Source organism: Confluentibacter lentus (genome assembly GCF_002806995.1).
GTDB classification, from domain to species: Bacteria; Bacteroidota; Bacteroidia; order Flavobacteriales; family Flavobacteriaceae; genus Confluentibacter; species Confluentibacter lentus.
This window is the reverse complement of record NZ_NIHE01000008.1, coordinates 1-57,671: the sequence shown is the minus strand read 5'-3', so window position 1 is coordinate 57,671 and position 57,671 is coordinate 1. Positions and strand designations below refer to the sequence as shown.

Here is a 57,671-nt window from a genome sequence, read left to right as displayed (position 1 = left end):
CATAAACATCAACTAAAAGAATTAATAAAAAAAATATTGCAAACCTTATATTATTTATGAAAATAGATTTAATCATTTTCCTTTAGTTGATTTTACGCTACGAAATATAATAAAATTATTACAATAAATTAATTAAGTCATCATTCTGTTGAAATAAAATAATAAATATCATCTTCTCCCTTACCTCCGCTACGCTTTGATGAAAAAAATCCGGTGCCATTCTTGGAATCTATAACAAAGGATAAATCATCTTGCTTACTGTTTATTGGTTCTGGTAATTTTTGAGCTTTATCAAAATTACCATCAATGTTCATTTTGCTTTTGTAAATATCAAATCCACCAAAACCATTCGGCCTGTTGGAAGCAAAATATAAGGTATTATCGTCACTGATAAATGGATACATTTCTTTACTAAAGGAATTAATTTTGGTACCTAGGTTTTTTGGTTCTCCATAAATATTATTTCCTAAAACATCTACTTTAAAAATATCGGAAGCACCTTTCGCTGCCTCACTTCCACCTCTAATGTTGGCTATAAAATATAATGTCTTTCCATCCTTGCTAAAAGTTGGATGTCCATAAGAATATCTTGGATCACAAAAAGGCAGTACTTTAAAATTTGTCCAACCCTTACCTGTTACAAATTCACCGACTTCAATATGAAAATTTTCTACGTTAAACTCGCCTTTAGGTTTGTTTTTGTTATTGTAAGTTACCGTGATATAAAGGTTTGTACCTTCAGGCGACAAGAGAACACTCGAAACATTCGTTATATTTGTTTCTGAATCTAATACTATAGGAGCTTCATTTACTATTTCGCCATCAATTATTTGAGCTTCAAAAATAGTCAGCGAAGGATTGCCTGAAACTGTTTTTATTTTCCCGCTTTTATTTAACAGATAAGAGATATAGTAAACTTTATTCTTATGGTAATTTAGACTAAAATGCGGCCGTTCATCATTTATTTTCAATTCTGAAATGACATAGGAGTCCTCTTGTGAAAACGCAAAAGGCATTATTAAAAATGAGAATAAAAAATATAAACACTTCATAATTAATTCGTTGATTAGAAGTAAAATATGAAAAGTTATTTATTCCCTTCTATATTTTTTCGTTTCTTCGAAGACGTGTTCCAAAATAGCTTTGTCCTGTTCGGTAAATGCCATATGACGTCTATCCATTACCTTTTCGGCAACTTCAAAAGCTTTTTTAGTTAAATAGGTTGTAAATCCGCTACTACCGCCCCAACTAAAACTGGGCACAAAATTTCTTGGAAATCCGCTTCCAAAAATATTGGCACTCACACCTACTACTGTTCCTGTATTAAACATGGTATTAATGCCACACTTACTGTGATCGCCCATCATAAGTCCGCAGAATTGCAGTCCGGTTTTAGCAAAACCTTCCGTTTGGTAATCCCATAGGCGCACTTCTTCGTAGTTATTTTTGAGATTAGAGGTATTTGTATCAGCTCCCAAATTGCACCACTCCCCTAAAACAGAATTTCCTAAAAAACCATCATGACCTTTATTGGAATACGCAAATAACACCGAATTATTAACCTCTCCTCCTATTTTACTGTAAGGACCAATAGTGGTTGGCCCATAAATTTTGGCTCCCATTTTTACAATACTTCCTTCACAAAGAGCAAAAGGTCCGCGAATGATGGAACCTTCCATAATTTCTGTATCTTTTCCAATATAAATAGGTCCTGTACTCGCATTGAGTGTTACAAATTGCAACTTGGCACCTTCTTCAATAAAAATATTCTCTGGGTCTATGACATTATTACCTGGAGGTATAGGCTTAGATTTTCTGCCTTCTGTCAATAGATTAAAATCGTCTTGAATAGCATCACCGTTTTTAGAAAAAATGTCCCAAGTATGCTCTATTTTAATACCATCATCATGATATTCTAAAGCTTCATAGGTTTCAAAATTAACATCTTCTTGCGTGTCCTTTGTGAAAAAAGCAATCACATCTTCTCCTTTAAAAACAGCTTGGTTTTCTTTTAAATTCTTAATCATTTCAACCAACTCTAAATTAGGGAGATAAGATGCGTTTATCATAATATTTTCATCCATTTCAACCATGGGGTATTTATCAGATAAATAATCTTCCGTAACCGTGGTTGTGGTAGAATCTAAAAACGTTTCCCATTTTTCCCTGATGGTTAAAATACCAATTCTAATATCTGCTACTGGTCTGGTAAATGTAAATGGCAATAGATTATTACGCGAAGGACCATCAAAAAGAATGTAGTTCATAATCAAGTTAAGAGTTAAAAGTTAAAAGTTAAGAGTTAAAAGTAGTTTGCTTAAAACTTAAACTTATTAGTTAACTATTCAAAAGTAGGCTAATTGCTTAAAATAAAAAAGCCTTTCAATTCTGAAAGGCTTAATAAATATATTATACAAACTAGTTTATTTGCTAAACTTAGAATATTTGTTTTTAAACTTGTCAATACGACCAGCAGTATCTACCAATTTAGATTTTCCAGTGTAGAACGGATGAGATGTTCTAGAAATCTCCATTTTAATAACTGGATATTCAACACCGTCAACTTCAATGGTTTCATTTGTTGCAGCAGTAGATTTTGTTAAAAACACATCGTCATTAGACATATCTTTGAATGCTACTATTCTATAATTTTCTGGGTGTATACCTTTTCTCATCGCTAAATGCTTTTATTCTTTTCAATTTTGGAAGTGCAAATTTAGGTAATTTTTACAAATTCACAATACTTTTTATAAATTTTTATTATCTCGCCTTTTGTAACGTTTTATTATATTTGAATACTAACTAAATATCTAACATTAAAGTTAAAAATCATGGAAAATTCTACAAAAACATTGGCTACTCATTACGGCCTTTATTTAGGTTCATTGCTAGCTATATTAACCGCATTAGCCTATGCTATAGATTTAAATTTATTAACCAATATGTGGTACGGTATTTTCATTTTTATTGCTATCATCGTTTTTGGAATCATTTCAGTAGCCAAAACCAAACAAGCACAAAATGGATATGCAACGTTTAAAGAATCATTCACTTCATACTTTATAACTGTGCTCATCGGACTTTTAGTAAGCACTATTGTTTCCTATTTGTTATTTAATTTTATAGATACTGAAGCCGCTGGGGTTTTAAAAGAAAAAACCGTTGAGAGTACTATTCAAATGCTGGAAAGATTCAATACACCTAGCGATAAAATTGCAGAAGCTGTTCAACAAATCGAATCCCAAAATCAATATTCTATACTAAACATCTTAAAAGGACTTGCAGGATATTTGGTTTTCTTCAGTGTTATTGGCCTTATCGTTGCTGCAGCATTGAAAAAAACTGACCCAAACGCATCATAATTTCTTTACCTTTGTAGAAATTAGAAAGGCCTTTTAAATGAATATATCTGTAGTTATCCCACTACTTAATGAACAAGATTCTTTAAACGAATTACATGATTGGATTGCAAAAGTGATGCAAACCAATCATTTTTCATACGAAATTATTTTTATTGACGATGGTAGTACCGATGATTCATGGCATGTTATCAAACAATTATCAACCAATAACAAACATGTAAAAGGCATTCGCTTTTTTAAGAACTTCGGAAAATCGCAAGCGCTTCATGCTGGTTTTGAAATGGCTCAGGGTGACGTTATCATTACCATGGATGCCGATTTACAAGACAACCCAGAAGAAATTCCAGATCTTTACAATATGATTATTTCTGATGGTTTCGACTTGGTTTCTGGTTGGAAAAAGAAACGTTACGATTCTATACTTTCTAAAAATTTGCCTTCCAAATTATTTAATTGGGCCGCCAGGCAAACTTCTGGTGTTAAGCTAAATGATTTTAATTGCGGCTTAAAAGCTTATAAAAATGATCTAGTAAAAAACATTGACGTAAATGGCGAAATGCACCGTTACATTCCTGTTTTAGCTAAAAATGCCGGGTTTATAAAAATTACCGAAAAGGTTGTTCAGCACCAAGCCAGAAAATATGGGGAAACCAAATTTGGGATGGATCGTTTTATCCATGGTTTTTTAGATTTAATAACCATTTGGTTTTTGTCCCGCTTTGGCAAACGCCCGATGCATTTATTTGGTGCTTTAGGTGCCATCATGCTTATTATTGGTTTTGGCTTTTCACTGTATTTGGGCATTGACAAAATCTTTTTGAACCCAACTGGTAGATTGATAACTCAAAGACCGCAATTTTATATTGCACTGTCTACTATGATTATAGGGACTCAATTTTTTGTAGCTGGTTTTTTAGGGGAAATCATCCTTCGTACCAAACAAGATAAAAAACGCTATGCTGTAAAAGAATATCTAAATTTGAATTAAAAACATTAAACTATATATTGATTCTATATTTCAAAATTTAATGTTAAGTTACAAATATGCTTTATAAAAACCTAAAACTAACCTCTTAATTATATATTTTTGTAATGTTCCAAATGACTATAATCATTAAAAATTTTAAACACCACAACCATGATTTATATTGAGCCAAAAATTCTTGATAGAATAAACAAATGGTTAACGCCATCTTTTGATAAAGAAACTCAAGATTTCATTAAAGATAGTATTGCCCACAACCCTAAAGACATTCAAGAAAGTTTTTATAAAGATTTAGAGTTTGGAACTGGTGGTATGCGTGGTGTTATGGGTGTTGGAACCAACAGAATCAACAAATATACGCTAGGAAAAAGCACGCAAGGGCTAAGTGATTATTTACATACATGTTTCCCTAATGAAACACCTAAAGCCGTTATTGCTTTTGATTGCAGACATAATAGCAAAACCTTGGCCAAAGTGGTTGCCGATGTATTTTCAGCAAACAATATTGAAGTGTATTTATTTGAAGATTTACGCCCAACCCCAGAATTATCATTTGCCGTAAAACATTTAAATTGTCATTGCGGCATTGTTTTAACAGCGTCGCACAATCCTCCCGAATATAATGGTTATAAGGTATATTGGCAAGATGGCGGTCAGTTAGTACCACCACATGATGAAGCCGTAATTAGAGTTATTGATAAAGTTGAATATTCAAACATAAAATTTCAACCTAATACTAGTCTAATCCATTACATAGGCAAAGATGTAGATAATGTATTTATTGACGCTTCAGTAAAAAATGGGTGTGTTGGGGGTTCTCAAGAAGCGAAAGATAATTTAAAAATTGTGTTTACATCGCTACATGGTACATCCATCACTGCCGTACCAGAAACCTTAAAACGTGCTGGCTATAAACATGTACATATAGTAAAGGAACAAGAAGTGCCTGATGGGGATTTCCCAACAGTAGCATCACCAAACCCAGAAGAACCCGCTGCTTTAAAAATGGCCTTGGAACTTGCTGATAAAGTGGGTGCTGACATCGTTATTGGAACCGACCCAGATTGTGACCGATTAGGTGTAGCCGTTCGTAATTCTGAAAATAAACTACAATTATTGAACGGAAATCAAACCATGTTAATGATGACCGATTTTTTATTGAAAAAATGGAAATCGGAAGGTAAAATTAAAGGAAAGGAATTTATTGCCTCCACCATCGTTTCTACACCTATGTTAACCAATCTAGCAAACGCTTATGGCGTTGATAGTAAAATTGTGCTGACTGGTTTTAAATGGATTGCTAAATTAATCCATGATTTCCCTGAGCTTGATTTTATTGGTGGTGGTGAAGAAAGTTTTGGTTACATGGTAGGAGATTTTGTTCGTGATAAAGATGCTGTAACGTCAACGCTTTTGGCTTGCGAAATTGCGGCCATATCAAAAGCAAATGGTAGTTCGTTTTACAATGAACTATTAAAACTGTATGTAGAACATGGTTATTTTAAAGAAAAATTAGTGTCATTAACCAAAAAAGGTATTGAAGGGGCTCAAGAAATTAACCAAATGATGATTGACGCCCGTGAAAATCCATTTAAAATCGTTAACGGTTCTAAAGTGGTTAAAATTGATGACTATGAGTTATCCATATCAAAAAATATGTTAACTGGTAAAGAAGATGTTCTTGATATACCAAAATCAAACGTACTAATTTACCACACCGAAGATGGTAGCCAAATAGCTTTAAGACCTAGCGGTACAGAGCCGAAAATTAAATTTTACATCAGCGTCAATACAAAACTGGAGTCCGTTTCAAAGTTTAAAGAAACTGAAGCGGCGCTTGACGTAAAAATTGATGCTATTTTAAAAGACATGAAACTTAGTTAATGGGGCACTTTCGAAATATTTTACGGTACGCCATACCTTATAAAAGTTATGCCATAGGACACATTATTTCTAATGTGTTTTTTGCTTTATTTGGAGCTTTGTCATTTATTGCTTTAATTCCAATGCTTGATGTTCTATTTAAGGAAAAAGACCCTTCAAGTAAATTAATCATAAAAAAGCCAGTCTATGAAGGTATTGGAAGTCTAAAAAATTATTATCAAGATACAATGGCGTATCAAGTACATGAGTTTGCACAAGATGACAAATCTAAAGCATTGCTTTTAGTCATTACATGCATCATCATTTTGTTCTTATTAAAAAACATTTTCGGGTATTTAGCGAACTACTTCATGGTTTTTTTAAGAAATGGTGTGGTAAGGGACATCAGAAACAACATTTACAAAAAAACAGTCGAATTACCGCTTTCTTTTTTTTCTGAACAAAGAAAAGGTGATATCATGGCTCGTGTTACCAACGATGTTTCGATGCTGGAATACTCTATGTTACCAGTTTTAGAACTTATAGTAAGAGAACCGCTAACGATAATCTTCACTATAATAATGATGTTGATTATTAGTCCTAGCCTTACGCTATTTGTTTTTATTTTTATTCCTATTTCAGGAATCATTATTTCTTATGTTGGTAAAAGCTTAAAAAGAAAATCCGATCGCGTTCAAAAAGAGCAGGGTATTATATTATCCACTTTGGAAGAAACACTTACAGGACTCCGTATCATTAAAGGATTTAATGCCGAAGAAAAATTTAATGATAAATTCCAAGAGTCCACAACCCGATTTTATCACTTTTCAAATAAATTATTAAACCGTCAAAATTTAGCATCACCAACTAGTGAGTTTTTAGGGATTTTAGTTATTTCAATTCTTTTATGGTATGGTGGCCAATTAGTTTTAGTTGATAATTCATTAGATGGAAGTTCATTTATTGCGTACATGGGTTTAGCTTACAATATATTAACACCAGCTAAAGCTATTTCAAGAGGATTGTACAATATAAAACAAGGTGGCGCTGCTGCAGAACGTATTCAAGAAATTATAGATACGCCAAACCCTTTAAGAGATAAAGCAAATGCTATTATTAAAACAGGTTTTGATTCTGAAATCATATTTGAGAACATCTCATTTAAATACCAAGATGAATATGTTTTAAAGAATTTTTCATTAACCATTCCAAAGGGAAAAACCGTGGCATTGGTTGGGCAATCTGGTAGTGGTAAATCGACTATAGCTAATCTTATAACCCGTTTTTATGATGTCAATGAAGGCAGGATTTTAATTGATGGCCTCGATATTCGCGAGTTAACAACCTTATCTTTACGCAGCCAACTTGGCATTGTTACACAAGATGCCATTCTTTTTAATGAAAGCATTAAAAACAATTTGAAAATAGGCAATGATCATGCATCCGACGAAGACGTTATTGAAGCCTTGAAAATTGCGAATGCTTGGGAATTTGTAAAAGACTTACCAAACGGCATAGAAACAAATATCGGCGATTCAGGAAATAAATTGTCTGGAGGTCAAAAACAAAGATTAAGCATTGCAAGAGCCGTTCTTAAAAGTCCGCCTATCATGGTTTTAGACGAAGCAACTTCAGCTTTAGATACCGAAAGCGAACGATTAGTTCAAATTGCATTGGAAAATATGATGAAAAACAGAACATCCATCGTTATTGCGCATAGATTATCTACGATTCAAAATGCCGATGAGATTATTGTATTAAATAAAGGCGAAATAGTAGAAAAAGGCAAGCACAACCAACTCATTGCCAATAATGGTGTTTATAAAAAATTGGTGGATATGCAAAGTTTCGACTAACAACGAAACTTTATAAAATAAAAAAGGATAGAGATTTGGGGGTTCTATCCTTTTTTTTTTCGTTCATCGCTAGACTTGGGGAAGACTAACAACATAAGTAGGTTTCTGAAGCAAACTTAAAACAAAAAAAAATATCTCACAAGAAAAATTGCATTTAATCGTATTTAAAATGCATTTAATCGATTATTTTTGTTTAAAATATTGATTATCAGAATATTAATTTTTTAATAAAAATTGCAAATTATAAGATTAAACTTTTAGTATATTTATCGGTCTAACTTGAATAATATTTTCTGTGACCGACGAAGCACAATTAGTTGAAGATTTAAAATCTGACAAAAATAAAGAACAGGCTTTTAGAACATTAATGACGCTTTACAAAGAACGTTTATATTGGCATATTCGTAATATTGTAAAATCTCATGATGATGCCGACGATGTACTTCAAAACACGTTTATTAAAATTTATAGTAACATACATAACTTTAAAGGAGATAGTAAATTGTTTTCTTGGATATATCGAATAGCCACTAACGAATCTATAACATTACTAAACAAAAACACAAAACAACTTTTAATATCGAACGAAGAATTACAAGATTCAACAATAACCAATCTGGCATCAGATGTATATTTTGACGGCAACGAGATGCAATTAAAATTACAAGAAGCCATTTCAAAACTGCCTCAAAAACAACAATTGGTGTTTAATATGAAATACTTTCAAGATTTAAAATACAAAGACATAGCAGATATTTTAGAAACTAGTGAAGGCGCATTAAAAGCATCTTATCATTTAGCTGTAAAAAAAATTGAAGCTTATTTAACTAAAAATTAAACCTTTATATAAAAACCAAGTCTAAGGGTTATGAGTGATACATTAAAAAATATTAAAAACACTGGATTTAAAATACCTGACAATTATTTTGAAGGTATAGAAGATACTGTTTTAAGTCAAATGAAGCTTAAAAGCATAGATGGCTCTGGATTTAAAGTTCCCAATGGTTATTTTGAATCTTTAGAAGATACTGTTATTAGTAAAATCTCTAAAAATGAGAACACTAAAGTCATTAACTTATTTACAAGACGCAACTTACTTTATGTTTCTAGTATTGCTGCAACCATATTATTATTGTTTAATTTATCTGTTTTCAATAAAAAAAGTGTTTCTTTTGAAACTTTAGAAACCGCAAGTGTTGAAAATTATATTATGAATGAATATATAGACTCTTACGATATGGCATCACTTTTGACTAATGAAGATATTGTAGAAGAAAATTTCATTGAGCATAATTTCTCTGAAGAAAACATGGAAAACTACATCTTAAATAATATAGATATTGAAGATTACTTTTCAGAATAAAAATAAATAAGAATGAAAACCATTATCATCACTTTAGCTTTATGTTTTTCCCTAAACATATTTTCTCAAGAAAACAAAATTAAAAGCCTTAAAGTTGCTTTTATAACCGAAAAACTGAATTTAACCGAAAAAGAAGCACAACAATTTTGGCCTGTTTACAACGCCTATGACGATACTGTAAGCAACCTTAAATTTAACGAGTTTCGAAAAGTAGTTCATGAAATTAGACAAAATTATGCTTCCATTTCAGATGAAAAAGCAAATGAACTTTTAAATAAAGCTGTTGAGATAGAAGGTAAAATCCATGCTGAAGACGTTAAATTAATAAAGAAACTCCGAAGCATTATTCCAGCAAAAAAGATTTTAGCTTTAAAAACTGCCGAAGAAGACTTCAACAGAAAAATGCTAGAAGAATTTAATAAACGAAGAAGAGAAAATAACAACAAATAATAAAAAAGGGATGTTAATTAACATCCCTTTTTTATTAAACCTATTCACTAAAAGTGAGTTTTGAAATTCTTTTGAATCCTGCTCCATATGCCACACTATCATTTAAAAAACGAAGCGTATGAAAAGGTTCGTCACTTAAGTGTTTCCATGTTGCTCCAGAATCGTTACTAAAATCAATCCCTTTTAATCCAACCGCCACCAATGCCTTAGCATTCAAATTTGGTAAATATTGTACACAACTGCTATAACCCGGATTTTGATTTTCAGCAACTAATTGCCATGTTTTTCCACCGTCAGAGGTTTTAATTTTATTGGCAGCATTCGCGTCAGGATTGGTATAATCACCACCAATAGCAAATCCATTAAGTTCATCATAAAAATCAATAGAATATATGCCTTCGGTGTCTTTGGCATTTACAATAGGTGTTTTTACAACATCCCAAGTTAATCCTTTGTCATCAGACATATAAATATTCCCGGCTGTGGTTCCTATCCATGTTTTGTCTCCTACGATTTTAATATTGGTATTACTAGCAGCAAAAGCACCTTCGCCATCTTCTGATTTTGGAAGATTAGCACATGCTATTTTCTTCCAAGTATTCCCTCCATCTCTAGTAATAATAATGGATAAACATCCGTTCATGCTATCCCCTACCGCAATACCTTCGTTGTCGTTCCAAAACACCATGGCATCGTAAAAAACACCTGTCGTATCTTCTTTATACACCAAGTCCATTTTTCCTTGATTACCTGTTTTGTATAACAATGCTGGATTCTCAATACTCAGCATGAAAAAATCGGTTGCCGTATGAGCCACGGCCCTAAACTCTAAATTTAAAGTATCATAAGTTTGAACGGATGTTTGCCACATATTTTTTCTGGGATTGTACAATCCGAAAACACCATCATTAGCTGCAAAGGCCAAACTTCCATCATTTAAAATATCAATAGCCCGGATGCTCAATAATGAATCAGAATAAATAGTTTCAACTTGTACTTTATTAAAATTTCTTGGTATAAATGTTCCCTTCTCTCCGCAGGAAAACAAAAACGCTATACATATACAAAAAAACCAAAGCTGTTTCATAAATTTCAATTGTGTATAAAAATATAAAAGCTAAACGAATAAAGACCTAAACGATTCAACAAATCAACATATTAATGTAACTTTGCAGCCTTATTTACAAACCATGCGATTACACAGAAATTTATGCTTTTCGGTTATTGACGGATTAACGTTAATCTTCAATGAAGGCCATTATGCCGATAAAGTGATTCAACAATTATTAAAACGCGATAAACGCTGGGGTGCGCGCGACCGTGCCTTTGTTGCAGAAACCACGTATGACATAGTGCGTTGGAAACGATTATATGCCGAAATTTCTGAAGTTAAAGAACCTTTTGACCGGGATAATCTATGGCGCATGTTTGCCGTTTGGGCAACCTTAAAAGGCATTAAATTACCCGATTGGAAATATTTTGAAGAGACACCAACACGTAAAATAAAAGGTCGTTTTGATGAACTTTCAAAAATTAGAAAATTTAAGGAATCCATTCCAGATTGGATAGATGAACTCGGCGCAAAAGAACTTGGCGATAAAATTTGGAGCAAGGAAATGGAAGCCTTAAACGAACAAGCCGATGTTATTTTAAGAGTCAATACCCTAAAAACCACCAAAGAAAAATTACAGGAAGAGTTATTTGACTTAGGATTTGAAACGGATTTTCTTCCCGATTATCCACACGCCTTAAAACTAAAAGAGCGCGCCAATGTATTTACTACGGACGCTTTTACAAACGGCTTATTTGAAGTTCAAGATGCATCGTCTCAATTGGTAGCCGAATTTCTAAATGTACAACCCGGCATGCGCGTGGTTGATGCTTGTGCAGGTGCGGGCGGAAAAACATTGCATATTGCCTCTTTAATGGAAAATAAAGGACAAATTATTGCTCTCGATATCTATGAAAACAAACTTCATGAATTAAAACGTCGTGCCAAACGCAACAGTGCCCACAACATTGAAACCAGAGCCATTGATTCTACCAAAGTCATTAAAAAATTATATGATAAAGCCGACCGTGTTTTGATTGATGCACCATGTTCTGGTTTGGGCGTTTTACGAAGAAACCCCGATGCCAAATGGAAATTACAACCCGATTTTATTGAAAAAATAAAAAAGACCCAACAAGATATTTTACAACAATATTCCAGAATAGTAAAGGTAGGCGGACAATTAGTGTATGCAACCTGCTCAATCTTACCATCAGAAAACCAAGACCAAGTTAAAACCTTTTTAAAATCGGAAGCAGGAAAAAGCTTTACACTTTTAAAGGACAAAAAAGTATTATCGCATCAATCGGGGTTTGATGGATTTTATATGGCTTTGCTGGAGAGGAAGGAATAATATATAAGCGACTTTAAAGTCGCTTTTTTTATAGTTGATAACAACGTGAATAACTCAAAATTTTCAACGGCATATTTATATCAAATTAGACTTAAAAAAAGTAAATTTGCACTTTGTTAAACGCAACACAAACTATCATATAATGATTCATTTCTTTGGAAACGTAACCAGCAAAGTATTTGCTGTTCAGGCAACAAAAGAATTATCAACCGAAACCATAACGAAATTAGTGTGGTTATTTGGCAACCAGCCAAAAATAGAACAAGCATCCTTAGATGCTTTTTTTGTTGGCCCAAGAGCCGCCATGATAACTCCTTGGAGCACCAATGCTGTTGAAATTACCCAAAATATGGGGATTTCCGATATCATTCGTATTGAAGAATTTCAAGCTGTTTCAAAAGATTTTAAGGATTACGACCCGATGATTTCTGAGAAATTCAACGGATTAAACCAAGAATCATTTACCATAAATATTAAGCCTGATCCGATTCTAAATATCGACGATATTTCGGCTTACAATAAAAAGGAAGGCTTATCATTAAGTGACGAAGAAGTGAGCTATTTGGAAGGCGTTTCAAAGAAAATCGGTCGCCCATTAACAGATTCAGAAGTGTTTGGGTTTTCTCAAGTGAATAGTGAACACTGTCGACATAAAATTTTCAACGGCACGTTTGTGATTGATGGTGAAGAAAAACCAACATCGCTTTTCAAATTAATCAGAAAAACATCTGAAACGAATCCTAACTCAATCGTTTCAGCCTACAAAGATAATGTGGCGTTTATTGAAGGCCCAAAAGTGGAACAGTTTGCCCCGAAGTCGGCCGACAAACCAGATTTTTATGAAATAAAGGATTTTGAGTCTGTGATTTCCTTAAAAGCAGAAACCCACAATTTCCCAACAACGGTGGAACCTTTTAATGGTGCTGCAACTGGTGCTGGTGGTGAAATTCGTGATAGACTCGCAGGCGGAAAAGGTTCCTTGCCTCTTGCTGGAACCGCGGTTTACATGACTTCTTATTCCAGATTAGCAGAAAACAGACCTTGGGAAAAAGCTTTTCCTGAACGCCAATGGTTGTATCAAACCCCTATGGATATTTTAATAAAAGCCTCTAATGGAGCATCCGATTTTGGAAACAAATTCGGACAACCATTAATTTGTGGTTCGGTACTAACCTTTGAGCATGAAGAGGAAGTAAGAAAACTTGGTTTTGATAAAGTCATCATGCAAGCCGGTGGCATCGGTTACGGTAAAAAAGACCAAGCTTTAAAAAGTGAACCACAAACAGGCGATAAAATAGTCATTTTAGGCGGTGAAAACTACCGAATTGGTATGGGTGGTGCCGCGGTTTCCAGTGCTGACACAGGGGCTTTTACTTCAGGTATTGAGTTGAATGCCGTGCAACGTTCCAATCCAGAAATGCAAAAACGTGCTGCCAATGCCATTCGTGGGATGGTTGAAAGTGATGAAAATTTCATCGTTTCCATTCATGATCACGGTGCTGGAGGGCATTTAAATTGTTTAAGTGAATTGGTTGAAGCTACCGGTGGGAACATCGATTTAGATGCCTTGCCTGTTGGTGACCCGACACTTTCCGATAAAGAAATTATTGGTAACGAATCCCAAGAACGTATGGGCTTGGTGATTGATAAAAACCATGTTGATATATTACAACGTATTGCCGATAGGGAACGCTCACCTATGTACACCGTTGGTGATGTGACTGGTGATGATCGTTTTACATTTGAATCTAAAACCAATGGCCACAAGCCTATGGATTTAGCGATGGAAGATATGTTTGGTAGTTCGCCAAAAACCATCATGACCGATAAAACGGTTGAGAGAAACTATGATGAAGTTACTTATGAATCAAATAAGTTTCATCACTATTTAGAGCAAGTTTTACAATTGGAAGCAGTGGCTTGCAAAGATTGGTTGACCAATAAAGTCGACCGTTGTGTCGGTGGAAAAGTGGCAAAACAACAATGTGCCGGACCGTTGCAATTACCTCTAAATAATGTGGGTGTGATGGCATTGGATTATAAAGGAAAAGAAGGTATTGCGACCTCGATTGGCCACTCGCCTATTTCTGGATTGATTGATCCAGCAACAGGCAGTAGAAATGCCATTACGGAAGCTTTAACCAATATCATTTGGGCACCGTTAAAAGACGAATTGAAATCGGTTTCCCTATCCGCAAACTGGATGTGGCCTTGTAAAAACGAAGGCGAAGATGCGCGTTTGTATAAAGCGGTAGAAGCAGTTTCAGAATTTGCTATTGGTCTAGGCATTAATGTCCCGACTGGTAAGGATTCGCTCTCCATGAAACAAAAATATCCTAATGAGGACGTTATCGCACCAGGAACGGTGATTATTTCCGCAGCTGGAAACTGTAACGATATTACTAAAGTGGTAGAGCCTGTTTTGAAAAGAAATTCGGGTAATATTTACTATATCAATATATCCCAAGACGATTTTAAACTAGGAGGAAGCTCATTTGCCCAAATATTAAACAAAATAGGCAATGATGCGCCCACTGTAAAAAGTGCTACTTATGTTAAAAATGTATTCAATACCATTCAGAAATTAATAAAAGATGGGCAAATTGTAGCAGGACATGATGTTGCTTCTGGAGGATTGATTACCACGCTTTTAGAACTATGTTTTGCCGATAATAACCTCGGCGCAGAATTAAATCTTTCTGCATTATCTGAACAAGATTCCATAAAATTATTATTTTCAGAAAATGCTGGTATTGTCATTCAATCCAAAGACGCTTCCATTGAATCCATTTTATCTGAAGCAAATATTGAATTCTTCAACATTGGAAAAGTTACTGAAATCAACCAATTAAGTATCAAAAACAATGTTGATACTTTCAACTTAAACATTTCAGAATTACGTGATACTTGGTATAAAACCTCGTTCCTTTTAGACCAAAAACAAACCGCAAATAATTTAGCCCAAGCGAGATTTGATAATTATAAAAACCAACCGCTTCAATATATTTTTCCAAAACATTTTACTGGCCTCACCCCCAGCCCCTCTCCAAAGGAAAGGGGAGCGCGTCCCAAAGCCGCCATTCTCCGTGAAAAAGGCAGCAATAGTGAACGAGAAATGGCAAATGCTATGTATTTAGCTGGTTTTGATGTGAAAGATGTGCACATGACGGATTTAATTTCTGGTCGTGAAACTTTGGAAGATATTCAGTTTTTAGGTGCTGTTGGTGGTTTCTCAAATTCCGATGTTCTTGGGTCTGCAAAAGGTTGGGCTGGTGCCATTAAATACAATGAAAAAGCAAATAAAGTCATTCAGTATTTCTTCAAAAGAGAAGATACGTTGTCTGTTGGTATTTGTAATGGTTGTCAGTTGTGGATGGAATTGGATCTTATAAATCCGGAGCACGACATTCACGGAAAAATGCATCATAACGATTCGCATAAACACGAAAGCGGATTTACTTCCGTAAAAATTCAAGAGAATAATTCCGTGATGCTTTCAACGCTTGCAGGTTCTACTTTAGGGGTTTGGATTTCACATGGCGAAGGAAAGTTTAAATTACCTTATTCCGAAGACAAATACAATATTGTTGCCAAATATGGTTATGCCGAATATCCACATAACCCAAATGGCTCCGATTTTAATACCGCCATGATGTGCGATAAAACAGGTAGACATTTAGTAACCATGCCACACATTGAGCGTTCTACTTTCCAATGGAACTGGGCGTATTATCCAGAAAACAGAAACGATGAAGTAACGCCTTGGCTGGAGGCGTTTGTGAATGCCAGATTATGGATTGAAAAACAATAACATGTTATTAAATTCTTAAAATAACAAAGGAGCTTTTCATAAAAGGCTCCTTTTTTTGTTCAGTATTTGAAAATCCTATTTAATTTCATACTTTGCATAACAACAACTCATATATAAAACTCAATGGCAGAAATTAATAGAATTTTTGATTTCCCATATTATCAGTTAAAAACTTATAATTTGGAAAGAGCATTCAGCACGAAATACGATGGTGAGTGGCAATCTGTGTCCACACAAGAGTTTATAAATCAAGCCAATGCCATAAGCCGTGGGTTATTACGTTTAGGTGTAAAACCAAATGATAAAATTGCCGTCATTTCTTCTTCAAATAGAACTGAATGGAATATTCTAGATATTGGGGTTCTTCAAATAGGTGCCCAAAACGCTCCCATATATCCTACCATTTCTTCCGAAGATTATGAATATATTTTAAATCATTCGGAAGCTATTTATTGTTTTGTTTCAGATAATGAGGTTTTGCAAAAACTAAACATCATAAAAAGCAATACAAAACTTAAAAATATCTACACATTTGATCATATTGAAAATGAAAATCATTGGACCGACATTTTAAAATTAGGAGAAGATACTAGCAATCAGAATGAGGTTGATTTAAGAAAAAACAATGTGTCGCCAAACGATTTAGCCACATTAATCTATACTTCTGGAACTACCGGAAAACCAAAAGGCGTGATGTTATCCCATAATAACTTAGTATCAAATGTATTGGATAGTGAAAAGCGTGTGCCATTTGATCATGGAAAATCCAAAGCCTTAAGCTTTCTTCCTGTTTGCCATGTTTTTGAACGTATGATTCTTTATTTATATCAATATTGTGGCGTTGAGATTTATTTTGCCGAATCCATTGATAAAATGGGCGATAATGTAAAAGAAGTGCAACCAAACGTCATGACAGGTGTTCCAAGGCTATATGAAAAAGTATACGATAAAATTGTAGCTAAAGGAAATGAACAAAAAGGCATAAAAAAACTGATGTTTTTTTGGGCACTTAACTTGGGCTTAAAATATGAACCCTATGGCAAAAATGGCTTCTGGTACGAGCTACAATTAAAAATAGCCCGCGCATTAGTATTTAAAAAATGGCAAGAAGCTCTTGGTGGTAAACTAGATATCATGGTTTCTGGTAGCGCCGCATTACAACCGAGACTTACAAGGGTTTTTGCAGCAGCCAAATTACCCATTATGGAAGGTTATGGACTAACCGAAACCTCACCTGTCATATCTGTGAACGATGTTAGACACGGTGGTTTTAGAATAGGAACCGTAGGTAAAATCATCGATAATGTAAAAGTTAAAATTGCTGAGGATGGTGAAATTCTTGTCAAAGGTCCCAACGTGATGCTTGGGTATTTTAAAGATCCTGAAAAAACGGCTGAAGTCTTAGTTGATGGTTATTTTCATACTGGGGATATTGGGGAAATTGATTCTGATGGTTTTTTAAAAATAACCGACAGAAAAAAAGAAATGTTCAAAACTTCTGGCGGTAAATACATAGCACCATCTATTATAGAAAACCAACTAAAACAATCTCGATTTATAGAACAAGTCATGGTTATAGGTGATGGTGAAAAAATGCCTGCAGCTTTAATTCAAATCAATTTTGATTTTGTTGAAAAATGGGGTAAACTGCACGGTATCACATTTAATTCTAAAAGTGATATCATTTCAAATCCTCAACTTATTGAAAGAATTCAAAAAGAAATAGATGAAGCCAACAAAAAATTTGGACAATGGGAACAAATCAAAAAATTTGAATTGACCCCTGATATTTGGTCTATTGATGCTGGTCACTTAACCCCAACCATGAAAATGAAACGAAAAGATATTAAAGAGAAGTACATACATCTTTACAATAAGATTTATCAATAAATCATTTTCTAAGCCACTCTGTTAAATGAGTGGCTTTTTTTAACTTTATTTTTACACCACATATTATGCATGCATAATATGTTTTTGTATATTTGAAATAACGAACCAGATATTAATGAATGATTGGGTATGTAAAAATCATATGCACATCATTAGGATATGACATCTGATTTATAAAAACCAACCATTATAGCAGATGAAAGATAAAACGATCGATTATGTATTAAGAACCACTTGGTTAACAGTCCAAAAAATGTATAATGAAGAAGCGTCCAAAATTGGCAGTACCATGGCAACAGGTTTCACGCTATTAAGCATCGACCCAGATAAAGGAACGCCCTCAACAGCATTAGGCCCCAAAATGGGTATGGAAGCCACCAGTTTGTCCAGAATATTAAAAACCATGGAACAAAATGGCTTAATAGAACGCCAACCAAACCCTGAAGACGGAAGAGGTGTCATCATTACATTAACAGATTTTGGGAGAGATAAAAGAGCGTTTTCCAGAGAAAAGGTACTTGCCTTTAACGAGGCCATAAAAAATAATGTTTCAGAAGAAAAGTTAAAGCATTTTTATGAAGTATCAGAACTGATAAACCATATGGTTTCAAATAAAAAAATTTACAATCAATAAAAAGGTTATAGTCCAACTAAATTATGAGTAAACGTTTAATCAATAAAGTTGCCGTTATAGGCTCTGGTATTATGGGAAGTGGCATCGCATGCCATTTTGCCAATATTGGAGTGGAAGTATTACTTTTAGATATTATCCCAAGAGAACTTAATGATGCTGAAAAAGCTAAAGGACTAACACTCGAAAGTAAAATTGTTAGAAATCGCTTGGTTAATGATTCACTTGCCAATGCTTTAAAATCGAAGCCCTCTCCTATTTATCATGAAAAGTTTGCCAGTAGAATTACAACAGGAAATTTAGAAGATGATATTTCTAAAGTTTCTGATGCGGATTGGATTATTGAAGTGGTTGTAGAACGTTTAGATATTAAAAAGAAAGTTTTTGAAACGCTTGATAAACATAGAAAATCGGGTACTTTAATAACATCAAACACTTCCGGAATACCAATTCATTTCATGAGTGAGGGACGAAGTGACGATTTTCAAAAGCATTTCTGCGGTACTCATTTTTTTAATCCAGCACGTTATTTAAAATTGTTTGAAATTATTCCTGGTCCGAAAACATCTCCTGAAGTTTTAAATTTCTTAAACAATTACGGTGAACAATTTTTAGGAAAAACATCGGTTGTTGCCAAAGACACGCCTGCTTTTATAGGAAACAGAATTGGTATTTTTAGCATTATGAGTTTATTTCATGCTGTAAAAGACCTGAATTTAACGGTTGAAGATATAGATAAATTAACAGGACCTGTTATTGGTAGACCAAAATCGGCCACGTTTAGAACCGTAGATGTTGTTGGATTGGATACGTTGGTTCATGTCGCCAACGGTATTTTAGAAAACTGCAAAGACGATGAACGTTTAGAACTTTTCAAACTTCCAGATTTCATCAATACCATGAAGGAAAACAAATGGTTGGGAAGTAAAACGGGACAAGGCTTTTACAAAAAAGAAGGTGCGGATATTAAAACACTCGATTTAGATACTTTACAATATCGCGACAAAAAATCCGCAAAATTCGCGACTTTAGAACTTACAAAAACCATTGATAAAGTTATTAATCGTTTTGAAGTTTTAATATCAGGAAAAGATAAGGCTGGAGAATTTTACAGAAAAACGTTTGCGGCATTGTTTGCTTATGTGTCTAATAGAATTCCAGAAATCAGCGACGAATTATATAAAATTGATAATGCCATGAAAGCGGGCTTTGGCTGGGAACATGGGCCTTTCCAAATATGGGATGCCATTGGTGTTGAAAAAGGCATGGAGATAATGAAAGCCGAAGGTTTAGAACCTGCTGCTTGGGTTAATGAGATGCTTACATCGGGCAATAAATCGTTTTACTCTGTAAAAGAAGGAGCTACTTATTATTACGACATTCCTAAGAAATCCCAAGAAAAAGTCCCAGGACAAGATGCTTTCATCATTCTGGATAATATTAGAAAATCCAATGAAGTCTTTAAAAACTCCGGGGTTGTTATAGAAGATTTAGGCGATGGTATTTTAAATTGCGAATTCCAATCCAAAATGAATACCATTGGTGGCGATGTACTGGCTGGATTGAATAAAGCCATTGACTTAGCCGAAAAAGATTTTCAAGGGTTGGTCGTTGGAAATCAAGGTGCCAATTTCTCCGTGGGTGCCAATATAGGCATGATTTTTATGATGGCGGTAGAACAGGAATATGACGAACTTAATGGAGCTATTAAATATTTTCAAGATACCATGATGCGGATGCGGTATTCTTCCATACCAACCATTTCTGCACCGCATGGCATGTGTTTAGGCGGTGGTTGTGAATTATCCATGCATGCTGATAAAGTAGTTGCTGCTGCTGAAACCTATATAGGTTTGGTTGAATTTGGTGTCGGCGTCATTCCCGGTGGTGGCGGTTCTAAAGAACTGACTTTAAGAGCTCAAGATACATTTAGAAAAGGCGATGTGGAATTGAATACCTTACAAGACTATTTCTTAACCATTGGTATGGCAAAAGTATCGACATCTGCTTATGAAGGCTTTGATTTGGGAATCCTCCAACAAGGGAAAGATATCGTAGTCGTTAATAAAGACAGACAAATAGCAACCGCAAAATCCTATGCAAAATTAATGGCTGAAACGGGCTACACTCAACCTGTCAAAAGAAAAGATATTAAAGTCTTAGGAAAGCAAGCGCTGGGTATGTTTTTAGTGGGAACAGATTCTATGGAAGCCTCAAATTTTATAAGTGAACACGATCATAAAATCGCCAATAAACTTGCTTATGTGATGGCTGGTGGTGATTTATCTGAACCGACTTTGGTATCCGAACAATATTTATTGGATTTAGAGCGTGAAGCCTTTTTAAGTCTATGTACAGAACGTAAAACCTTAGAACGTATTCAGCATATGTTGAAAACAGGGAAACCACTTCGCAACTAGTCGCGATGCCATAAGCCTTATGCTATGTGCAATAGGCTAAAATTATTTAAAAAAATAAAAGCTTAAAGCATATTGCCTAAAGCCTAAAGCATTAAAAAATGAAACAAGCATATATAGTAAAAGCATATAGAACGGCCGTTGGCAAAGCGCCAAAGGGTGTTTTTCGTTTTAAAAGAGCGGATGAATTGGGTGCGGAAACCATTCAACACATAATGAAAGAATTACCCAATTTAGATATTAAACGTATAGATGATGTGATTGTTGGTAACGCCATGCCAGAAGGTGCGCAAGGCTTAAACATGGCTCGGTTCATATCGCTTATTGGTTTAAATTCTGTGGATGTCCCAGGAGTTACGGTTAATCGTTTTTGTTCTTCAGGTATTGAAACCATTGCGATTGCGGTAGCAAAGATTCAATCAGGCATGGCAAATTGTATCATTGCGGGTGGTTCTGAAAGTATGAGTTCTGTACCTATGACAGGTTTTAAACCCGAATTAAATTACAATACTGTAAAGGCAGGACACGAAGATTATTATTGGGGTATGGGAAATACGGCCGAAGCTGTTGCCAATCAATTTAATGTCTCTCGCGAAGACCAAGATGCATTTGCGTATCATTCACACATGAAAGCCCTAAAAGCTCAAGCTGAAAATCGTTTTCAAGACCAGATTGTACCGATTGAAGTTGAAGAAACCTATTTAGATGAGAACGGTAAAAAAGCAACAAAAAAATATATAGTTACTAAAGATGAAGGTCCAAGAGCAGGAACTAGCATAGAAGCATTATCAAAACTACGTCCTGTTTTTGCAGCCAATGGTTCTGTTACTGCTGGAAATTCTTCACAAATGAGTGATGGTGCTGCCTTTGTAATGGTTATGGGTGAAGATATGGTTAAAGAACTGAATTTAGAACCCATCGCTAGGTTGGTTAGTTATGCCGCTGTTGGTGTAGAACCTCGTATCATGGGTATTGGTCCTGTTAAAGCGATTCCAAAAGCATTGCAACAAGCTGGTTTAAAACTAGAAGATTTAAAACTTATCGAACTAAATGAGGCCTTTGCATCACAGTCCATCGCTGTTATTAGGGAATTGCATCTTAATAGTGACATCGTAAATGTGAATGGTGGCGCTATTGCATTAGGGCATCCATTGGGTTGTACAGGAACAAAACTATCCGTACAATTATTTGATGAAATGCGTAAGCAAAATATGAAAGGTAAGTATGGCGCGGTAACAATGTGCGTTGGAACTGGACAAGGGGCTTGTGGGATATTTGAATTTCTTGGTTAGAAACAAGAACCAAGAAGTAAGACACAAAAACTAAAAAGACAAGAGACAAGATTAATCTGATTATGCACAATTTTAAAAAATTAAAAATTTGGATTGAAAGTATGGAACTTGTTTCTGAATCATACAAACTAACTAGAAGTTTTCCAAAGTATGAAACTTATGGATTAATGAGCCAAATGAACAGATGTGCTGTTTCAATACCTTCAAATATTTCTGAAGGAACTAGTAAAAGTTCCAACAAGCATTTCAATAAATATTTAGAACATTGTTTAGGTTCTGCATTTGAATGGGAAACGCAATTAAATGTAGCTTTTAATGAAAATTATCTATCTGAAGAAAAATTCAAAGAGCTAGAGCAAAAAATAAAAGAAATACAAAAAATGATTTCAAGTTTTAAATCTGGACTATCTAAGTCTTGATTCCTGATTCTTGAATCTATAAATCTAAAAAGCATGGAAGAAAACATTTTACGAGGCGGTCAATTCTTGGTAAAAGAAACAAACTGTAATGATATATTCATTCCAGAAGATTTTACGGAAGAACAAAAAATGATGAAAGAAGCTGTCACTGAATTTGTTGACAGGGAAATTTGGCCTAACAAACCACGATTTGAAGCCAAAGATTATGCCTTAACGGAATCGTGTATGCGCAAAGCTGCCGAGATGGGCTTTTTAGGCGTTTCCGTTCCTGAAGAATACGGCGGTATGGGCATGGGGTTTGTGGATACGATGCTTGTTTGCGATTATATATCGGGGGCTACAGGTTCCTTTAGTACGGCTTTTGGTGCGCACACTGGGATTGGTACGTTACCGATTTTATTATATGGAACCGAAGAACAAAAGCAAAAATATATTCCTAAACTTGCTTCGGGAGAATGGTTTGGTTCGTATTGCTTAACAGAGCCAAGTGCGGGTAGTGATGCCAATTCCGGAAAAACGAAAGCAGTGTTGTCTGCTGACGGAAAATCATATAAAATCACAGGCCAGAAAATGTGGATTTCAAATGCTGGCTTTTGCAGTTTGATGATTGTTTTTGCGCGTATTGAAGATGATAAAAACATCACAGGTTTTATTGTTGAATATGACCCAAACAACCCGAATGGTATTACCATGGGTGAAGAAGAACATAAGTTAGGCATTCGTGCATCTTCAACCCGACAAGTATTTTATAATGACACGGTTGTTCCTGTTGAAAATATGCTTTCAGATAGAGGTAACGGCTTCAAAATAGCCATGAACGCTTTAAATGTCGGCAGAATAAAACTGGCTGCTGCGTGTTTAGATGCGCAACGCCGAGTCATTACCGAATCCGTTAAATATGCCAACGACCGTGTACAATTTAATACGCCCATTTCCAGTTTTGGTGCCATTCAACAAAAAATTGCTGAAATGGCAACCAACTGTTGGGTTGGTGAAGCAGCAAGTTACCGTGCTGCCAAAAATATTGAAGACCGCATTGAACTTCGTAAAAATAATGGAAAAGATACTCATCAAGAAGCGGAACTTAAAGGCGTAGAAGAATATGCCATTGAATGTTCCATTTTAAAAGTCGCCGTTTCAGAATTCACTCAAAAATGCACCGATGAAGGGATTCAAATTTTTGGAGGTATGGGATTTTCCGAGGAAACCCCGATAGAATCCGCATGGAGAGATGCCCGAATTGCTCGAATTTATGAAGGTACCAACGAAATAAACCGCATGTTATCCATCGGTATGCTTATTAAAAAAGCCATGAGAGGCCATGTGGATTTATTAGGTCCAGCAACAGAAGTCGCCAACGAATTAACAGGCATTCCTTCATTTGAAACACCAGATTTTTCAGAATTATTTTCCGAAGAAAAAAGTATTGTCAAAAATCTTAAAAAATTATTTTTAATGGTCGCTGGGGCTGCTTTACAAAAATATGGTGAAGACATAGAAAAACACCAACAATTGATGCTTGCGGCTTCCGATATATTAATTCAAGTTTATTTAGCTGAATCCGCCATTCTAAGAGCTGAAAAATTGGCTAAAAAAGAAGGTGAAGAAGCCGTGAAGGAACAAATAGCCATGGCTAAATTAAACTTATTCCATGCTATTGATGTTATTGAAACGGCTGGTAAACACTCCATCATTTCATTTTCTACCGGCGATGAACAACGCATGATGCTTATGGGCTTAAAACGTTACATTAAATATGTGAACATGCCAAATATTATTGAATTGAGAAATATTATAGCAGATAAAGTTATTAAAGAAAATAAATACTGCTTTTAAATAAGACATATATTTAGTGACTACTCAATGATTAAATCGCTTTGAATTAATTTTCAAGGCGATTTAATTTTTATTATTTTTAAAATAAAATTTCCATGAAAATTTCATTCCTTAGTTTTTTTCTTTTTACCGCTACCCTTTCCTCATCCCAATCAAACCAAAAAATATATGATATTATCAATGCCGTTTCGGCTGAAAGAATTGAAAAGGACATCAACACTCTGGCTAATTTCGGAACAAGAAATACGTTTAGTGACACCGTTTCAAATACGCGAGGTATTGGAGCTGCTAGACGATGGATAAAGCAAGAATTTGAAACCATATCAGGGAGTTGCAATAATTGTTTGGATGTTTTTTATCAAAAGGATTTTGTTACTAAAAATGGCAATAACCGTGTGCCTCATGATGCTTGGGTGGTGAATGTAGTCGCTATTCAAAAAGGCACAACATATCCTAATCGGTTTATTATCATGAGCGGTGACATCGATTCCCGTGCCAGTGATACCATGGATTTTACCACGGATGCACCTGGAGCAAACGATAATGCTTCGGGTATGGCAGGAACCATAGAAGCCGCAAGAGTTTTATCAAAATACAAATTTGAAAACAGTATTATTTACGTCGGACTTTCTGGTGAAGAACAAGGCTTATTTGGTGGTGCTGGATTAGCAAACTATGTCAAAGAACACAATTGGGATATCATTGGCGTTTTAAATAATGATATGATTGGGAACATCAAAGGCTTGGATGGTGTTATTGATAACAGAACCTTTAGAATTTTTTCGGAACCTGTCCCGCCAACAGAAACAGAACGGGAACGCCAATTAAGACGTTTTTATGGTGGTGAAGTGGATGGCATTTCCAGACAATTAGCAAGGTATGTTCATAAAACCACAAAAACGTATATGCCAGAAATGAACCCCATAATGGTTTATAGACTGGATCGGTTTGGACGTGGCGGGCATCATCGTCCGTTTAATGATTTAGGGTTTGCGGGTATCCGGATTATGGAAGCTCACGAAAACTACAACCAACAGCATCAGGATATTAGAGAAGAAAACGGTATTAAATATGGCGATGTTATTGAACATGTCAATTTTGAATATGCCAAAAAGCTAACCGCTGTAAACGCCATCAACTTAGCAAGTTTAGCATCCGCCCCACCACCACCAAAAAAGGTGACTATTGGGGGTGCCGTAGAACCTTCGGCAACATTTAAATGGGAAAAAGTCAATGGTGCCGTGGGCTATAAAATCTATTGGAGGGATACCACCTCGCCTACTTGGGATTATAGTAGATATGTGGGTGATATTTCAGAATTCACATTAAATGGTATTGTTGTTGATAACTACTTTTTTGGAATCGCTGCTGTCGGAGAAAACGGTTTTGAAAGTGTTGTAGTTTTCCCAAATACTGTATTTTAGTCCTTTAATTTTTAAAAAAATATGCTGAATCGTTTATTAGTAATATCAAGTATTATTTTATTGTCTTCAACAGTAAAACTACTCGCCCAAGATTTATTAAATAAAAAAGAGGTCTTTACTAGACAGGATACTTTAAGAGGTAGCATCACACCAGAGCGTGCTTGGTGGGATTTAACCTATTATCATTTAGAAGTAAAAGTAGAGCCAGATAAAAAATTTATTTCTGGTAAAAATACCATTCAATATAAAGTTTTGGAAAATAATACAGTCATGCAAATTGATTTGCAAGCACCTATGGTGATTACCAAAATTACGCAAAATGGAAAAGCATTACAGGTCAAAGATGAAGGAAATGCTCATTTCGTGACTTTAATTGACAAACAAAATATTGGAGACATAAACAGTCTGGAAGTCAGTTTTGAAGGTCATCCCCAAGAGGCTATTAATGCGCCTTGGGATGGCGGTTTTTCTTGGAAAAAAGACAATAATGGTAACCATTTCGTTGCCACTTCCAACCAGGGTTTAGGTGCCAGCGTTTGGTGGCCTTGTAAAGACCATATGTACGATGAAGTCGATAGCATGCTTATTAGCGTGAATGTACCCAAAGATTTGATGGATGTTTCCAATGGCAGACTTAGAAGTATTGAACAATTTGGCGATACCAAAACCTATCACTGGATTGTAAAAAGTCCGATAAACAATTATGGAGTAAACATTAATATTGGCGATTACGTTAACTTCTCAGAAAAATATGATGGTGAAAACGGATTTTTAGACATGGATTATTATGTATTACGTGATAATCTTGAAAAAGCGAAACAACATTTTAAAGATGCTCCGAAAATGATGAAAGCTTTTGAACATTGGTTCGGACCTTATCCTTTCTACAAAGACAGTTTTAAACTTGTAGAAGTCCCCTATTTAGGTATGGAACATCAGAGTTCAGTAACCTATGGCAACAAATATTTAAAAGGCTATTTAGGTCTAGATAGATCGAATACTGGTTGGGGCTTAATGTTTGATTATATCATCATCCATGAAGCGGGACATGAATGGTTCGCCAATAATATTACGGTTAAAGATGTGGCCGATTTATGGGTTCAAGAAGGATTTACATGCTATTCCGAAAGTTTATTTTTAGATTACTATCATGGCAAAAAAGCGGCTTCAGAATATGTTATTGGTTTACGAAGTGGCATTAATAACGATAAGCCTTTAATTGGCCCATACCATGTTAATAAGGAAGGCTCTAGTGACATGTATGACAAAGGGGCAAACATATTACATACCTTAAGACAACTGATTGAAAATGATGAAAAATGGCGACAAATTTTACGAGGGTTGAATCGAACATTCTATCATCAAACGGTAACGACCCAACAAATTGAAAATTATATTAGTGAACAATCGGGTATTGATTTAACCGAATTTTTCAAACAGTATTTACGAACAACCAAAATTCCAACTCTTGAATATAGTATAGAAAACAATCAATTAAAGTACCGTTGGACAAATATCATAGAGAAATTTGATATGCCTGTAGTTGCTAAACTTGGAGATAAAACCCAGTGGTTGTTCCCTAAAGCTGAATGGAAAACCATGCCTTTAGAAACTGGAAACACGTCTCTTGAAGTCGACCCCAATTTTTATGTAGAAAGCAAAAAGTTATAAGTCTTTGGAATTATCTGAACATTATTTTAAAACGGATACCGAATGGCGTGCGTGGTTACATGAACATCATGCAATATGCAAAGGCGTTTATCTCATTTTTTATAAAGTAGCGCATGAAAATGATAGTATGCGTTGGGAAGAAGCCGTTAAAATAGCATTATGCTATGGTTGGATTGATTCTACAGTAAAAAGTTTGGGTAATGGAAAACGCAAACAATATTTTACCCCTAGAAACAATAAAAGTGTTTGGAGCGCCTTAAACAAAAAGTATGTTGAAGAGTTAATTTCAAATAATTTAATGCATGAAAGCGGTCTGGCCAAGATAGAAATCGCAAAACAAAATGGTAGTTGGACTACTTTAGACACTGTTGAAAATGGTGTTATTCCAAACGATTTACAATCAGAATTTGATAAAAATCCGGAAGCTTATACCAATTACCAAAACTTCGCACCTTCATATAGAAAAAGCTACTTATATTGGCTAAATCAGGCAAAAAGGGAAGAAACCAGAAAAAAGCGCATAACTGAAATTATTCAATTATGCGCTACTAATATCAAAAGTAGAAATGGTTTTAATTAGTTAAATACCACTTATAAAACTACCATAAGGATCTTTAAACTGAGTGCCTTCCGCAAACCTAAATTTGCTTAGCAACTTAAATTCAACCAAAGCCCAAAGCACAAATTCTTTTTCAAAATAGACATCATCTTCCTCTATATCTGGTTGATACTCTTTTAATAAATTATCTAAAGGTGAAATGGCATCCAACATCTTTTTGTATTCTTTATCATTACTATCATCCAACAATTCAAAACCATCTTTCTGATTGAAAAACCAAGATACAATATCATCATAAGGACTTTCCTCAGTTTGTTTTTTTAGTTTTCCAATCTTAGGAAAAAATTCTTCAAACAAGGTTTTAACAGCTTCACCTATTAAATTATAAGCTACGACTGCGGCACCCTCTTGCTCGCCTTCATAAACCAATTCCACTTTTCCTGTGATGGATGGAATAATCCCAACAAAATCACTTAAACGCACGGTGGTTGTTTCGTCCCCAGATTTTAATGCACGCAACTCCGCCGTACTTAATAAATTTTCGAATGCCGTGATACTTAATCTGGCACTGACACCACTTTTGGAATCAATAAAGTCACTTTCTCTAGCCTCAAACACAATTTGTTCCAATAAATCTTTTGCTAAATCTGGTACTTTAATGGATTGTTTCTGACTTTCCAGAACCTTCGCTTCTTGCTCAGTAATCAATCTTGCCGTTTCAATATCTGCTGGATAATGGGTTAAAATTTGAGAACCAATTCTATCTTTTAAGGGTGTGACAATACTGCCTCTATTGGTATAATCCTCTGGATTTGCTGTAAACAAAAACTGAATATCCAAAGGTAACCTCAACTTAAATCCCCTGATTTGCACATCGCCTTCTTGTAAGATATTAAACAAGGCCACTTGAATTCTTGCCTGTAAATCTGGTAACTCATTAATCACGAAAATGCAACGATTCGCTCTTGGAATCATACCGTAATGAATCACGCGATCATCTGCATAACTTAATTTTAAGTTGGCTGCTTTAATGGGGTCTACATCTCCAATAATATCCGCCACCGTAACATCGGGCGTTGCTAATTTTTCGGCAAAGCGTTCACTTCTGTGCAGCCAAGAAATAGGCGTATCATCCCCTTTTTCTTTAATTAATTCTTTGGCATATCTTGAGATTGGCATGAAGGGGTCATCATTAATTTCTGAACCCTCAACTAGCGGAATGTATTCATCCAACAAATTAAGCATCAACCTTGCTAAACGTGTTTTTGCTTGTCCGCGTAAACCTAATAAATTAATGTTATGCCGCGATAAAATAGCGCGTTCCAACTCTGGAATTACCGTATTTTCATAACCATGAACACCTTCAAACGTGGTTTCTTTATTCTTAATTTTCTGAATGAGGTTATCCCTCAATTCATCTTTAATCGATTTGCTTTTATATCCTGAAGCTTTTAAGTCTCCAAATGTTTTTATGTCTTTCATTTTATAGCTTTTGGCTGTTTGCTTTTGGCTTTTAGCGCAATTATATCGAGCTAAAGGTTACGCCGAGGGCTAACAGCTAATTAATTAACCTCTAATTCTCTTTTTTCTATTCGTTTCGTAATCTTCAAAAATCATGTCGCCCAAACCTTTTAATCCCGTGTAAAACGCTTTTCCTTGGTTGGCATGGGTAAATTCACGAACAAACCTCATTAAATACTCATCCTGCGCAATCATAAATGTTGTTATGGGAATATGCAAACGTCTGGCTTGTTGCGCCATAGCATAACATTTATTAGTTATAAACGGATTTAACCCAACGCTGTCCTTATAATATTGTCCGTCGGGCATGCGTACACAACTGGGTTTGCCATCAGTGATCATAAAAATTTGTTTGTTAGTATTTCGTTTTCTACGCAGTAAATCCATTGCCAACTGCAACCCTGCCACGGTGTTTGTGTGATAAGGTCCGACTTTTAAATACGGTAAATCCTTAATTTCAACCTGCCAAGCATCGTTACCAAATACCAAAATATCCAAAGTGTCTTTTGGATAACGTGTGGTTATTAATTCTGCCAACGCCATGGCTACTTTCTTAGCTGGTGTGATTCTATCTTCACCATAAAGAATCATACTATGACTAATATCAATCATTAACACGGTGCTCATTTGGGATTTATGAAGCGTTTCTTCAACTACCAAATCGTCTTCAGACAGATTAAAATCTACAATCCCATGATTAATCTGGGCATTTTTTAAACTTTCTGTTACGGATACTTTTTCGAGATTATCACCAAATTGGTAATTTCTAAAATCGCCTGTATGTTCATCACCTAAACCCGGACTTTTGCTTTTATGATTCCCTTGACCGCTGCGTTTGATGTTTCCAAAAATCTGGTCTAAGGCTTGCTGGCGAATGGCTCGCTCCGTTTTAGCAGTAATGGTTGTACCTCCACTATTGCCATCAAGATCAATTTCTTCCCTTATGTAGCCCTTCTTTTTAAGGTCTTCAATAAAATCGTCAATCGTATATTCTGAAGTCGTTAATTTGTATTCTTTATCCAATTCCCGCAACCAATCGATGGCTTCATCAAAGTCGCCCGAAGTGTGTGTAATGAGCTCTTTAAAAATTTCGAAAAGTGTATCGAAAGGAGATTTGTTTGGGGCTTCATATTTTTTAAATACAAAACCTTTCCTAGACATATTTTTGTTTACCATAGCAGCATAAAAATACGCTATTTACAGCCAAAAAAAGCTAAGGAAGTATTAAATTTTTCTATGATAAACCAAAGGAATGCCTATGGCAACTATTCTACACGCTTTAATCCTTCTACATTGTTAATCTTGATACGCTTACCAATGGTGGTTATTAAGCCTTCTTTTTTAAATTGAGATAGTACCCTAATGGCTGACTCTACAGCGGTGCCGACAATATTAGCAAAATCTTCGCGAGACAGGAGAACACTTAAAGTCCCATCTGGATTGGTGCCAAAGTTGTCATGAATATAGATGATGGTTTCAGCAAGACGCTGCCTTACTGTTTTTTGTGCCATATTTACAATGATATCATCTGCTTTTTTTAAATCGTGCGCCATTTCCTTTAAAACATCAAATGAAAATTTTGAGTTATTGAGTAAATCATTAACAATTTCATTTTTTGGAATAAAACACAGTTCCATATCATTTAAAGCAGTTGCTTGTAAATTGGCTGTTTCACCTGTAATTAGGGAGCGTTGCCCCAATAAATCGCCTTTTACTACAATTTTAACAATTTGATCCTTCCCGTTAGAACTTAATTTTGACAATTTGCAAATACCATCTTTCACACAATACACGCCGTTTATAGAATCACCTTCCTCGAATATGACATCCCCTTTTTTTACAGTCATGGATGTTTTGCAACCAGAAATTCTAACAAGCTCTTCTTTACTTAAAGACTTAAGCGCGTTAAATTGTTTTATTATGCATTGTTCACACTTGCCCATGCTATTTTAATTAAGTTTTGAAAAAATTCAGTGCTTCCTAAAATACTTTAGTGTAATATTAAAAAGGGCACGTTTTTATAATAACTAATATCATTTGATGTCGGATGAAATAGTATTTTCTGAAAATAATTTAGATTTTTTGCCAGCATAGCTATTAAATTAATGTTTCTATCGTCCACAAATTGCTGTACAGCATCTTCTAATTGTATGTTTGTTAAAAAATGAAAACTATGCCCATAATTACTAAAATAATCATCTAAATAATCCTTGTTTTTTTGTTGGTCTTCATTCAATTCCACACCATTTCTATTAACATGCAGCACGTTAACCGAGGCATTGTTGGTTTCAACAATATCAATGATGGGCTGTAATATTTCGGGGCGGTAAAAAATGGAGAAATCGGTTGGAAATGCAATTTCTTTAGGCACCTTATATTTGGCATTTTCAGGAATAACCATTGTGGCGCATTTTACCTTTGTTATAACATTACCAGCATTACTGCCTATGGGAAGTTTTTTTAAATCGGTTGTCCCCTTGGTTCCCATGACTATGAGGTGAATCTTTTTTTGCGTCACCTGCTCCCTAATGGAATTAATCATATAATTACTATCTGAAACTGCAAAAAACCGATGGTGGGGATTTTTAGGGAAGCTTACTTGTATCCGTTTTATAGTATCCTGCAAACGTTTTTTTACGGGCAATGTCGACGTTTCAAAGCTAACATATTGATTTTGAATAGCTGATATACCAGATTCAATCAAAGCATGTTTTGTAGTAACATGCAATAAATAAAAATTGCATGATGATTTACTGAATAGATGAAGTGCATATTCAATAGCATTCCATGAATTTTTTGAAAAATCTGTTGGTATTAAAATATTCTTCATGCCTATTAACTTGTAGGAAACAAAATTAATGGCATGGCAATTAATGAAATATGACCAAAATCATAAATCTATCCTAATTTCAATAAAATCAATTTATTTGTTGAAGTTTATGAATGTCTAAAATTTTAATATTTCTACCTTCAATCTCAATAATGCCCATATCCTTAAAACTGGAAAGGGTTCTAATTAAACTTTCTAATGCGATACCTGCTACACTTGCCAAATCGTTTCTCGAAATTCTAATGGCCTCATCAGGCTTACGGTTGAGTTTTTCAGCAAATTTCAATATGGTGGTTGCAGTTCGTTTTTTAACCGAACTATAGGCCATTTGCAATAATTGGTCTTTTACCAAAGTAAGATCGTCGGTCAGCAATTGTATAAGTTCTAAAGTGACTTTATGGTTGCTGTTAAGCACCTCTTTAAGTTCGTTTTTTGAAATACCAATTAAAACGGCATCCTGTATAGCCGTAGCAGTTTCTTGATAAGGGGTATTTTGGGTAAATGAGGTATAGCCAAACAAATCATCTTCTTTATACAATGCGGTTGTAAGGTCTTTTCCTTGTTCATCTAGTTTATGGCATTTTATTAATCCCTTAGAAATTAAATAGATGTAATTGGAATTTTGTCCTTCATCATAAATCACTTCGCCTTCAGAAAAACTTAAAGTTTCTCCATTATCGTCAAAAAAGTTTTTAAGGTCGTTAAGTGTTCTAAGTTCTTCTTCATCTGATTCCGATTGCTTTTCTTCATTAGTTCTATCCTTTAAGATAGCAGCTTTCGCTAAACGACTTTCAATCGCGCTTATAAGTTCCTCTTCTTCAAAAGGTTTGGTTATATAATCGTCCGCTCCCAAATCCATACCTTTTCTAACATCCTTACGCTCTGTTTTTGCCGATAGGAATATAAAAGGGATATGCTTGGTTTTTTCATTTTCAGCCAAGGCTTCCAAAACGCCATAACCATCAAGCTCAGGCATCATAATATCGCAAACAATAATATCTGGTAAATTATTTTTGGCCATTTCCAAACCAATTCTGCCGTTTGGTGCCGTTATGACATTATAATCAGATAGTTCTAATAATTCCGATGTATTTTCCCTCAAAATAACATCGTCTTCTATCAGTAAAATATTCTTCATAGATAAATATTTGATTTTTTCGAAAAGGACATACTTTTCATTAATATCGATTTCATTGTTTGACTGTATTAGGCAACGTAATTACAAATTCGCTTCCTTTATTTTCTTCACTTATAAAACTAATGCTACCACCTAAATTTTCCAAATGGCTTTTGACAATATTCAGTCCGATACCCGTACCTTGAGTTAGCAAGGCATTTTCAGCCCTAAAATAACGATTGAATATATTTTTTTGATCGTTAATTGGAATGCCAATACCATTATCCTTAATCTTAAACGTAGTGGTTTTATAATTTTGGTTTATTTGGATATCGACCAAAGTATTCTCTGATGAGTATTTAATGGCATTATGCACCAAGTTGGACAATGCCAGTTCAACAATTTTTTCATCTTGAAACATGGAATAATCATCAATGTTCTCGGGATATTTTATTTCCTGACCTTCTTTTAAAAGCATGTTGGCATTATACACCACTTCGTTAACCACTTTGCTTATTTTAAACGTGCTGAACTTATAATTAATTTTACCGGTATCTAATTTTTCTATGGATAAAAAGTCGTTTAAAATATTATTGAGGTAGTGTACTTTATCAGAAATGGTTTTAATATGCTTATCTCTTTTTTCTTGCTGTTCGGCCAATTTATATTTACCTAACAACATGGCCGATGTTAAAATACCACTTAAAGGTGTTTTAAACTCGTGGGACACCAACGATAAAAATTTCGTTTTCAATTCATTGAGTTCCTTTTCCTTTTTAAGGGCATTTTTTGTTTTATTCTGTGCCTCAATCCGTTTTTTAATTTCAGCATCACGCTGTTGGTTAACAATCTTTAATTCTTCTACAGTATCGCTTAAGGCCTTTGTTCGCTCGATAACTTTTCTTTCTAATTCATTATTTAATTCCTGAAGTTGAAGTTCTTGTTGCTTGCGTATGGAAATATCTATAACCAATGCCATTACAAACGATTCCCCATTAATTTCAAGAGGATTTAAACCTGCTTCTACGGGAAATGTGTTGCCATTTTTATGGGCTCCAAACAAATCACGACCGCGACCCATTTGCCTACTTTCCTTATGTTTCATAAACCCTTCTACATGGGCGCCATGACCAGCATGGTATTTTTGGGGAATTAGAACGTTAAGATGCTGACCAACAAGTTCGTCTTTCTGGTAACCAAACATGCGTTCTGCAGAAGCATTGGTTTCAACAATTACTTGCTGATTATTTACTACAATAACACCTTCTGATACGGCTTCAAAAAGCACATTAAAAACATCTTTGTCGTTCTGATACATTAATTGTATATCCTTTAAATTCTTTAATTAAGCCAAAATTAATTAAAATAATACATGCTTGAATTAAGGTTTGGTTAAAAATGATAAAACCTTATTCTTCCAATAAAAGCAAATTTACATTTTTTAAATTACACCTATTCCCTTAGAATGGGCAATAGCCTCATGACTATATTTAAAATAACAAACCAATACGCCTAAACTCTCTATATTATTAAGGATTTTAACAACTTTAATTTTTGACTTTGAGGTCTTTCTAATGTAAACTGCTTTAATATTTCTTGGAAATATCTTACTAATTTGCTCATAAATATAGGGATCGCTTTGGCTATCGTCCCCAAGTAGTACATATTGCAAATGGGGATAAAATGAAATAATTTCTTTTATTTTAACAAACTTATGGTCATGGCTGCCCCGCCCCGTAAAGAGAAAATCTGAAATCCCTGCCTTAATATCACTGAGTTTGATAACCGCTTTGGGGAGTTCATGCAATCTTGCAAAAGAATCAATAAACTCATATAAATTCCATTCGCTACTCGACACATAAAAAAAAGAATTGGAAGCTATTTCGTTGATTTGCCCCGCTATACTCAAAGCTTTATAATGCTGTACGACATCTTCAAAAATTTTTCTGTTATTGATGTTTCTAAATAAAAGCACATATAATTTCTTAAAAAAACTTCTGCTATGCGACATAAGAAAAGTATCGTCAATATCCGAAATAATACCAAGTTTACTCTCAAAAGGCTTTAAAACTTCACCAATGTTTACAATTCCAAAATCATGTAATTTACAACTCACTTCATAAGGATGCCAGCCGCTTTCAAGCGGTTCGCTGAAGGGCAATGTAAATCTAAAAAAACCATCATTCAACGTTTTGGTGGTTATCTCAAGGTTTTTGAATTTTAAAGTCACTACTGCATTAGGATAGGGTTTTATCCTGAACATATGCATAATGGATACTGCATGCCTAATACCCTTATTATCAAGACGGTATTTATCTGGCGCCCACGATTGAAAAACATGTCCGGAAACAACAAGCTCCACATCATTAACGTAACCTCTGTATAATTTTAAATCAAGTTTTACCAAATCAGAATTTATTTACTTAATTGACCCACAAATTACTTAATTTTAAACAATTATAAAGGCTTTATGAAATCAAAAATAAAATTGCTACTAGTAATCAATCCCATTTCAGGGGGCTCTGAAAAAGATAAAATGACTCAAGACATACAGAATATTGTTCTGAATCAGCATGCTATCATAGTAACTTACCAAACCACGGGGGATGATGATGAAAAACATATTAAGCACATTGTAGAAAAAAAATCCATAGATCGGATTTTGGTCGCAGGTGGAGACGGCACCATACAGCTTGTGGCAAAAGCTGTTTTGGATTTAAATATTCCGCTTGGCCTTATTCCTGCGGGTTCTGCAAACGGACTGGCATCTAATTTTAATTTACCTGATAGTCTCGAAGAACAAGTAAAAATTGTTTTAGGGGATGCGTTTATTAATATGGATGTTATTTCAGTAAACAACCATCTTTGCCTTCACATTGCTGATATCGGCATCAATGCCCTTTTAATTAAAAATTATGAAAACTCCTCTTTGAGAGGAAAATTAGGGTATGCTCTTCAAACCATTCCTACGCTTGTAGAATCTGATTTACCCTATCGTTTTTCAATAGAAATAAATGGAAAAGAATTACAAAAAGCTGGCATCATGATCGCTATTGCAAATGCTAATCAATTTGGTACTGGAGCTGTTATTAATCCTGATGGAAAAATGAATGATGGTATTTTTGAAGTATTGCTATTCAAAAAAATGGATATTTTCGAAATTATAAACACCTTAAGTGAAACGTCTGTAAGAGACCCTGCATTTGTAGAGAGCTTCGCTACAAAAAAAGTAACCATACGTTGCAAGAAAAAAATACCACTTCAAGTGGATGGCGAATACCTTGGTGAAGTGGATACTATTGAAGCAAGCATACTACCTTCAAAAATAAAAATTATGTTGCCCCAAAAAACCGTTTAAATTAATTTGTAATGAGCGGTTATTCAAAAACATGACCAATATCATATTTTAAAGTCTCCTCTATTTTGAAATTTGCCCTAGGTATAATAGAGCAAATATTAAATGGACAAACACACTTGTTTTCACTGTGGTTTAGACGCTTCAACGCAAGATATTATTTATGACGAAAAATCATTTTGTTGTCAGGGTTGCAAAACCGTCTATCAAATTTTTTCTGAAAATGATTTAACGTGTTACTACGATTTACAAACCGCTCCTGGGGCAACACCAAAGGATATTGAGGGTAAATACAACTTTTTAGAGAATGCCAAAATCATTGAACAATTATTGGAATTCAATGATGATTCTACCCAAATTGTGTCCCTTTATATACCACACATCCATTGTAGTTCGTGTATTTGGATTCTTGAAAACCTCAACAAATTACATCCGTCCATAAGTGCCTCAACAGTCAATTTTGGCAAAAAAACCGTTCGGGTAACGTTTAATGCGGAAACCCTGTCACTCAAAAATCTGGTGACTTTATTGAGCAGCATTGGTTACGAGCCTTTTATAAGTTTAGACGATTATAGTGTCGGTAAAAAACATATTGATAGGTCCTTGATTTATAAACTGGGTATTGCTGGTTTTGCCTTTGGAAACGTCATGTTTTTATCCTTTCCAGAATATTTTGAAGTTGGCGAATTTTGGCTCGAACAATTCAAACCCTTATTTAGGTGGTTGATGTTTGCGTTTTCCGTGCCTGTTATATTTTATTCTGCACAAGATTATTTTATTTCGGCTTACAAAGGACTGCGTTCTAAAATTTTAAATATTGATATTCCCATTGCTCTAGGCGCTGCCGTTTTATTTATCAGAAGCACTGTTGAAATCATGTTCGATTTAGGCTCAGGTTTTTTTGATAGTTTAACCGGACTTATTTTCTTTTTATTACTTGGGAAATTCTTTCAGCAAAAAACCTATGCCTTTTTATCGTTTGAACGTGATTATAAATCTTATTTCCCTATTGGCATCACAAAAATCACTTCGGAAGGAAACGAAGAATCCATACAAGTCTATGATATTGAAAAGGGCGACCGACTTTTAATTAGAAACGAAGAACTCATTCCTGTGGATTGTATTTTGATAAAAGGCAATGCGCGAATTGATTATAGTTTTGTCACGGGTGAATCTAAAACGATCAGCAAACAGTCGGGTGACAAATTATTCGCCGGCGGCAAACAACTAAACGGCACTATTGAAGTTGATGTTTTAAAATCGGTTGAGCAAAGTTATTTAACCCAACTTTGGAGCAACGATGTGTTTAAAAAGGACAAATCGTTGGCATTTACCAATATTACCAACCAAATAAGCAAACGATTTACCATATACATTTTAACAATTGCATTTGTTTCCACGACCTTTTGGCTCATTGTAGATTCCAGCAAAGCCATCAATGTTTTTACATCGGTGCTCATCATTGCTTGTCCGTGTGCTTTGGCATTAGCCGCGCCTTTTACATTTGGTAATGTGCTTCGCATTTTGGGCAAGAAAAAATTCTATTTGAAAAATGCGGGTGTTATTGAACAATTGGCTAAAATAAATACCATTATTTTTGATAAAACCGGTACCATCACTGCGAATAAAGAAACCACCATTCATTACGAAGGAATTTCCCTTTCTCAAGATGAAGAAGTATTATTAAAAAGCACGCTGAGAGGTTCTAACCATCCATTAAGCAGATCGTTATACAGTCTTTTAGACGAACATAATATTCTCACATTAGACAAATATGAAGAATATTTAGGCAAAGGTATTGAAGCGCAATACAAACATGATTCCATAAAAATTGGGTCCGCACCTTTTGTTGGTTTTACTTCTGAAACTGCCACATTAAACACATCTGTTCATATCAGTAGCAACAATACCTATAAAGGAAAATTCACTTTTTATAATGCCTACCGAAAAGGATTATCACAACTTTTCAATAAATTAAAACAAGATTATGATTTGGTGATTCTTTCAGGAGATAACGAAGGCGAAAAAGACAACCTTACCAAATTGCTTCCGACAAAAACCAAACTTTTATTCAACCAAAAACCAGAAGACAAGCTAGAATATATAAAATACCATCAAAGTGAAGGCGCCAAAGTATTGATGATTGGCGATGGTTTAAATGATGCCGGAGCCTTAGCACAAAGTGATGTTGGTATTGCCATTTCAGAAAACGTGAATGTGTTTTCACCCGCTTGTGATGCTATTTTGGATGCCTCAAAATTCAACGAATTATATCATTATATAAAAGCATCAAAATCGGCCATCAAAATCGTTAAGTGGAGTTTTATGTTGTCGTTTCTATACAATTGCGTCGGCTTATATTTTGCTGTTACAGGTCAGTTAGAACCCGTTATAGCAGCTATTTTAATGCCTTTAAGCTCCATAAGCATTGTGGCTTTTACAACCGTAGCAACCAATACTATAGATAGAAAATTAGACTAGTTACACAGAGTTTTTCAGAGTAATCGCAGAGATACTCAGAGAGATTTTAAATAAAATAATCGCTGAGGAGCCTTCGTGAAAACTCCATGTGTCTCTGTGGAATAATAAATATGAAATATGACAAATGTCATTTTTTACAATAATAGATAGGGATATTTTTGAACCATAACTTCAAGTAGGTATGAGTGTTATTTATGTTTTATTAACGATAAGTATTATTGTGGCTGTTGGCTTTTTTATTGCTTTTATAGTAGCGATAAGAAACGGGCAGTTTGATGATAGTTACACGCCATCCGTTCGTATGCTCTTTGAAGATGAACTGATAAAAGAAAAATCCGAAAAATCAATACTAACCAAAAAAGATTAATAACCACAACTATGGACATCCAGCAATTTCACTACGATAATAAAATCGTTAAAAACTTTATCTATGCCACCATGCTTTGGGGGGTTGTAGGTATGTTGGTAGGCTTACTACTTGCTTTTCTGTTTTTATTCCCAAACTTAACCGATGGCATTTCATGGCTAAGTTTTGGTCGTTTAAGGCCATTACATACCAATGCCGTTATTTTTGCCTTTGTGGGTAACGCCATTTTTGCAGGGGTTTACTACTCTACACAGCGTTTACTCAAAGCCCGAATGTTTAGCGATGTATTAAGCAAAATCAACTTCTGGGGTTGGCAACTTATTATTGTTGCAGCTGCCATTACCTTACCGTTAGGCTATACATCGTCTAAAGAATATGCCGAATTGGAATGGCCAATAGATATTGCCATCGCCCTTGTTTGGGTTGTTTTTGGATGGAATTTAATCGGCACTATTTTAAAAAGAAGACAACGCCATTTATATGTGGCTATTTGGTTTTACATTGCCACGTTTGTAACCGTTGCCGTATTACATATTTTCAATAGTTTGGAACTTCCTGTGAGCGGTTTAAAAAGTTACTCGGTGTACGCTGGGGTACAAGATGCCTTGGTGCAATGGTGGTACGGACATAATGCGGTAGCATTCTTTTTAACCACACCGTTTTTAGGATTGATGTACTATTTTGTACCAAAAGCAGCTAACAGACCTGTGTATTCTTATAGGCTTTCCATTGTGCACTTTTGGTCGTTAATATTCATATATATATGGGCAGGTCCCCATCATTTATTATACACAGCCTTGCCAGAATGGGCACAAAATTTAGGTGTGGCGTTTTCAGTGATGTTATTAATGCCATCTTGGGGCGGTATGATAAACGGCCTTTTAACACTGCGTGGCGCTTGGGATAAAGTACGTGTAGATCCTGTTTTAAAATTTATGGTCGTTGCCATTACAGGTTATGGTATGGCAACGTTTGAAGGTCCTACTTTATCTCTTAAGAACGTAAATGCCATTGCGCATTTTACGGATTGGATTATAGCCCACGTACACGTTGGTGCGCTGGCTTGGAACGGATTCTTAACCTTTGGTATGATTTACTGGTTAGTTCCAAGACTTTTCAAAACTAAATTATATTCCATCGGATTGGCAAATCTCCATTTCTGGATTGGTACTTTAGGTATCATTATGTATGCTTTACCTATGTATGTCGCAGGCTTTACACAAGCCAGTATGTGGAAACAATTCAATCCTGATGGCACATTAACCTATGGAAACTTTTTAGAAACCGTTACCGAAATCATGCCTATGTACTGGATGCGTGCTATTGGTGGCACCCTATTTATTACTGGTATGCTCATTATGGTTTATAATGTAATTGTCACCATAAAACAAGGCAGCAACGTTGAAGATGAATTAGCCGAAGCAGCAGCCCTAGAACGTGTTACCAATAAACGTACTTCTGGTGAAGGATGGCACAGTTGGTTAGAACGCAGACCAATTCAATTAACCCTTTTAGCTACTGTTGCCATATTAATTGGAGGTATCATACAAATTGTACCAACCATTATGGTGAAATCAAATATTCCAACGATTGCCAGCGTCAAACCATACACGCCTTTAGAATTGGAAGGTCGCGATATTTACATCCGTGAAGGTTGCGTGGGTTGTCATTCACAAATGATCCGTCCATTTAGAAGCGAAGTAGAACGTTATGGTGAATACTCAAAAGCTGGTGAATATGTGTACGACCATCCGTTCTTATGGGGCAGTAAGCGTACAGGTCCCGATTTACATAGAGTCGGTGGCAAATACTCTGATAATTGGCATTTCAATCACATGTACGATCCACAAAGTACCTCATCGGGTTCCATCATGCCTCGTTACCCATGGCTGATCAAAAATGAATTGGACAAATCATCAACTGAAGCAAAAATGAAAGCGATGGTATCGTTAGGAGTTCCTTATTCCGAAGAAGATATCGCGAATGCTAAAAAAGCTATGTCAGCACAAGGAACAGCTATTGAACAAAATCTGTATGCCGACCCCGACTTTACAAAAACGTATGAAGCAGATAAAACATATGCGAAAGATAATGGTGAGCCTTTTGTTGAAATGAGAAACAGGGAAATAGTAGCCATGATAGCGTATTTGCAACGTCTAGGAACCGATATAAAAGTAGAAACCAATCAACAATAACCATCAAAAACAAATAGATCATGTTAAAATTCATAAAAGGTCACATGGAGAGTATGGAGGGTATCGAAATTTACCCCATCATATCACTTCTCATTTTCTTTAGCTTTTTTGTCATCCTTTTTTGGTGGGTATTTACAGCTAAAAAAGACTATATAAAAACTGTTAGTAACTTACCATTAGACAACCAAAACGACGATATATTATGAGACATTTAATCCCATCCTGGATACGCGTACCACTTGTATTCTTTATCATTTTCGGATTGACAGAATATGTGATTGATTCTGGAGACAAACCTGCTTTTATAGTATATCCTGCCGTATTGCTATTTCTTTTTCTAGTACTGCTTATCCTTATTGCTATTGAAGCGATTGTTAGCGCCTTAGAGAATGTGATGCTTTTTAAATTGGATGAAGAAGCCAAAGCACGCTTTTTAGCTGAAAAAGAAAATACCTATAAATTCACTTGGTTAAAAAATACTTATATAAAGTTATTAGGCTCTAAACCAATTGAAGAAGAAGGCGAAATTATTCTAGACCATAACTACGATGGCATCAAAGAGCTGGATAACAACTTACCCCCTTGGTGGCTGTATGGGTTTTACATCTCCATTATATTTGGTGCCGTGTATCTGTTAAGATACCATGTGTTTAATGGAGCTAACCAATACGACGAACTAGAAACCGAATTAGCAGATGCCAAATCAGCCATTGAGGCCTACAAAAAAACCGCTAAGGATTTGGTAGATGTCAACACCGTAACCTTGCTCACCGATGCTGCCGACTTAAGTGCAGGCAAAACCATTTTCGAAACCAATTGCATTGCTTGCCACATGGCAGATGGCGGTGGTGGTATTGGTCCAAATTTAACCGACCAATATTGGATTTTAGGCGGTGATATAAAAAAAGTATTTCATACCATCTCTGAAGGCGGTCGTTCCGGTAAAGGTATGATTGCATGGAAAGCACAATTAAAACCAGCAGAAATTGCACAGGTAGCCAGTTATGTTTTGAGTTTTCAAGGCACTACTCCAGCCAATCCTAAAGAACCAGAAGGTGATCTTTGGGGAGAAAGCACTTCAGAAATTCCTGTTGAAACCAAAACTGATACATTACAAGTAGTGACTAACCAATAATAACTAAACCTGTCAATGTAATCGTTGGCAGGTTTTAAATTACCAAATCTTGGAAACACCAAAAAACGAAGTATTTAGAGATTCCATTAGCACCGTTACCAATGAGGGCAAACGCGCTTGGGTATTTCCTAAAAAACCTAGTGGAAAATTCTATGAATACAGAAAATGGGTTAGTTACATCCTGCTGGTATTTTTACTCACTGCTCCTTTTATAAAAATAAACGGCAACCAATTTTTAATGTTCAATATTTTAGAACGCCGTTTTAATATTTTCGGATTTCCATTTTGGCCACAGGATTTTTTCTTGTTTGTAATTTCCATGATTATTGGCGTAATATTCATTACCCTGTTTACGGTGGCATTCGGACGCATTTTTTGTGGTTGGATTTGTCCGCAAACCATTTTTATGGAAATGGTATTCAGACGTATAGAATATTGGATTGAAGGCGATCGAGGCAAACAGATACGATTAGCCAAACAACCTTGGAACGCTGAAAAAATAAGAAAAAAAGGCTTAAAGCTGATTATTTTCCTTTTCATTTCCTTTGTCATTGCCAATGTGTTTTTGGCTTATTTAATTGGTGGCGATACACTGATAAGTTATATTACCGACAATCCGCTTAACCATATAAGCAACCTGATTTCCTTACTCATTTTTACGGCTGTTTTTTATTTTGTATTTGCGTGGTTTAGAGAACAGGTTTGCGTGATTGCTTGTCCGTATGGCAGGTTACAGGGCGTGTTGTTGGACAACAAATCCATTGTGGTGGCTTACGACCATAAACGTGGAGAAGGTGAAAACGGCAGAAAAAAAATCAAAAAGAACGAAGACAGACAAGCCTTAGGTCATGGTGATTGCATCGATTGTTTTCAGTGCGTCCATGTGTGTCCCACAGGAATTGATATTAGAAACGGCACACAACTGGAGTGCGTAAACTGTACTGCTTGCATCGATGAATGCGATAGCATTATGGAGAGCGTCAACTTGCCTAAAGGGTTGATAAGATATGCCAGTGAAGATAATATTGAAAAAAAAACACCTTTTAAACTGACGGCTAGAATGAAGGGCTATATTGCCGTTCTTACTATTTTAATTGGCTTGCTAACGGGAATGCTCTTTTTAAGGAACGATGTAGAAGCCACTGTCTTAAGATTACCAGGACAGTTGTTTGAGCACAAGGAAAATAACATCATTAGCAATGTGTTTACCTATAAATTGATTAATAAAACAACTCATGATATTGAAGACGTGAGTTTTAAATTAATGTCCCATAAAGGTGACCTAAAGTTGGTGGCAACCAGCAATAGTTTTACGGTTCCCAAACTTGGTATTGCGAAAGGAACGCTGTTTGTTGAAATTAATAATGCCGCTTTAACGGGCGATAGAAATAAGATAAAAATCGGCGTTTACAAAGGCGACACATTAATTGAAACCACAACGGCTAATTTTTTAGGCCCAAGGAGTTATAGGTAGGTGGTGGTAGATGGTTGTTAGTTGTTGGGGGTTGGTGTCAGTTCGAGTGTTTTGTGAAGCATGAGCAAAATGTATCGAGAACAAATTAGCAATAAATTCATTCCCGATAGCTATCTGAATTTGGTGTTAGATAAAAAAATAAATATTAATTAAAAAATAGATTCCTGCCTTCGCAGGAATGACAACATTATGAAAATAAATTGGGGAACAGGGATTGTATTGGCCTTTATCGGTTTTATAAGCTTTATCATGTATTTTATCATCACGTTGAATGTGAATGATAAGTACGATCACGATTTGGTAACCGAAGATTATTATGCCGAGGAACTAAAATATCAAGAGGATATTGACAAACTCAACAATGCCAAAAATTTAGATGAAAATATAAGCTATAAACGTACTGCCGAAGGCTTGCTTATTGTGTTCCCTAAACATATCGATTTAAACAACATTACTGGACATGTGTTCCTATACAGACCATCTAACAAACAATTAGATTTTGACACGGTTATTTCATTATCTAAACCCTATTTGCTCATACCTGACAAACGTTTGGTAGATGGTCGTTGGAACATTAAAGTCGATTGGCAATACAACGGGCAATCGTATCTATATAAAGAAACCATAAATTATTAGTATGCTCATTTCGGCATTTGTATTTGGAATATTGGGAAGTTTTCACTGCGTGGGCATGTGTGGGCCTATTGCTTTTATCTTACCGGTAAACCGAACAAATACCTATATCAAAATATCCCAAATTGCTCTTTATCACTTAGGAAGATTATTGGCTTACGGCATGATTGGTTTGGTGTTCGGACTTATTGGCGAAAGCCTCTATCTTTTTGGGTTTCAGCAACAACTATCCATTATTATTGGGTTACTTATGATTATTGCTGTGTTAATTCCTTATCAAACATTTAGTAAATACAATGCCTCTAAACCCATCTTTAAAATCATTTCGAAAATTAAATCGTCTTTAGGGGCAGCTCTTAAGAAAAAAAGCTTAGAAACCTTTTTAACCATTGGTTTTCTAAATGGTTTTTTACCCTGCGGCTTGGTGTATATGGCGGTATTTGCCGCAATGGCTAGTGGAAATGCTTTAAGCGGTGGTTTGTATATGGCCGTATTTGGATTGGGAACTATCCCGTTAATGACCACGGCTATATATTTTAGTCATTTTTTAAAAGGAAACATGCGACAAAAAATCCAGAAAGCCATTCCTGTTTTTGTGGTTGTCATCGGACTTCTATTTATTTTGCGTGGTTTAGGGTTGGGCATTCCTTACCTCTCTCCTGCTCCCATCCAGCATACGGTGTCAACTAGTATGGAGTGTCATTAAATCAGATTTAACCATTTACTAAATATACTAATGTTAAACTTTTATTAATTAATAGTCTTGTTTTCATAATTAATAGTAATACTATTATATTTGCAATCAAATTAAATTATTATGCAAACTTTACTATCTAATTTAAAAATCGCTGTCCCAGAAAATATCTTTCTTAAGGACCCCGAATCGTCCGAATTAGGAAAGCGTATTATTGAAAACAGCATTCTATTAATAGATGATATTGGATTTGACACCTTCACTTTTAAAAAATTGGGCGAAAAAATAGGCTCCAATGAAAGCTCTATTTACCGCTACTTCGAAAGCAAGCATAAACTTCTTTTATATTTATCGTCTTGGTATTGGGGCTGGATTGAATACCAATTGGTTTTTGAAACACATAGCATTTCTGATAATAAGGAAAAGTTATTAAAAGCTATTGATATTGTTTGTAGAAGCATAAAAACAGATCATAGTTACACGCACATCAATGAAGTTGCCCTAAATAGGATTATTATCAATGAAAACTCAAAATCTTTTTTAACCAAAGAGGTTGACCAAGAAAACAAGGATGGCTATTTTGTTATTTATAAGCGTATTGTAAAGCGTTTAAGTGACATCATTCAAAATACAAAACCAGATTTTGCTTTTTCTGCTTCATTAGCAAGCACCATTCTTGAGGGTAGCATGCATCAGCATTTTTTAAAGGATCATTTTAAGTCCATAACCAATTGCAATGACACCATATCGCCTTCAGATTTCTTTATTAACCTCACCATAAATACCTTAAAAATATAATTATGGCGCACCCAACAATAACACCATGGCAACGTTTAATTGGCCTCATGCAATTAGAAAAAAGGGATATTCTACAAATATTCTATTACGCCATTTTCTCTGGCATTGTAGCTTTATCACTTCCTCTGGGAATACAGACCATTATTAATTTAATACAAGGTGCCCAGATATCAACATCTTGGGTGGTTTTGGTAATTTTAGTGACGCTTGGTGTTGCCTTTTCAGGGGCTTTGCAACTCATGCAGTTACGCATTATAGAAACCATACAACAACGCATTTTTACGCGTTCTTCCTTTGAACTGACGTACCGTTTTCCTAAAATTAAAATGACGGAGTTGCGTAACTACTACCCACCAGAATTGGCAAACCGTTTTTTCGATACCTTGACCATCCAAAAGGGGCTATCTAAAATACTCATTGATGTGCCCACAGCAGTATTGCAAATTCTATTTGCATTATTGTTGCTATCGTTTTACCATCCTTTTTTTATCATTTTCGGAGTCTTATTACTTTTATTGGTATTCGTTGTTTTCAAGTTTACTGCCAAAAAAGGTTTAGAAACCAGTTTGGTAGAATCTAAAAACAAATATAAAGTCGCCCATTGGATCCAAGAAATTGCCCGAAGCATTACCAGTTTCAAACTTTCAGGAAATACAAGCTTGGCATTGGGGAAAAACGATTATTTGGTATCCCACTATTTAGAATCTCGAGAAAACCACTTTAAGGTTTTGATGATGCAGTTTATACAAATGGTTAGTTTTAAAGTCATCGTTACGGCTAGTTTGTTGCTAATTGGTGGTGCTTTGGTACTCAATCAACAAATGAACATTGGGCAATTTGTAGCTGCTGAAATCATTATCTTATTAGTTATTGCCTCTGTAGAAAAGCTGATTCTTGGATTGGAACCTTTCTACGACGTTTTAACATCCATTGAAAAATTAGGGGAAATCGTTGATAAAGACATTGAAAACCAAGAAGGGGAAAAACCTGCTTTTAAAGGTGACATCAATATAGAATTAAATGAGGTTTCTTATAGGGTTCCTTACAAAGACAGCCCCATTATATACAATGCATCACTTCATATACATTCAAAAAGCAGGATTTTAATTCTTGGCGAAAGTGGTGCAGGAAAATCTACGTTGTTGCGGCTTATCGCTGGCATTATAGAACCAACGTCAGGTTATATTTACATCAATAACTTATCCGTAAACAGTTTAAATTTAAACCATTATCGAGCACATTTAGGGTTATCACTAACCGAAGAATCTCCTTTTGATGGCACCATAAAAGAGAATTTAACTTTTGGAAACCCAAACATAAGTGATGATGTTATTTTTGATGTTTTGAATAAAGTGGGGCTCATGGACTTTATAAAGGAACAGCCCAAAGGCTTACAAACCATTTTAAATCCAGATGGCAAACAGATTTCCCATACCGTATCCAAAAAGATTATTTTGGCAAGAGCTATTCTAAAAAACCCTAAAGTACTCATTTTAGAAGACGCCCTAGACAGGTTTAACCCAACGGAAACAAACGCCATCATTGATTACCTAACACATCCAGATAGACCTTGGGCGCTCATCGTTGTTAGTGGTAGCGACAGCTGGAAATCGAAATGCTCACAAATCATTCATTTGGAAAAGGGTGAAATTAAAAATATAGACCATGCTTAACATATCACACAATTCGGTAAACCAATACGTAGACTTAAATAAATTCAAGTCTACCGAGCACATATTTAACAAACCGTATTACAAACAGTTCAACAAATTCTTGTTGGCCATTGCCATTATTGTATTCATTGTCCTTTTTTTACCATGGACACAAAACATTACCGGGCAAGGACAAGTAACCACCTTAAAACCAAACCAGCGTCCGCAAACCATCCAATCCCAAATCCCAGGTCGTATTGAAGAGTGGTTTGTTAATGAAGGTGATTTTGTAAATAAGGGCGATACTATTTTGAGGATTTCTGAGATAAAAAGCGAGTATTTTGATGATAAATTGGTAGAAAGGACCAATGAGCAAATTGTAGCCAAATCATCCTCTGTGGATGCTTACCAAGGCAAAGTTGGGGCATTAAATAGGCAAGTTGCCGCCTTGTTGAATGAACAAAAATTAAAGTACCAACAAACGCAAAACAAATTGATGCAAGCCCACTTAAAAGTGAAAAGTGACAGTATCGATTTAGAAGCTGCCAAAACTAATATAGACATCGCAGAACGCCAGTTTAACCGTACCCAAACCTTGCAAGACGAAGGATTAAAAGCCGTGAAGGATGTTGAGGAAAAACGCTTAAAACTTCAAGAAACCCAAGCCAAATTAATATCGCAAGAAAATAAATATTTGGCAAGTAAAAACGAGGTCATCAATGCGCAAATTGAATTATCCAGAATCAACGCCGAATATGCCGATAAGATTTCAAAAGCACAAAGCGATATATTCACGGCACAATCTAGCGGGTTCGATGCCCAAGCCCAAGTTACGAAACTAGAAAACGAATACACCAATTATGTAGAACGAAATCGTTTATTGTACGTTACGGCGCCCCAAAGCGGTTATATAAACAAGGCTTTAACAGGCGGTATAGGCGTTACCTTTAAGGAAGGCGAAGCCTTGGTAGGTATTATGCCCAAACAATACGATTTGGCAGTAGAAACCTATGTACGCCCCATTGATTTACCCTTGTTGCATATTGGTGAAAAAGTCCGTGTGCAATTTGATGGTTGGCCCGCTATTGTTTTTAGTGGTTGGCCTAATGCCAGCTATGGTACGTATGGCGCTAAAATAGTCGCCATTGAAAACTTTATCAGCGATAATGGCAAATACAGGGTATTATTGGCACCAGATGAAACCGATTACAAATGGCCGGAAGCGATACGTGTCGGCTCCGGTGCTTACACCATTGCGCTTTTAGAAGATGTCCCCATTTGGTTTGAGCTGTGGCGACAAATAAACAGTTTCCCACCCAACTATTACCAACCACAAGGCAAAACAGAAACCGCATTAAAGAAGGACAACAAATGAGATTTTTTTTAATACCCATCTGTTTTTTTGCAAGTCTTTTTACATCTGCCCAAAGCGATAGTATATCCGTCATTAGCCTGTCGGAATACTTAGGCTACGTCAAATCCTTTCATCCCATTGTAAAGCAAGCGAACCTTATCATTAACGAAAGTGAAGCTAAACTAATGAAGGCCCGTGGCGCATTCGACCCAAAATTGGAAGCAGATTACGATAGGAAAAAGTTTGATGGCACCGAATATTATGATAAACTAAATGCCGCATTTAAAATCCCTACATGGTATGGGGTAGAACTCAAAGGAAGCTTTGAAGAAAACGACGGTGTTTATCTAAGCGAAGAATCTAAAGTTCCAGAAGGCGGCTTGTACAGTGCCGGCGTGTCTGTATCGTTAGCCCAAGGATTTTTGGCAAACAAGCGCATGACCACCTTAAAACAAGGCAAATTGTTTGTGAATCAAGCCAAAGCTGATAGGCAATTATTGGTAAACAACATTTTATATGAAGCCACTATAACATATTTTAATTGGCTTAAAACCTATAACGAAAAGCGTGTTTATGAAGATTTTCTTGAAAATGCAGCCATGCGATTTAATGGTATTAAAAAGAATTACGAAGTAGGCGAAATGCCCGCCATTGATACTTTAGAAGCCCGTATCGCCTTAAACGACAGAAAACTAAATCTTGAAAAATCGAATATTAAATACATCAAAGCCTCGTTGGAATTATCCAATTATTTATGGTTGAATGACAATACGCCCATTGAAATTAAAGACAATGTTATTCCAGACACCAATACCCTTGAAACTATTGACGAAACGCTTAATACATCTTTACTGAACTTGGAAGATTTAGATTTAGAGAACCATCCGAAGTTGCAATCCTTGGATTATAAATTTCAAAGTTTAACATTGGAAAAACGTTTGCAGTTAAATAATTTGCTTCCTAAAATAGACTTGCAGTATAACTTTTTATCCCAAACACCAGAAGTAATGCAGTCGTTTAGCACTTCGGCATATAAAAGCGGATTAAACATTAGTTTTCCTTTGTTTTTAAGAAAAGAGCGTGCCGATTTAAAATTAGCCAAACTTAAATTATTGGATACCGAATTTGAGATTCAATCAACAAGAATCACTTTAAAAAACAAAATAGACGCCATTACTCAAGAATTGGATTCTTATATCATCCAAAACAACTATACCAATACCATTGTAGCAGATTATAACACGATGCTGAATGCCGAGGAACGCAAATTTTTCCTCGGGGAAAGCTCGCTGTTTTTGGTAAACTCGAGGGAATCAAAACTGATAGATGCCAAACTAAAAGCCGTTGAATTAGAATATGACTTTTTTAAAACCAAGGCGACCTTATTTAACGTATTAGCGCCTCCCATAGAATAAAAAAGAGCCATTGTATTGCTACAAAGCTCTTTTTCCCAAGCTAAAATAACCAAAGGTTAAATTAAATCTTAAATGTCATAACCGGTAAATTGGCATGGTTGGCAATGTCTTCGCCAATACTGCCTTCAAAAAAGCTTGCCAATCCTTTTCTACCGTGTGTTGGTATCAAAATTAAATCTGCTCCAATTTTATCGGAAAAATTCAAGATACCTTCTTCAACCGTATAATCACACACATAATGCACGTCCTTCATTTTATCTAAATTCCTATCGGCTTTAGAGAAAAAGTCAATGACCATTTTTTCTATTTCCGTAGACGTTTTAAAACTGTTGGTTGGCAAGTTTACATGGGCCATGTGCAATTTGCAGTTTAATTTTGTCATCATTTTAACGGCATTCAAATAAGGCCTGATGTTCTCATCTGAAAAATCGCAAGCTAAAACGGCTGATTTAAAGTTTATGTTATGCAAATCGTTTTTTATCACCAAAACAGGCACATCGGCATGTCTTACCACGCGTTCTGTATTGGAACCAACAAATAAATCTATCACGCCGCTGGTACCGTGGGAGCCCATTATTATTAAATCGGCATCATGGTTACTAACAATCTCGTTAACTTCACTAAACACTTTAAAATGTTTAATAATAGGGGTTACTTTTATGTCTTTTAAATAGTCCTTTTTTAGAAAGTCTTCAAACCGTTGTTCTGCCAATTTAAAAAAGAAAACAGTTTTTTCGTCTATAAACCCTTCTGAAGAGGTTAACATGACATCTGCCATTTCTAACATGTGCAAGGCTAAAATTTCGGCTTTAAACTTTTTAGCAAGTTTAGCGGCGGCTTTTAGAGCAAACTCTGAATGCTCTGAAAAATCTATGGGGACGATGATTTTTTTCATAAGTAAAAATTTAGTGTTTATATAGGTTAATTGGTGTTCTATTTTAGAATCATATTTAACAATGTGAGATGCTGAAACGAGTTCAGCTTGACAAAGCATTAATCAAACCGTCATTGAAAACAAGTTTGTATCGGGCTGTTTTCGCTGTAACAACAAATCGAACGCCATACAAATGTTCCGAACAAAAGGCTGACCTTTTTTAGTAACCTCTATACTATTGCTGCCAATATTGATTAATCCATCTTTTTCCATTTCCTTTAAACGGGACATCACCTCTGGAAGTTCCTTAAAATAAAAAGAATTGGCTGTCCAGTTTGTTTTAAAACGGCACATCAAATTAAGAATATGCTTTCTAATTACCAAATCTTCTTCATTTAAAATATGGCCTCTGTGCACGGGCAACATATCGGCTTTCAATAAACGATAATAAGCTTCAAGACTTTTTTCGTTTTGCGAAAACGCATACAAACTATCGCTAATGGCAGACACTCCCAAACCAATCATGGCTTGCGTTTTTGATGCCGTATAGCCCATAAAATTTCTGTGCAACTCCCCTTCCACCATCGATTGGTACAAATTATCGGTTGGCAGTGCAAAATGGTCCATGCCAATTTCGGTATAACCCACTTCGGTAAGCCATTTTTTGCCTAATTCGTATTGTTTCCTTTTCACTTCGGGTGTTGGCAAATCGTCTTCATTAAACCCACGCTGTCCGTTGCCTTTTATCCAAGGCACATGGGCATAGCTATAAAATGCCAACCTATCTGGAAGCAATGCTTTAGTGTGTAAAATGGTTTGCTCTATATTTTCCAAGGTTTGAAATGGCAATCCAAAAATAATATCGTGTCCCACCGATGTATAACCAATTTCCCTAGCCGTTTCCGTTACGCGTTTCACATTTTCAAAAGGCTGTATCCTATGTATTGCTTTTTGCACTTTTTCGTTATAATCCTGCACGCCATAGCTCACGCGTCTAAAACCCACATCGTAAAGGGCCTGTAAATGGTCGCGTGTGGTATTATTGGGGTGGCCCTCAAAACTAAATTCGTAATTCACGGCACGTCTGGAGGTTTTTAAAATACCTTCAACCAACCGTTTTAAATTATCTGGACTAAAAAAAGTGGGCGTACCGCCACCAAGATGCATTTCCTTAATAATGGGCCTTTCGTTAAACAAGTTTAAGTACAAATGCCATTCTTTTAAAACGGCATTAATGTAAATATCCTCCACACTATGTTGCTTGGTAATGCGCTTGTTACAGCCACAAAAGGTACACAAGCTTTCGCAAAAAGGCAGATGTATGTAAAGGCTTATACCTTCTTTATAATTACTTTCGTTAAACGATTTTACTAAGGAAGATGTCCATTTTTTCAATGAAAACGTGTCCTCATTCCAATACGGCACTGTTGGATAGCTGGTGTATCGAGGTCCTGCAATATTGTATTTATTGATTAATGAATTTTGTAGCATTCGTAACGGTTTATTGAGTCAAAAGTAGCAGAGCCAGCATTCAAAAAATATGACATAAGTCATATAAATAAGGAACGATTTCAACGGAATCCCTGTAAGCGTGCAGATGAAGTGGCAAAACAAATGTGTATCAAAAACCATTCTAAACTGAGCATTGATTCTCGATACTAATTTCAAACCCAAAAAGGTTTGAAATTCACTCGAACTGACAACCTTTATAATAAACCATCATGCCTTCCCATATAAAATTTGTAATTGGGTATATAAAACTGTAATTTTAACCTATAATATTAAAAAACTAAAAAATGAGAAAAGTAAGTTACATCATAATCCTAATCGCCTTGAGTTTGGCCGCTTGTAAAAACGAAAAAAAACAAGAGCCTGTTATGGAAACCGAAACAGTTGAAACTGAGATGGAAGAACCCATTATTAAGGAATTGAACATCACATTAAACCCAAAAAGCGACAGTAAAGCTACGGGTACTCTTATATTTAAAGAAGAAAATGGCACGGTAAATCTGCATGCCATGATTTCTGGATTAACACCAGGCGAGCACGCCATCCATATACATGAAAAATCGGATTGCTCTGCGCCAGACGGCACTTCTGCTGGCGGCCATTGGAACCCAACAAACCAACCGCACGGTAAATGGGGTGCCGAAACGGGCTACCATAAAGGCGATATTGGCAATTTTACCGCTGATGAAAATGGCAACGGCATGGTAATGTTCACTACCGATGAGTGGTGCATAGGCTGTGATGACGAGGCTAAAAACATTGTTGGCAAAGGTGTGATTGTACACGCAGGAACGGACGATTTTACAACGCAACCAACGGGTGATGCTGGTGGTAGAGTGAGTTGTGCGGGGATTATTGAGTAAATTGTTTAGTTGTTGAGTTGTTTGTTGTTGAGCTGTCAGTTTCGAGCGATATTCTTTTTCAGAATGTTGTATCGAGAACTTTAGTTAAAAAGCTTCTCGATACAATTTTCTCATACTTCGAAAATCACTCGAAGTGACATTTATGGATTTCGTCTAGGTGCTAGGTGCTGGGTTCAAAAATATACAATGTGTTATATAAACATTAAAAGCTGCTTTAACGAGTAGCTTTTTTATTTTATATTTATTACTTTCGGGAACTTAAACACTTTTAATGCCATTAGACGCCCTAGTAGAACGATTTAAGCAGAAAGACGAAAAAGCTTTTGAGACCCTTTACAACATGTATAGCAAAAGTATGCATGGTGTTATTTACAACATTGTTAGGGATAATGATATTGCCGAAGAAGTGATGCAAGATGTATTTGTAAAGGCTTGGCATAATGCGAGCAGTTATTCTTCAGAAAAGGGACGTTTTTTTACATGGATCCTCAATATTTCCAGAAATGCTGCCATTGATAAAACACGCTCAAAAAACTTTAAGAACTCCAAACAAAACCTCAATTCCGATTTTTTCGTAGATATCCTCGAAACCAGCGATAGTTTAGATAATTCAACCGACGCCATAGGTATTAAAACGTTTGTCACCAAACTTGCCGAAAAGTGTAAACAAGTGATAGAACTCCTGTATTTTAAGGGTTATACACAAAGTGAAGTATCTGAAACGCTAGACATGCCCATTGGAACGGTGAAAACAAGAAATAGGCAATGTATCCAAGAACTTAGAACCATCGTATTGAAAAATGGATATTAAAGCATACATAGAATCCGGCATATTAGAGCTATACGTAGCTGGCGCTCTTTCTGAAGCAGAAAATAAGGACGTGTATGCCCTTATGCAAAAACATCCCGAAATTCTACAAGAGGTTTTAGAGATTGAATCGGCTATTGTTAAATTAACTGCCAATGTTTCGAAAAGCGACACCAGCACATCATTAAACGCCATTAAACACACCTTAGGCTTTAACGGAACGAATGATGCCAAAATTATTTCCATCACCAAACCTAAATATAATTGGATTACTTATACGGGTTGGGCTGCTTCCATTATTTTAGGACTGGGTTTATTGTGGACCGTTACCCAAAACAACCAATTAAAGACCAACATTCAAACTGTTGAAACACAAAAGTCGCAGTTGGAAATTGAAATTGAATTTGCCAAGACTAATTTAGACAAGGCCAAAACCCTTATTTCGGTGTTGCGCGATGAAAATATTACCCAAGTCCCTTTGGCCGGGCAAGGCAATTTTGCTTCTACCTACGCGAAAGTGTATTGGGACACCGATGCTAAGCGTATCTTTTTAGATGTGGACGGTTTACCAGATCCGCCACAAGGCATGGTGTACCAAGTATGGTCGTTAACCCTAAATCCGTTAACCCCTGTAAGCTTGGGAACACTTGACCAATTTACTACCGACGATAACAAGATTTTTGAAATAGACAATCCTAACCAAAGTGAGGCTTTTGGAATTACTTTAGAGCCTGCTGGTGGTAGCGCATCGCCTACTATGGAGCAATTGTATACGCTGGGCGTTGTGGCTTCTGGTTAAGGGTGTTTGTTGTTGAGTTGTTTGGTGTTTAGCTGTCAGTTCTAGGGAAATCTTATTCTATTATTGTTATTTTCTATTTTTATTATTTATTCGTTGTCTCATTGAACTTTGGGTTCATGGTGCTGGGTACTAGGTGCTAGGTGTTTGGTGTTGAGGTGTTTGGTGTTAAGCTGTCTATTCGAGCTATATCATTTACTATTTTGGAGAATTCTGCCATAAAAAACCCTATATAAAGTTTATTTTATTCTGTATTAATTTTCTTTATTTTGAAGATTTTTAATACATTAGTGATTTAATCCAAACTTATGTTTCAAATCACACTTTCGCCTCTTTTCCATAAAAATAAACAGACCATCGCTATTAGTTTTAAATATGATGATGCTGTTAAAGACTATATAAAATCTATTGAAGGCGTTAAATGGAGCAACACCCATAAAACATTTTACATAGAAAATTCCATAGAAAACAAACGAAAAATATATCAAGAGCTTAGAAACAAAAATTGGTTTGTAGATTACAGTGCGCTAACATCCGTAAAGCCAGAACCCACTAAAATTAAAATAGATACCATCAAGCTGCCCACCTTACAAGATTCACAAAAAAACAGTTTAGAACGGTTTAAAAAATGGATGCAACAAAAACGTTTAAGTGCCAATACCATTGATACTTATGTTGACGTAACGTTTCAGTTCTTGAGATATTTACAATTAAAAAAACAATCGGTTATCACAGTAAAACTTATTGAAACATTTAATTATGAATATATTGTGGCTCCCGGAAAATCCATTTCATATCAAAACCAATGCATCAACGGTATTAAAAAATACTTAGAATACAGCAATCAAACCATAGACATTTTACATATTGACCGCCCCAGAAAAGAACGCAATTTGCCCGAAGTGCTTAGCACGAATGATGTAAAAGCTATTTTTGATAACACACACAACTTAAAACATAAAACCCTGCTTGCGCTGTTATACAGTGGTGGCTTGCGTATTGGTGAAGCCATAAATTTACGAATAAGCGATATAGATAGTAAACGCATGCTTATACACATAAAAATGGCAAAAGGCAAAAAAGACAGGTACACGTTATTATCGCCATCATTTTTAGAACTTCTTAGGGAATATTATAAAGTTTATAAGCCCAAAGATTTTTTATTTGAAGGCCAAACAAGTGAGCAATATAGCAACTCTAGCGCCCAACAGGTTTTAAAAAACGCACTTCAATTGGCTGGCATTAAAGGAAGGCGCATTACCCTGCATACGCTTCGACATAGTTTTGCGACACATTTGCTTGAAAGCGGGACCGATTTAAGATACATACAATCGTTATTGGGACATAGTAGCCCAAAAACCACCATGATTTATACGCACGTAAGTGATCACCGCATACAAAAAATAAAGAACCCATTTGATAGTTTGTAAAAAAAAGATTATGTTTGATTTATATTATATTGAAACAAAAATGAACAAAAAAAATACGCGGAACAAAAGTGTTAAAACTTGGGCATATACTGCCAAATTGGTTGAATAAGCAGATAAAAGTTCCGCATATAAACAA

The 57,671-nt window shown here is 35.4% G+C and carries 49 protein-coding genes (1 of these 49 running past the window's edge); 35 read left to right on the top strand and 14 right to left on the bottom strand.

The genetic code is table 11. The annotated features are described in order from the left end of the window. From CDH50_RS12585 to CDH50_RS12570, 4 genes are all read right to left on the bottom strand, one after another. On the bottom strand, positions 1 to 76 hold the 5' end (the start) of the coding sequence (locus CDH50_RS12585) for a lysoplasmalogenase family protein (RefSeq protein ID WP_100612640.1). Its footprint begins 638 nt before the window's first position; 76 of the gene's 714 nt are visible here — the first part of the coding sequence; the start codon lies at positions 74 to 76; its stop codon lies beyond the left edge, outside the window. A gap of 64 nt (positions 77 to 140) precedes the next feature. After that, complete coding sequence (locus CDH50_RS12580; RefSeq protein ID WP_100612639.1) at positions 141 to 1,052, bottom strand: TolB family protein; 912 nt, start codon at positions 1,050 to 1,052, stop codon at positions 141 to 143. A gap of 39 nt (positions 1,053 to 1,091) precedes the next feature. Further along, the gene (locus tag CDH50_RS12575) at positions 1,092 to 2,267 is read right to left on the bottom strand and encodes a GlmU family protein (RefSeq protein WP_100612638.1); all 1,176 of its coding nucleotides are present in this window, start codon (positions 2,265 to 2,267) and stop codon (positions 1,092 to 1,094) included. Between the two features lie 156 nt (positions 2,268 to 2,423). Continuing rightward, a complete protein-coding gene (locus CDH50_RS12570; RefSeq protein ID WP_100612637.1) occupies positions 2,424 to 2,675 on the bottom strand; it encodes a type B 50S ribosomal protein L31 in 252 nt (83 codons plus the stop codon). Positions 2,676 to 2,831: 156 nt separating this feature from the next. Between CDH50_RS12570 and CDH50_RS12565 the strand changes: the two genes are divergently transcribed. The 7 genes from CDH50_RS12565 to CDH50_RS12535 all read left to right on the top strand — a co-directional run bounded on the left by CDH50_RS12565 (position 2,832) and on the right by CDH50_RS12535 (position 9,879). Further along, entirely contained in the window at positions 2,832 to 3,362 is a 531-nt protein-coding gene (locus tag CDH50_RS12565) for a DUF4199 domain-containing protein (RefSeq protein ID WP_100612636.1), read from the top strand. A 37-nt stretch (positions 3,363 to 3,399) separates the two neighbouring features. Further along, positions 3,400 to 4,350 carry a glycosyltransferase family 2 protein gene (locus tag CDH50_RS12560; protein ID WP_100612635.1) on the top strand — a complete coding sequence of 317 codons (951 nt, stop codon included), beginning with the start codon at positions 3,400 to 3,402 and terminating at the stop codon, positions 4,348 to 4,350. A gap of 150 nt (positions 4,351 to 4,500) precedes the next feature. Continuing rightward, positions 4,501 to 6,231 carry a phospho-sugar mutase gene (locus CDH50_RS12555; protein ID WP_198513495.1) on the top strand — a complete coding sequence of 577 codons (1,731 nt, stop codon included), beginning with the start codon at positions 4,501 to 4,503 and terminating at the stop codon, positions 6,229 to 6,231. Next, complete coding sequence (locus CDH50_RS12550; RefSeq protein WP_100612634.1) at positions 6,231 to 8,066, top strand: ABC transporter ATP-binding protein; 1,836 nt, start codon at positions 6,231 to 6,233, stop codon at positions 8,064 to 8,066. Before CDH50_RS12555 ends, CDH50_RS12550 begins: the two co-directional genes overlap by 1 nt. 295 nt (positions 8,067 to 8,361) lie before the next feature. Next, positions 8,362 to 8,904, top strand: coding sequence for an RNA polymerase sigma factor (locus CDH50_RS12545; RefSeq protein WP_232732011.1), 543 nt, complete (start codon positions 8,362 to 8,364; stop codon positions 8,902 to 8,904). A gap of 30 nt (positions 8,905 to 8,934) precedes the next feature. Then, a complete protein-coding gene (locus tag CDH50_RS12540) occupies positions 8,935 to 9,429 on the top strand; it encodes a hypothetical protein (RefSeq protein WP_100612633.1) in 495 nt (164 codons plus the stop codon). Positions 9,430 to 9,441: 12 nt separating this feature from the next. Next, positions 9,442 to 9,879, top strand: a complete 438-nt coding sequence (locus CDH50_RS12535; protein WP_100612632.1) for a sensor of ECF-type sigma factor — start codon at positions 9,442 to 9,444, stop codon at positions 9,877 to 9,879. A 40-nt stretch (positions 9,880 to 9,919) separates the two neighbouring features. Here CDH50_RS12535 and CDH50_RS12530 read toward each other — a convergent pair whose 3' ends face one another. Continuing rightward, complete coding sequence (locus CDH50_RS12530; protein ID WP_100612631.1) at positions 9,920 to 10,966, bottom strand: WD40/YVTN/BNR-like repeat-containing protein; 1,047 nt, start codon at positions 10,964 to 10,966, stop codon at positions 9,920 to 9,922. A gap of 103 nt (positions 10,967 to 11,069) precedes the next feature. On the opposite strand from CDH50_RS12530, the gene CDH50_RS12525 reads away from it, so the two are divergent. The 11 genes from CDH50_RS12525 to CDH50_RS12475 all read left to right on the top strand — a co-directional run bounded on the left by CDH50_RS12525 (position 11,070) and on the right by CDH50_RS12475 (position 28,255). Next, positions 11,070 to 12,284: an RsmB/NOP family class I SAM-dependent RNA methyltransferase gene (locus tag CDH50_RS12525; RefSeq protein WP_100612630.1), complete on the top strand. Its 1,215-nt coding sequence runs from the start codon at positions 11,070 to 11,072 to the stop codon at positions 12,282 to 12,284. Positions 12,285 to 12,426: 142 nt separating this feature from the next. Next, positions 12,427 to 16,095: a phosphoribosylformylglycinamidine synthase gene (purL, locus tag CDH50_RS12520; protein ID WP_100612629.1), complete on the top strand. Its 3,669-nt coding sequence runs from the start codon at positions 12,427 to 12,429 to the stop codon at positions 16,093 to 16,095. A gap of 123 nt (positions 16,096 to 16,218) precedes the next feature. Further along, entirely contained in the window at positions 16,219 to 17,985 is a 1,767-nt protein-coding gene (locus CDH50_RS12515) for an AMP-dependent synthetase/ligase (protein ID WP_100612628.1), read from the top strand. Between the two features lie 196 nt (positions 17,986 to 18,181). Then, the gene (locus tag CDH50_RS12510; RefSeq protein WP_100612627.1) at positions 18,182 to 18,619 is read left to right on the top strand and encodes a MarR family winged helix-turn-helix transcriptional regulator; all 438 of its coding nucleotides are present in this window, start codon (positions 18,182 to 18,184) and stop codon (positions 18,617 to 18,619) included. Between the two features lie 23 nt (positions 18,620 to 18,642). Then, positions 18,643 to 21,036 (top strand): 3-hydroxyacyl-CoA dehydrogenase/enoyl-CoA hydratase family protein, encoded by a 2,394-nt coding sequence (locus CDH50_RS12505; protein ID WP_100612626.1) that lies wholly within the window; start codon positions 18,643 to 18,645, stop codon positions 21,034 to 21,036. Positions 21,037 to 21,134: 98 nt separating this feature from the next. Further along, on the top strand, positions 21,135 to 22,325 hold the full coding sequence (locus CDH50_RS12500) for an acetyl-CoA C-acyltransferase (RefSeq protein ID WP_100612625.1): 1,191 nt from the start codon (positions 21,135 to 21,137) through the stop codon (positions 22,323 to 22,325). A 62-nt stretch (positions 22,326 to 22,387) separates the two neighbouring features. Then, positions 22,388 to 22,744, top strand: a complete 357-nt coding sequence (locus CDH50_RS12495; protein ID WP_100612624.1) for a four helix bundle protein — start codon at positions 22,388 to 22,390, stop codon at positions 22,742 to 22,744. Between the two features lie 33 nt (positions 22,745 to 22,777). Beyond that, the gene (locus CDH50_RS12490; protein WP_100612623.1) at positions 22,778 to 24,580 is read left to right on the top strand and encodes an acyl-CoA dehydrogenase family protein; all 1,803 of its coding nucleotides are present in this window, start codon (positions 22,778 to 22,780) and stop codon (positions 24,578 to 24,580) included. Positions 24,581 to 24,675: 95 nt separating this feature from the next. Continuing rightward, on the top strand, positions 24,676 to 26,004 hold the full coding sequence (locus tag CDH50_RS12485; RefSeq protein WP_100612622.1) for a M28 family metallopeptidase: 1,329 nt from the start codon (positions 24,676 to 24,678) through the stop codon (positions 26,002 to 26,004). Positions 26,005 to 26,025: 21 nt separating this feature from the next. After that, on the top strand, positions 26,026 to 27,675 hold the full coding sequence (locus CDH50_RS12480) for a M1 family metallopeptidase (RefSeq protein ID WP_100612621.1): 1,650 nt from the start codon (positions 26,026 to 26,028) through the stop codon (positions 27,673 to 27,675). A gap of 4 nt (positions 27,676 to 27,679) precedes the next feature. Next, a complete protein-coding gene (locus tag CDH50_RS12475) occupies positions 27,680 to 28,255 on the top strand; it encodes a YdeI/OmpD-associated family protein (protein WP_100612620.1) in 576 nt (191 codons plus the stop codon). Here the strand turns inward: CDH50_RS12475 and CDH50_RS12470 are convergent, their stop codons facing one another. The 7 genes from CDH50_RS12470 to CDH50_RS12440 form a co-directional block, all read right to left on the bottom strand. Then, positions 28,256 to 29,716 (bottom strand): magnesium chelatase, encoded by a 1,461-nt coding sequence (locus CDH50_RS12470; protein WP_100612619.1) that lies wholly within the window; start codon positions 29,714 to 29,716, stop codon positions 28,256 to 28,258. It lies immediately after the preceding gene. A gap of 84 nt (positions 29,717 to 29,800) precedes the next feature. After that, positions 29,801 to 30,916, bottom strand: a complete 1,116-nt coding sequence (locus CDH50_RS12465) for a vWA domain-containing protein (RefSeq protein WP_394337012.1) — start codon at positions 30,914 to 30,916, stop codon at positions 29,801 to 29,803. A gap of 104 nt (positions 30,917 to 31,020) precedes the next feature. Continuing rightward, complete coding sequence (locus CDH50_RS12460; RefSeq protein ID WP_100612617.1) at positions 31,021 to 31,698, bottom strand: Crp/Fnr family transcriptional regulator; 678 nt, start codon at positions 31,696 to 31,698, stop codon at positions 31,021 to 31,023. Between the two features lie 47 nt (positions 31,699 to 31,745). Then, positions 31,746 to 32,585: a universal stress protein gene (locus tag CDH50_RS12455; protein WP_100612616.1), complete on the bottom strand. Its 840-nt coding sequence runs from the start codon at positions 32,583 to 32,585 to the stop codon at positions 31,746 to 31,748. Positions 32,586 to 32,673: 88 nt separating this feature from the next. After that, positions 32,674 to 33,723 carry a response regulator gene (locus CDH50_RS12450; RefSeq protein ID WP_100612615.1) on the bottom strand — a complete coding sequence of 350 codons (1,050 nt, stop codon included), beginning with the start codon at positions 33,721 to 33,723 and terminating at the stop codon, positions 32,674 to 32,676. 52 nt (positions 33,724 to 33,775) lie between these two features. Continuing rightward, positions 33,776 to 35,020: a PAS domain-containing sensor histidine kinase gene (locus CDH50_RS12445; protein WP_100612614.1), complete on the bottom strand. Its 1,245-nt coding sequence runs from the start codon at positions 35,018 to 35,020 to the stop codon at positions 33,776 to 33,778. Positions 35,021 to 35,143: 123 nt separating this feature from the next. Then, positions 35,144 to 36,109 carry an App1 family protein gene (locus tag CDH50_RS12440; RefSeq protein ID WP_100612613.1) on the bottom strand — a complete coding sequence of 322 codons (966 nt, stop codon included), beginning with the start codon at positions 36,107 to 36,109 and terminating at the stop codon, positions 35,144 to 35,146. Between the two features lie 63 nt (positions 36,110 to 36,172). Between CDH50_RS12440 and CDH50_RS12435 the strand changes: the two genes are divergently transcribed. The 13 genes from CDH50_RS12435 (at position 36,173) to CDH50_RS12375 (ending at position 51,255) form a co-directional block, all read left to right on the top strand. Beyond that, complete coding sequence (locus CDH50_RS12435) at positions 36,173 to 37,060, top strand: diacylglycerol/lipid kinase family protein (RefSeq protein WP_100612612.1); 888 nt, start codon at positions 36,173 to 36,175, stop codon at positions 37,058 to 37,060. Positions 37,061 to 37,162: 102 nt separating this feature from the next. Beyond that, positions 37,163 to 39,538, top strand: a complete 2,376-nt coding sequence (locus tag CDH50_RS12430; protein ID WP_100612611.1) for a heavy metal translocating P-type ATPase — start codon at positions 37,163 to 37,165, stop codon at positions 39,536 to 39,538. A 181-nt stretch (positions 39,539 to 39,719) separates the two neighbouring features. Beyond that, positions 39,720 to 39,905, top strand: coding sequence for a cbb3-type cytochrome oxidase assembly protein CcoS (ccoS, locus tag CDH50_RS12425; protein WP_100612610.1), 186 nt, complete (start codon positions 39,720 to 39,722; stop codon positions 39,903 to 39,905). Positions 39,906 to 39,916: 11 nt separating this feature from the next. Next, positions 39,917 to 42,100, top strand: a complete 2,184-nt coding sequence (gene ccoN, locus CDH50_RS12420; protein WP_100612609.1) for a cytochrome-c oxidase, cbb3-type subunit I — start codon at positions 39,917 to 39,919, stop codon at positions 42,098 to 42,100. Positions 42,101 to 42,120: 20 nt separating this feature from the next. Next, entirely contained in the window at positions 42,121 to 42,306 is a 186-nt protein-coding gene (locus tag CDH50_RS12415) for a CcoQ/FixQ family Cbb3-type cytochrome c oxidase assembly chaperone (RefSeq protein WP_100612608.1), read from the top strand. Beyond that, positions 42,303 to 43,235, top strand: coding sequence for a cbb3-type cytochrome c oxidase N-terminal domain-containing protein (locus CDH50_RS12410; RefSeq protein ID WP_100612607.1), 933 nt, complete (start codon positions 42,303 to 42,305; stop codon positions 43,233 to 43,235). Before CDH50_RS12415 ends, CDH50_RS12410 begins: the two co-directional genes overlap by 4 nt. Positions 43,236 to 43,284: 49 nt before the next feature. Then, positions 43,285 to 44,709 (top strand): cytochrome c oxidase accessory protein CcoG, encoded by a 1,425-nt coding sequence (ccoG, locus tag CDH50_RS12405; RefSeq protein WP_100612606.1) that lies wholly within the window; start codon positions 43,285 to 43,287, stop codon positions 44,707 to 44,709. Positions 44,710 to 44,898: 189 nt separating this feature from the next. Beyond that, entirely contained in the window at positions 44,899 to 45,345 is a 447-nt protein-coding gene (locus CDH50_RS12400; protein ID WP_100612605.1) for a FixH family protein, read from the top strand. Between the two features lies 1 nt (position 45,346). Beyond that, positions 45,347 to 46,048 carry a sulfite exporter TauE/SafE family protein gene (locus tag CDH50_RS12395; protein WP_100612604.1) on the top strand — a complete coding sequence of 234 codons (702 nt, stop codon included), beginning with the start codon at positions 45,347 to 45,349 and terminating at the stop codon, positions 46,046 to 46,048. A 111-nt stretch (positions 46,049 to 46,159) separates the two neighbouring features. Then, on the top strand, positions 46,160 to 46,834 hold the full coding sequence (locus CDH50_RS12390) for a TetR/AcrR family transcriptional regulator (RefSeq protein WP_100612603.1): 675 nt from the start codon (positions 46,160 to 46,162) through the stop codon (positions 46,832 to 46,834). Positions 46,835 to 46,836: 2 nt separating this feature from the next. Beyond that, positions 46,837 to 48,507 carry a peptidase domain-containing ABC transporter gene (locus CDH50_RS12385; protein ID WP_100612602.1) on the top strand — a complete coding sequence of 557 codons (1,671 nt, stop codon included), beginning with the start codon at positions 46,837 to 46,839 and terminating at the stop codon, positions 48,505 to 48,507. After that, entirely contained in the window at positions 48,500 to 49,861 is a 1,362-nt protein-coding gene (locus tag CDH50_RS12380) for an HlyD family secretion protein (protein WP_100612601.1), read from the top strand. Before CDH50_RS12385 ends, CDH50_RS12380 begins: the two co-directional genes overlap by 8 nt. Then, a complete protein-coding gene (locus CDH50_RS12375) occupies positions 49,858 to 51,255 on the top strand; it encodes a TolC family protein (protein WP_100612600.1) in 1,398 nt (465 codons plus the stop codon). Before CDH50_RS12380 ends, CDH50_RS12375 begins: the two co-directional genes overlap by 4 nt. A 61-nt stretch (positions 51,256 to 51,316) precedes the next feature. Here CDH50_RS12375 and CDH50_RS12370 read toward each other — a convergent pair whose 3' ends face one another. Then, the gene (locus CDH50_RS12370) at positions 51,317 to 52,150 is read right to left on the bottom strand and encodes a universal stress protein (protein ID WP_100612741.1); all 834 of its coding nucleotides are present in this window, start codon (positions 52,148 to 52,150) and stop codon (positions 51,317 to 51,319) included. A 102-nt stretch (positions 52,151 to 52,252) separates the two neighbouring features. Further along, positions 52,253 to 53,620, bottom strand: coding sequence for an oxygen-independent coproporphyrinogen III oxidase (gene hemN, locus CDH50_RS12365; RefSeq protein ID WP_100612599.1), 1,368 nt, complete (start codon positions 53,618 to 53,620; stop codon positions 52,253 to 52,255). A 305-nt stretch (positions 53,621 to 53,925) separates the two neighbouring features. Here hemN and CDH50_RS12360 point away from each other — a divergent pair, with 305 nt between their 5' ends. From CDH50_RS12360 to CDH50_RS12345, 4 genes are all read left to right on the top strand, one after another. Continuing rightward, positions 53,926 to 54,501, top strand: a complete 576-nt coding sequence (locus CDH50_RS12360) for a superoxide dismutase family protein (RefSeq protein WP_100612598.1) — start codon at positions 53,926 to 53,928, stop codon at positions 54,499 to 54,501. 271 nt (positions 54,502 to 54,772) lie between these two features. Further along, a complete protein-coding gene (locus CDH50_RS12355) occupies positions 54,773 to 55,312 on the top strand; it encodes an RNA polymerase sigma factor (RefSeq protein WP_100612597.1) in 540 nt (179 codons plus the stop codon). After that, positions 55,302 to 56,108, top strand: coding sequence for an anti-sigma factor (locus CDH50_RS12350; protein ID WP_100612596.1), 807 nt, complete (start codon positions 55,302 to 55,304; stop codon positions 56,106 to 56,108). Before CDH50_RS12355 ends, CDH50_RS12350 begins: the two co-directional genes overlap by 11 nt. Before the next feature lie 305 nt (positions 56,109 to 56,413). Then, positions 56,414 to 57,535 (top strand): tyrosine-type recombinase/integrase, encoded by a 1,122-nt coding sequence (locus CDH50_RS12345; RefSeq protein WP_100612595.1) that lies wholly within the window; start codon positions 56,414 to 56,416, stop codon positions 57,533 to 57,535. Positions 57,536 to 57,671 lie beyond the last annotated feature (136 nt).

What these genes read in the sequence shown, in the direction of transcription:
- CDH50_RS12410 (WP_100612607.1), top strand. Translation starts at nt 42,303, where the DNA reads ATGAGACATTTAATCCCATCCTGGATACGCGTACCACTTGTATTCTTT.
- CDH50_RS12385 (WP_100612602.1), top strand. Translation starts at nt 46,837, where the DNA reads ATGGCGCACCCAACAATAACACCATGGCAACGTTTAATTGGCCTCATG.
- CDH50_RS12375 (WP_100612600.1), top strand. Translation starts at nt 49,858, where the DNA reads ATGAGATTTTTTTTAATACCCATCTGTTTTTTTGCAAGTCTTTTTACA.
- CDH50_RS12490 (WP_100612623.1), top strand. Translation starts at nt 22,778, where the DNA reads ATGGAAGAAAACATTTTACGAGGCGGTCAATTCTTGGTAAAAGAAACA.
- CDH50_RS12485 (WP_100612622.1), top strand. Translation starts at nt 24,676, where the DNA reads ATGAAAATTTCATTCCTTAGTTTTTTTCTTTTTACCGCTACCCTTTCC.
- CDH50_RS12515 (WP_100612628.1), top strand. Translation starts at nt 16,219, where the DNA reads ATGGCAGAAATTAATAGAATTTTTGATTTCCCATATTATCAGTTAAAA.
- CDH50_RS12345 (WP_100612595.1), top strand. Translation starts at nt 56,414, where the DNA reads ATGTTTCAAATCACACTTTCGCCTCTTTTCCATAAAAATAAACAGACC.
- CDH50_RS12350 (WP_100612596.1), top strand. Translation starts at nt 55,302, where the DNA reads ATGGATATTAAAGCATACATAGAATCCGGCATATTAGAGCTATACGTA.
- CDH50_RS12370 (WP_100612741.1), bottom strand. Translation starts at nt 52,150, where the DNA reads ATGAAAAAAATCATCGTCCCCATAGATTTTTCAGAGCATTCAGAGTTT.
- CDH50_RS12380 (WP_100612601.1), top strand. Translation starts at nt 48,500, where the DNA reads ATGCTTAACATATCACACAATTCGGTAAACCAATACGTAGACTTAAAT.
- CDH50_RS12500 (WP_100612625.1), top strand. Translation starts at nt 21,135, where the DNA reads ATGAAACAAGCATATATAGTAAAAGCATATAGAACGGCCGTTGGCAAA.
- CDH50_RS12580 (WP_100612639.1), bottom strand. Translation starts at nt 1,052, where the DNA reads ATGAAGTGTTTATATTTTTTATTCTCATTTTTAATAATGCCTTTTGCG.
- CDH50_RS12540 (WP_100612633.1), top strand. Translation starts at nt 8,935, where the DNA reads ATGAGTGATACATTAAAAAATATTAAAAACACTGGATTTAAAATACCT.
- CDH50_RS12450 (WP_100612615.1), bottom strand. Translation starts at nt 33,723, where the DNA reads ATGAAGAATATTTTACTGATAGAAGACGATGTTATTTTGAGGGAAAAT.
- CDH50_RS12400 (WP_100612605.1), top strand. Translation starts at nt 44,899, where the DNA reads ATGAAAATAAATTGGGGAACAGGGATTGTATTGGCCTTTATCGGTTTT.
- CDH50_RS12535 (WP_100612632.1), top strand. Translation starts at nt 9,442, where the DNA reads ATGAAAACCATTATCATCACTTTAGCTTTATGTTTTTCCCTAAACATA.
- CDH50_RS12570 (WP_100612637.1), bottom strand. Translation starts at nt 2,675, where the DNA reads ATGAGAAAAGGTATACACCCAGAAAATTATAGAATAGTAGCATTCAAA.
- CDH50_RS12415 (WP_100612608.1), top strand. Translation starts at nt 42,121, where the DNA reads ATGTTAAAATTCATAAAAGGTCACATGGAGAGTATGGAGGGTATCGAA.
- CDH50_RS12395 (WP_100612604.1), top strand. Translation starts at nt 45,347, where the DNA reads ATGCTCATTTCGGCATTTGTATTTGGAATATTGGGAAGTTTTCACTGC.
- CDH50_RS12430 (WP_100612611.1), top strand. Translation starts at nt 37,163, where the DNA reads ATGGACAAACACACTTGTTTTCACTGTGGTTTAGACGCTTCAACGCAA.
- CDH50_RS12510 (WP_100612627.1), top strand. Translation starts at nt 18,182, where the DNA reads ATGAAAGATAAAACGATCGATTATGTATTAAGAACCACTTGGTTAACA.
- CDH50_RS12560 (WP_100612635.1), top strand. Translation starts at nt 3,400, where the DNA reads ATGAATATATCTGTAGTTATCCCACTACTTAATGAACAAGATTCTTTA.
- CDH50_RS12390 (WP_100612603.1), top strand. Translation starts at nt 46,160, where the DNA reads ATGCAAACTTTACTATCTAATTTAAAAATCGCTGTCCCAGAAAATATC.
- ccoN (WP_100612609.1), top strand. Translation starts at nt 39,917, where the DNA reads ATGGACATCCAGCAATTTCACTACGATAATAAAATCGTTAAAAACTTT.
- CDH50_RS12455 (WP_100612616.1), bottom strand. Translation starts at nt 32,585, where the DNA reads ATGAAGAATATTTTAATACCAACAGATTTTTCAAAAAATTCATGGAAT.
- CDH50_RS12525 (WP_100612630.1), top strand. Translation starts at nt 11,070, where the DNA reads ATGCGATTACACAGAAATTTATGCTTTTCGGTTATTGACGGATTAACG.
- purL (WP_100612629.1), top strand. Translation starts at nt 12,427, where the DNA reads ATGATTCATTTCTTTGGAAACGTAACCAGCAAAGTATTTGCTGTTCAG.
- CDH50_RS12470 (WP_100612619.1), bottom strand. Translation starts at nt 29,716, where the DNA reads ATGAAAGACATAAAAACATTTGGAGACTTAAAAGCTTCAGGATATAAA.
- CDH50_RS12355 (WP_100612597.1), top strand. Translation starts at nt 54,773, where the DNA reads ATGCCATTAGACGCCCTAGTAGAACGATTTAAGCAGAAAGACGAAAAA.
- CDH50_RS12495 (WP_100612624.1), top strand. Translation starts at nt 22,388, where the DNA reads ATGCACAATTTTAAAAAATTAAAAATTTGGATTGAAAGTATGGAACTT.
- CDH50_RS12505 (WP_100612626.1), top strand. Translation starts at nt 18,643, where the DNA reads ATGAGTAAACGTTTAATCAATAAAGTTGCCGTTATAGGCTCTGGTATT.
- CDH50_RS12435 (WP_100612612.1), top strand. Translation starts at nt 36,173, where the DNA reads ATGAAATCAAAAATAAAATTGCTACTAGTAATCAATCCCATTTCAGGG.
- CDH50_RS12575 (WP_100612638.1), bottom strand. Translation starts at nt 2,267, where the DNA reads ATGAACTACATTCTTTTTGATGGTCCTTCGCGTAATAATCTATTGCCA.
- CDH50_RS12465 (WP_394337012.1), bottom strand. Translation starts at nt 30,916, where the DNA reads ATGTCTAGGAAAGGTTTTGTATTTAAAAAATATGAAGCCCCAAACAAA.
- ccoS (WP_100612610.1), top strand. Translation starts at nt 39,720, where the DNA reads ATGAGTGTTATTTATGTTTTATTAACGATAAGTATTATTGTGGCTGTT.
- CDH50_RS12480 (WP_100612621.1), top strand. Translation starts at nt 26,026, where the DNA reads ATGCTGAATCGTTTATTAGTAATATCAAGTATTATTTTATTGTCTTCA.
- CDH50_RS12530 (WP_100612631.1), bottom strand. Translation starts at nt 10,966, where the DNA reads ATGAAACAGCTTTGGTTTTTTTGTATATGTATAGCGTTTTTGTTTTCC.
- CDH50_RS12565 (WP_100612636.1), top strand. Translation starts at nt 2,832, where the DNA reads ATGGAAAATTCTACAAAAACATTGGCTACTCATTACGGCCTTTATTTA.
- CDH50_RS12550 (WP_100612634.1), top strand. Translation starts at nt 6,231, where the DNA reads ATGGGGCACTTTCGAAATATTTTACGGTACGCCATACCTTATAAAAGT.
- CDH50_RS12460 (WP_100612617.1), bottom strand. Translation starts at nt 31,698, where the DNA reads ATGGGCAAGTGTGAACAATGCATAATAAAACAATTTAACGCGCTTAAG.
- CDH50_RS12445 (WP_100612614.1), bottom strand. Translation starts at nt 35,020, where the DNA reads ATGTATCAGAACGACAAAGATGTTTTTAATGTGCTTTTTGAAGCCGTA.
- hemN (WP_100612599.1), bottom strand. Translation starts at nt 53,620, where the DNA reads ATGCTACAAAATTCATTAATCAATAAATACAATATTGCAGGACCTCGA.
- CDH50_RS12555 (WP_198513495.1), top strand. Translation starts at nt 4,501, where the DNA reads ATGATTTATATTGAGCCAAAAATTCTTGATAGAATAAACAAATGGTTA.
- CDH50_RS12360 (WP_100612598.1), top strand. Translation starts at nt 53,926, where the DNA reads ATGAGAAAAGTAAGTTACATCATAATCCTAATCGCCTTGAGTTTGGCC.